This is a genomic window from Paraburkholderia oxyphila NBRC 105797 (assembly GCF_000685075.1).
Classification (GTDB): Bacteria; Pseudomonadota; Gammaproteobacteria; order Burkholderiales; family Burkholderiaceae; genus Paraburkholderia; species Paraburkholderia oxyphila.
This window is the reverse complement of sequence record NZ_BAYD01000060.1, coordinates 1-57,545: the sequence shown is the minus strand read 5'-3', so window position 1 is coordinate 57,545 and position 57,545 is coordinate 1. Positions and strand designations below refer to the sequence as shown.

The window sequence follows — 57,545 nt, the reverse complement described above, 5'->3', positions numbered from 1 at the left end:
GCGTAACGACATGCAGCATGTAGTCGGGCTCGCCAAAGAGGCGTTCGGCCAGCGTGATTTCTGGAATCTCCACGAGCGCGTCCTCAAACGACCGGATGCTTTCGCTACTGCTTCCACTCAGCGTGACGAAGACAATTGCGGAAAAATTCAGCCCGACAGTTGCCGGGTCGATCGTGGCACGGTAACCGCTGATGACCTGCGCACGTTCGAGCGCGCGCAGTCGTCGCTGGCACGGCGACAGGCTCAAGCCAACCCGCTCACTCAGCTCCGTGATTGAAAGTCGTCCATCTTGCTGTATCTCAGCAAGAATCTTGCGATCGATTGCGTCCATTCACGAAATTCTAGCGCTGGGCTATGCCAGTGGGCAAGAAATGGGGAGCACTTTCCGGGTCCGAATCCGTAATATTTACCCCCTTGGGCGCGGGTGTCCGCATAACCGGAAAGGGTGCAGTGGAAGCTAGTTTGTTGACGGCGTTTTGGGTCGTCTCGTTCTCGTTGGTCATGGTCCCAGGAGCAGACTGGGCTTACGCGATTTCGGCTGGCCTGCGTGGTCGCATGGTTGCACCCGCAGTCGGTGGCATGTTGCTCGGGTACCTGGCAATCACCGTAGTCGTAGCGGCAGGGATTGGAAAACTGGCCACGCGCGTTCCGGCAGTGCTGAGCATCTTGACGGTCGTCGGTGGCGCATATCTGCTCTGGCTGGGTATCAAGACTCTGATGCGTCCGCCCGAAATCACTGCCGGTCACGATGACACACAGAAGAGCCCGTGGGGATGGTCAATGCGGGGATTCGCCATCAGCGGCCTGAACCCAAAGGCGATTCTGCTTTTCGTCGCCCTTTTGCCTCAGTTCGTCAGGCCCAATGCCGGATGGTCGGCTGCCGGCCAGATCGTGGCGCTGGGGCTTGTGCACATGGTCAACGTCGGTTCGGTCTACTCCGTCGTCGGTCTGGGATCGAAAATTGTTCTGGGCACTCGACCCAAGGCGGCTCGCGTGGTCGGGCAGCTCTCCGGCGCAGCGATGATTCTCGTCGCGGTCCTCCTGTTTGTCGAACAGGTCTACGCTTTCGCGCGATAAGCACGACGCGCTCAGTGGCGGACCCACCGCAAGGCGACGCCAGTTACACGAGCGCCATCCAAACCTGCTCTGAGGACTCGCCGCACAGTTGCCGGACCATGAGCGCACCGCACTTGCGGCATCGATAGTGCTCGAGGGCAACGCGACCTTCGCACTGCCCTACTCCAACCAGAATCATCTCGTCATTGCTGGCGAAACTCGACGAGCGTCCATCAAGGCTGTTGCACTCATTACAGAGTTCCATGGCAATCCTCCGTCGCCGGCGTCCCCGAGAGGAGCCGAACGGAAACGATGACCCGGACGAGCGGGCCGCTGGGTCGACGCTGGCGACGCGACGTGCGTGCAGCCTAAATATCCTCCAAAAGGTGGTGCGGTGCAACAGATTCTGCGCGGACAATGGACTCGACGGAGTCGTCAAAGGATGTGCAAGAGAGCTTTGCGCGTGCCACAGGCAGTTGGCCTCTGCGCAGCATAAAGGGAAAGCAGTCGACGCGATGGCCAGGTCGCTGACCCACCGTGAACTACCAATAAGAGAATATGATTCACCAAAGCACTGCGATTCTCGCGGTTTGTCAGGTCTTATTTGAGTAATTAATAATATCTCTGGCGGCGGAGTCGACTGATATGCGAGTCCTCGTACTGGGCAGTGGCGTGGTTGGAGTGACAAGCGCGTTCTATCTCGCGCGTGCGGGTCATGATGTCGTTGTCGTCGACCGGGAACAGGGTCCCGCGCTCGAAACGAGCTTCGCGAATGCTGGGCAGATTTCGCCAGGCTACGCAGCGCCGTGGGCTGCACCGGGCGTGCCGCTCAAAGCCGTGAAGTGGATGTTCCAGAAGCACGCACCGCTTGCCATTCGTCCGGACGACGAAGACAAGCAGTTCCAGCTTCAATGGATGTGGCAGATGTTGCAGAACTGCACTGCCGAGCGTTACGCCATCAACAAGAACCGCATGGTTCGACTCGCGGAATATAGCCGCGACTGCCTGAAAGCGCTGCGAGCCGAAACAGGAATTCAGTACGAGGGGCGCACGGGCGGCACACTGCAAGTTTTCCGCACACAACAGCAGTTTGACGGCGCGGCCAAGGACATCGCGGTTCTGAAAGAGGCGCATGTCCCATATGAGTTGTTGTCCCGGGACCAACTCGCCAGCGTGGAGCCGGCACTGGCTGCCACCTCGCACAAGTTGACCGGCGGACTGCGCTTGCCCGGCGATGAAACGGGCGACTGTCAACTGTTTACGACGCGACTTGCTGCGCTGGCCGAGCAGGCGGGCGTGACCTTCCGCTACAACACGCTGGTCGATGGTCTAGTAATCGAGGGCGGCAAAGTCGCCGGTGTGCGCCATGGTGCCAAGCTCATCCACGCAGATGCGTTCGTTGTCGCATTCGGGTCCTACTCCACGAACTTCCTGTCTCGCCTCGTCAAGATTCCCGTCTATCCTCTCAAGGGCTATTCCATCACGGCGCCTATCGTCGACGAAGCTCGCGCACCGGTCTCGACTGTTCTCGACGAAACCTACAAGATCGCCATCACACGCTTCGAAAAGCGCATCCGCGTCGGCGGCATGGCTGAGATCGTTGGCTTTGACAAGCGTCTGCGCGAGGCGCGTCGCGAGACCCTCGAGATGTGCGTCAACGACCTCTTCCCTGGCGGCGGAGACACATCGAAGGCGACCTTCTGGACCGGGTTGCGTCCAATGACGCCGGACGGAACGCCGATTGTCGGTCACACCGCCGTGCCGAACCTCTATCTCAACACGGGGCATGGCACGCTCGGCTGGACCATGTCATGCGGCTCGGCGCAGCTTCTCGCAGACCTGATATCCGGGCGGAAGCCCGCGATCCAGTATGACGACCTGAATGTCTTTCGCTACGAGAAAGAGCCGGAAGCACCGCGCGATTTTCAACTGAGCTAGGCGTTGCAGCATGGCAGCCCGACGTGCAGCGCATCTGCTGTGCTGCGTTAGCGTTGCCTCGCTACAGTAGTACGATATTCGTTCGTCTTCACGCCACGTGCGATGCGTCGCTTCGCGCTGGCCTGACGCTTCCGGATCAGGAGGACCTATGCGCATTCTGCTAGTTGGCGCGACCGGACTGCTCGGCAAGGAAATCCTTCGCCTGCTCTCACCTGAACACGAAGTCATTGGTGCGAGCCGCAACGGCCCGGACCTCTCGGTGGACCTCGCAGACAAGGCATCCATCGTCTCAATGTACCGGCAGCTCGGAACCGTTGATGCCGTGATTTGCGCCGCAGGTTCAGCGAAATTTGCGCCGCTTGAATTGCTGACCGACGAAGACTTTGCGTTCAGTCTCTCGAACAAGCTGATGGGACAAGTCAATCTCGTCCGGTGCTCGGTCGGTCACATCGCACAAGGCGGCTCCCTGACGCTAACCAGTGGCATTCTCTCCCAGCATCCGGTCACAGGCAGTGCCGTCGTGGGCATCGTCAATGCGGGGGTCGAGGCGTTTGTCCGCTCCGCGGCGCTCGAACTGCACGGCAAGGCGCGCGTCAACGTCGTCAGTCCGGGATGGGTTTCAGAAACGCTTGCCGCAATGGGGCAGGATTATTCGGCAGGTACCCCCGCCGCGGTGGTCGCCCAGGCGTACAAGCGAAGCCTGGTCGAGGACATCACGGGACAGGTCATTCCAGTCAAAAAGCCGTGAAAGCCGCGCCACCATCGTTCAACGCGCCATCGCAGCAACGGCGTTCCACTTCGGTCTTGCCGTTTTGACTCGTAGCAACGCCGCGTTTCGTACTTAACCACATACCAGGCCAAGCATTGAGGAGACGACCATGAACCTCGCCGGCAAGACACTATTCATATCGGGAGGCAGTCGTGGTATCGGACTTGCCATTGCACTCCGGGCGGCACGCGACGGTGCGAACATTGCGATTGCAGCCAAGACCGCCGACCCGGACCCGCGGCTCGAGGGCACGATCCATACGGCGGCTGCCGCTGTGGAAGCGGCAGGCGGAAAGGCGCTTGCGCTGATCGTCGACATTCGCGATGAAGAACGCGTCAAGGCTGCGGTTGCCCAAACCGTTGAGGTGTTCGGCGGCATCGACATACTCGTGAACAATGCCAGCGCCATCCGCTTGACGGGAACGCTGGATACGCCCGTCAAGCGGTACGACCTGATGCATGGGGTGAACGGGAGAGGCACGTTTGTCTGTGCCCAGGCCTGCCTGCCCCACCTCCTCAATTCGACGAATCCACACATCCTCACGCTGTCGCCACCGCTGGTCACCGACGCAAAGTGGTTCAAGGACTTCCCGGCCTATACGATCGCAAAGTACACGATGAGCCTGTTCACCCTCGCGCTAGCGGGTGAGTTCAAGGACCGTGGCGTCGCCGTGAATTCGCTGTGGCCAAGAACGGCGATTGCGACCGCTGCCGTGCGAAACGAGATTGGCGGTGCGGAGATGATTGCAGCGTGCCGCAAGCCGGAGATCGTCGCCGACGCGGCCCACTATATCCTGACGCGCCCGTCGAGAAAGTGCTCGGGAAATTTCTTTCTCGATGATGAGGTGCTAATGGCGGCGGGTGTCCGGGACTTCTCGCAATACGACGTCCAGGCGGGCGCGGCATTGCAGGCAGATTTTTTCGTTGAGGCCTTGCCCGGCATGCGACGGGCGGACAATATGGTCAAGGCGAAGCCGGGCCTGTGAGGTACCTGGTCACCCCGGCTCAACGATGGCAGACACGATTTGGTGTCGTGTTTCAGTGGGAAACCGGGGCAAACTCGTCGAAGTACATTCGCTCGAGTGAGAGCGTTATGCCGAACGCAGAGGATTTCAGCGGTCCATTCGCTCCGAAGAATTGCAGTTCTCCGCGCTGGCCAACAACAATAACCTCTCGGGCGCCACCCTCCAGGTAAGCCCTGACTCTCGGGCCGATGTCATGCGCAAGCGTGCGGTCAAGAAGCACCTCGACACACAAGTCAGGCACAAACGGAATTGGGGCTTCCCGGTCAAACCCTTCCCACTTTTCCGGCGGCATCCAGACAACGTCAGGTACGCGGATTCCGAATGAGGGCGTCGCCACGGCGACCGACATGGCCGCCACGTGACCAATCTGCTCGGCGATCTGGCAGTAGACGTCAGTCACGACAATCTGGCGCCTTGCTGAGGGCTGCGGATGCGGCACCGCTTCGCCGCGACTATCCAGTTCACAGCATTCCCACAACCCGGAATCAGGGTTGGGGTGAATCCGACGCCAAGTCGCAACGAGTCCGTCCCGCTCGAGAAGAGTAGACACAACGACAAGCCTCCAATAGGGAAACACAGTAAGGGTATTCCCTTTGTCCTCGCGTGAAAAGCGATTATTTATGTGCGCCGCACAATCCAGCCAGGCAGCGCGTGCGGAATTGCTCTTTCGGCCGTTATCGGGCCACATCATGAGGCCCAGTGCCCCTTGTGAGCCCATGGCTTTGCGGTGAAGTCTGAATTTCATTGACGCTCATTGTGCATCGCGTCAAAATCCGGAAATCAAGCGCCATGACACGAATCGTGCCGACGAGGCACATCAAGAATTGGGTGGCCGCTCAGCCGTGGAGTCATCCGGCCCAAGAGCGCGCTATGACTAGAACACGGGAAGTGAAATGGAACTCGATGCTGAGACATTCCGGCGACTGCGCCGTCTCGCCCCGGTCCTCGACGACATACTCAACGCCGGAGAAGTCGAACATGCGGACCAGGCAGTGAATCTCGCGGCACTCGCACAACTATGCTCGACCCTGTTCGACGCTTACTGCTCCATGCATCCTGACGAGACCGCGCAAGCCAGCCTGAACGTGCGTGAGCCGTAAATCAGCAACTTGCTGTGCTCTCGTCGGCCGCCATCAAGGACACCCATTCGAGCTGGGCTGCCTGGTGGCATACGACTTTCATTTATCTGCTCGAGGATTGCATTTAACGCGGATACCAATTAGATATACGAATTAAAACGCGAAAACATGGCGGCCTGATTGCACCGCAGGATGGCCGAATTTGGAAGAACGTGCCAGGAGGCAGGAATCGGCGCGATGACGTGGCGTTCAGCGCAAGCACCCAGCCTGGTGAGCCACACATCGACCCGAGCGCTGCCCCCTTGAAACAAATGGTGATTATTAGCCAGTCATTGAATAGTGTTATGCTGCGCCCTGTAGCTTATCGTTCATGGACGCCGAACCTGGCCCATGTTCGCAGTTCCACACGCGACAAATAGAATTGAATCCTCTGGCACAGCTGGCGTTTCGCAATGGCCTTCCATTGCAAGCCGCGAGATACCCATTTGAGGCATTCACGGAGATCAGCCGCCATTGGATATCCAGTGCATCGCTCCATGGGCCGGTACTTTGGCTGGCATGAGATCCGGATCAAAGCACATTCATCAGACAACACAGTTCCGCCATGGTTTCGAAAGCCGTCGAATCACAAAACGTCGTCTCGGTAGGCAGCAAGATTCGCGGACTGCGTCAGCGGCAAGGCCGCACACTGGATGACATCGCCACGGCGGCGCAGCTCTCCAAACCGTTTCTCTCGCAGGTCGAGCGAGATCTTGCGAGCCCCTCCATCACCTCGCTCGTGAGCATCGCCAAGGCGCTCGGCGTGCCCGTCAGCTATTTCGTCGATGCGCCCACCGAAGCGGGTTGCGTATGCCGCGGCCAGGATCTCAAGTTCTTTGGCTTTGCCGATTCGGCCAACCTCTATGCGCGCCTCACCAACCCAACCGGCGGCCGCCAGCTCGAGGCCATTCTCGTGCGCATGCCGCCCGGCAAGCGCGACAGCGAAGTCACCACGCACGCCGGCGAGGAATTCCTGCACGTGCTTTCGGGTGAAGTGACGCTCACGCTCGAAGGCCAGTCGTTCGTGGTTCGCGCGGGGGACAGTGCGCACTACGAATCGACTGTGCCGCACGCCTGGAGCAACACGTCGGATCAGGAAACCGTGCTCGTCTGGGTAGGTACGCCGCGTATCTTCTGAAGCCGTGCTGCCCACCGTTGCGGTGCGGCAGCTTCAAGGACAATTTCGCTGGCAGCGCTTCCAGCATGTTTCAAGGCGCTTGCGTTTCACTGTCTTCCACCGCCTCCGGCAAGTCTTGCTCGCGATGGCGCGGCAACGCGCGTCCCGCACCCTTCACACGCGTGCGCGATACCACCGTGTAATAGAGCACGGGCGTGAACACGAGCCCGAGCAGCGTAGCCGCGATCACGCCGCCGAACACACCCGTGCCGATCGAGTGCCGGCTCTCCGCACCGCCGCCCTGTGAGATCACGAGCGGCAGGACACCGAGCAGGAACGCCGCCGAGGTCATCACGATAGGCCGCAGGCGCTCGCCACTCGCGCCCACCACCGCCGCGCCGAGCGGCACGCCGCGCGCACGGCGCACGTTCGCGGCCTGCACGATCAGGATGGCGTTCTTCGCCGCGAGGCCGATCACGGTCACCATCCCCACCTTGAAATAGATGTCGTTGGGCAATCCGCGCAGGAGCATCGCGCTCACCGCGCCCACCGCGCCGAGCGGCACGACCAGCAGCACCGAGAGCGGCGTGATCCAGCTCTCGTAGAGCGCCGCGAGCACCATGAACACCGCGAGCAGCGAAAGGCCGAGCAGGAGCGGCGTCTGGCGCGCGGCCTGCACTTCCTCGAACGCGGCGTCGGTCCATTCTCCGGACACACCCTCGGGCAGCGCGAGTGCGAGCCGCTCCATTTCCGCCATCGCTTCGCCCGAGCTATGGCCCGGCGCTGCGCGCCCCGTCACGTCGAGCGACGGATAGCCGTTGTAGCGGCTCAGCATCACGGGGCCGAGCGTCCAGTGCGTGGCGGCGATCGACGACATCGCCACGGTGCCGCCCGCCGAGTTCTGCACCGGCAGCTCGAGCAGCTGGTTGTCGCTCATGCGCGTGGGTGCGTCGGCGGCGACGATCACGCGGCGCATGCGGCCGCCCGCCGGGAAGTCGTTGACGTAGTTCGAGCCGAACGTGCTGCCCAGCACGTCCGCGATGCGGTCGAACGAGACGCCGTACGCGTAGGCCTTGTTGCGGTCGACGTCGAGCTCCACGCGCGGCGCGTCGGGCAGGTCCTCCGAATGCACCTGTGCCACCACGCGGCTCTTGCCCGCGGCGTCGATCAGCTGATCGCGCGCGGCTTTCAGCGCGTCCATGCCCGCGCCGCCGCGATCCTCCAGCCGGTACGTGAAACCCTCGGCGTGCCCGATCCCCGGCACCGCCGAAGGCAGCGTGGCCTGCACGTCGCCGTCGAGGATCGTCGCGAACTGCTCGTTGAGCGCGTCGCGCAGCGTCTGCGCGTCTTTTTCCTCCTTGCCGCGCTCGCCCCATGGCTTGAGCTCGACGAACGCCATCGCCACGTTCTGGCCGCTGCCCGCGAAGCTCCAGCCCACCACGCTCGTCACGTTGCCCACCGCCTGCTGCTTGCCGAGGATCGCCTCCACGCGCTTGACCACGTCGAACGTGCGCGCCTGGGTAGCGCCCGCGGGCAACTGGATCATTACCTGCAGCTGGCCCTCGTCCTCGCTCGGCAGGAAGCCCTGTGGCAGCTTCCAGTAGAGCAGCGCCCCGACCGCGCACAGGAGCACGTAGATCGCCAGCAAGCGCGGGCCGCGCCGCAGCAGCGCGGCCACGAGTGCGCGATAGCCGCGCGAGGCCCGCGCCGCTTGCGCTGCAAGGCCGCGCTCGGGCCTGTGCACAGGCTTCGGCATCCTGAGCAAGTTGGCGCATAGTGCCGGCGTCAGCGAGAGCGCCATGAACGACGAGACGAGCATGGACGCGATCATCGCCACGGCGAACTGCCGGTAGATGCCGCCCACGTTGCCGTTGAAGAACAGCATCGGCACGAACACGGCCGTGAGCACGGCCGTCACGCCGACGATCGCGCCGCCGATGCGCTTCATCGCGGCGCGCGTGGCCTCGCGCGGCGGGAGACCGCGTTCGTGCATCACGCGGTGCACGCTCTCGACCACGACGATGGCATCGTCCACGAGGATGCCGATCGCGAGCACGAGCCCGAACATCGTGAACACGTTGATCGACATTCCGCCCGCGTAGAGCGCGAGAAACGCGCCCATGAGCGTGACGGGAATCACCACGGTGGGCACGAGCGTCGAACGCAGGTCTCGCAGGAACAACCACATCACGGCGAACACGAGCACCACGGCTTCGATGAGCGTGATCACCACTTCGTGGATCGCCACGCGCACGAAGTACGCGGTATCGAACGGGATCTCGATCGCCATGCCCGGCGGCAGGTGCTTCGAGAGCGCCGCGAGCCGTGTGCGGATCGCGTTCGACGTTTCGAGCGCGTTGCCGCGCGGGCCCAGCTGGATGCCCACCGTCGCCGCGGGGCGGCCGTTCAGCCGCGAGTAGAAGGAATAATCGGCGCGGCCGAGCTCCACGCGCGCGATGTCGCTCAACCGCACGAGCGAGCCGTCCGTCTTCGCCTTCAGCACGATCTGCCCGAATTGCTCGGGCGTGTCGAGCTGCCCCTTCACGCTCACCGACTCGGTGGTCTGCTGCCCGTTCACGAACGGCGCGTTGCCGAGCGTGCCCGCCGTCACCGGCGCGTTCTGCGCGGAGATGGCCAGGTTGACCTCGGCGGCCGTGAGACCGTATTCGCGCAGCTTCACGGGATCGAGCCAGACGCGCATGGCCTCGTCGGAATCCCAGAGCTCGGCCGCGCCCACGCCCGGCGCGCGCTTCAGGTCGCGCAGGATGAAGCGGTTCAGGTAGTCGCTCAGTTGCGCCGAATCGCGCGAGCCGTCGGTGGAGGTCAGCGCGACGAGCATCAAGAAGGTGTTGGCGGCCTTCTCCACGTCGATGCCCTGCTGCACGACCGGCTGCGGCAGTCGTGCCTCCACCTGCTTGAGCCGGTTCTGCACGTCCACGAGCGCGATGTCGGGATTGCTGTCCGGCGCAAAGGTCACGTCGATTTCGAGGTTGCCGAGCGCGTCGCTGGTCGTTTCGTAGTACTGCAGACCTTCAATGCCGTCGAGGCTCTCCTCGATCACGCTCGCCACATTCGCGTCCACTTCTTCCGGCGATGCGCCCGGATACTGCGTGTAGATCACGATGCGCGGCGGCGAGAGCCGCGGATACTGCGCAACCGGCAGCATGGGGATCGCGAGCACGCCCGCGACCATCACGGCGAGTGCGATGACCCACGCGAAGACCGGCCTGTCGATGAAGAAGAAGGGCACGCGCTTGTCGGTCCGCGGTTACGAGGTTGATGGAAACGCAAACGGTGGGGCGTCCGCGTAGCGCGCCATGTGGAGCGTGTCAGCGAGCAGGCCGTCGCGCATGGCGGAGCCGCGCGAGCGCCCTTCCACCACGAAGCCGAACTTGCGATAGAGCGCGATCGCCGCTGCGTTGTCGGCGAACACTTCGAGCTCGAGCCGGCGCAGGCCCAGCGATTGGTCCGCGCACTCGACCATCGCCGCCATCAGCGCGCTGCCCACCCCGCGCCGCCAGTACGCGTCGTGCACGGCGAAGCCCAGCGACGCGCAGTGCGAGCGGCGCGGCTTCGCGACTGCGAGATGCGATTGGCCGACGACGCGGCCATCGATTTCAGCGCAGATCGTGATGCAGCCCGGCGGCCGGCTCTCGTGCCATGTACGCAAGGATTCGGGCGTGCGCCAGCCGCTCAGGAGCGTGCCGTGGCGCACGCCTGGCTGGTTCATCATGTCGACGAGCGCATCGAAATCGGACGGCTCGGAGGTGCGCACGCGAATGCTGCCGGCAGACGTGGACGCGGGCGATGAGGTCATGTCGTGCATGGGCAGCACTCCTGAGCGAACGGCAGCGCCTCGCGCAGGCGCGCCATCAAGAAAGCGTCGATGAGCACGCCCTCGCGCAACACGGTGCCGCGAAAGCGCGCCTCGACTTCGAAACCGCACTGGCGATAGAGCGCGATCGCGGGGGCGTTGTCGGTGAAGACATGGAGTTCGAGCCGGCGCAGGCCGAGCCAGTTGTCGGCGAAATCGAGAATCTGCCTCATCAGATGGGCACCGATGCCGCGCCGCTGCCAGCCGTCATGCACGCAGATGCCGATCTGGCCCACGTGCGCGCGGCGCAGCTTCTGAGGATGGAGCTCGGCCTCGCCCACCATCGTCTCGCCCACCCATGCACCGATGGCGAGCGCGGGCGACATCACGCCGGCAATCCACTCGCGCGTCTGTTCGAGCGAGCGATACGGTGCATGCGGATTGCCGCGCAGCACGGACGGGCCGTGCTGCAGCGCATGGAACGCTTGGGCATCGCCGGGGCGCAGTGCGCGCACAACGAGCCCCTCGGGTAACCTCGACTGCATGATTGTTTCCTTCTTGTTCTTCGAGTCGCCGGGCGTGGACTAACGGGCTACAGCGTCAATTCGAACGACTTCACCAGCACCCCCGGCAGTTTCATGCCGCCCGTCGCGCGCTGGCCCCATGTGTCGTCGGAGAGGCGCAGCTCGGGCTGCGCGCCCAGGCGTTCGAGCCGCTCGCCCAGCAGACCGTACAGGCTGTCGTCGAAGCGCATGGCATCCACCGGCGCGACGATGCGGCCCTCTTCCACCCAGAACGTGGCGAAACGCGTCATGCCGGTCAGCCGGCAGCTCATGCGGTCCGAGAAGTTCACATACCACAGGTTGCCCACATAGAGCCCGGTGCCGAGCGCCGCGAGCACGTCCTCCTCCGCGAGATCGCCGCCCGCCATCGCAAGCGACACAGGCGCCTCGTTCGCGAGCGCACCGTTGGGCGTCAGGCCGTACTCGCGCGCCGTACGGGCGTTCGTCAGTTGCGCGACGCTGCACCCCTCGCGCACGAGCGGCACGCTCGCGCGCAGATAGCCGTCGTCGTTGAAGGCTGGCGCGATGCCGAGCTCCAGGTCCTCCGCAATCGAGACGCGCGCGTCGAGCGCGACCTCGCCGCCGTGCAGCCGATGAAGCGGGCTCTGCGCAGTCGCGTGCGCGCGCGCCGAAAAGCCGCCCCACGCGGTCACGCCCAGCAGCTCTTCGAGCGCCGCTGGCGCGAGCCACGCGCGGTACTGGCCCGGACCCAGCGCACGCGGCGCGAGCGCGAGCACCGGCAAGCGCGCCGCCGCCTCCTGCACCTTGCGGGCGAACACCGCGTCGTCCCAGTTCTCACCCGCGTAGCTCGTCTTGATCGCGCGCCCGCCCGGATGGTAGAGCGACCAGCTGAAGCAGAAGTTCTCGACTTCGTGCCAGCCGCGGCTGCCGCCGCTCGACGCGAAGCCGCGCGAGACCGACCCGCCCGCGTAGAAGCCCACGAAATCGAGCCCGCGCGCGCATTCGGCCACCACGTGCACGAGCGCGTGGGGATCGCGCAAGCGCCCCGCGCGGCGCGTGGTGCGCTGCCATGACGTGGTGTCGTACAGCAGGTGCGGATCGTCGGGCGCGTCGCGCAGGCCCGCGCGCAGCGTCTGCAGCGCTGCGCTCACCTCGCGCAGGTCCTGCCCGGCGTTGCCGCAGATGTCGAGCGTCGAATACGCCTGGCGCGCGCCATCGATCAGGCGCAGCGTGAGCCGCCCCTGCGAGACCTGGCCCGTCTGCCGGACCTTGCCGCCGTTGAAGCGGATGAAGTCCGACTGCTCGCCCGCGAACGACGTGAGCGCCGTTTCGCCCTCGACCAACAGCGCGTCGATCTCGCCCGCAAGCATCATGAAATGCGTATGCCAGTCCACGCTCACGCGCTCACTCGAGAAAAGTCTGTCACTCATCAGGCGCCTCCGAACACGTCGACGTTGCTGAATACGCACGCGGGCGACGCGTGCCCCACGCGGATCACCTGCGCGGGCTCGCCCTTGCCGCAATACGGCGTGCCGTAAACCTCGCGTGTGCTCGCGTCGCCTACCGCAACGAGGCTGCGCCAGAAGCTCGCCGAAATGCCGCGATAGTTCGGGCGCTTCACGACCTGCGTGAGCTTGCCGTTCTCGATGAGCCGGCCGTATTCGCAGCCGAACTGGAACTTGTTGCGATGGTCGTCGATCGACCACGAGGTATTCGAAGTCATCAGGATGCCGTTCTCGATGTTGGCGATCATCGCATCGAGCGTTTGCGAGCCGGGCTCGATATTCAGGTTCGCCATGCGGTCGATGGGCGGGCGATTCCAGTTGGCCGCGCGCGAGTTCGCCACGCCGGGCAGCCCCGCGCGCTGCTGCGAGAGCGCCCCGCCGAGCGGCCGTTCGAGCCGGCCGTTGCGGATCAGGTATTGTTTGGTCGCCGCGCTGCCGTCGTCGTCGAATGCGTAGGTGGCCGCTTCTTCGCGCAATTCGGGATCGAACGTCACGTTCAGCAGCTCCGAGCCATACTGGTAGCTGCCGAACATCTCGGCCTTCACGAAGCTCCAGCCCGCAAAGTTGCGCTCGTCGCCGAGAATGCGGTCCAGTTCGAGCGGATGCCCGATCGACTCATGGATCTGCAGCATCATCTGGTCCGGCATCAGCAGCAGATCGCGCTTGCCCGACGGGCAGTTCGGCGCCGCGAGCAGTTGCAGCGCCTCGTCGGCCACGCGCGCGCCCGCGCCATCGAAGCCGTGGCGCGCGAGGATCTCGAGGCCGCCCTGGGCGAGCGCGCCATGGTCGCCCGCGAGCGTGCGCACCTGCGTGTCGCCGTTGGCGTGCGCGGCCACGCTCAGGCCCGGCATCAGGTAGCGAAAGCGCTGCTCGATGCGCACGCCATCGCACGTGAGGTAGAGCTGGTCCGCGTGCGCGACGTGCATGCTCGCCACGCGCTCGACGATGCGCGCATCGAGGTTCGCGGCCGCGCATTGCTGCGCGAGGCGCTCCAGCCATTCGCCGCGCGTGGGCAGCGGCGTTTCCAGGTTCGGCGAGGCATAGCTGCCGCTCGCTGCGGGCCGCGCAAGCTCGCGATGGTCGATCAGCGAGAAGTTCGCGCTGGCCTGCGCCCGCGCCGTGGCGATGTCGAGCGCGCGCTGCAGCCCCGCTGCGCTCAGGTCGGCCGTGGCGGCGTAGCCCGCACCCGCGCCGGCCCACGCGGTCACCATGGCGCCGCGCTCGTGCACGGCGTGCAACGGCTGCACGACGTCGTTGCGCACGGCGTGGTTCTCGATCTGCTCGTCCACGATGCGCAGCGACCAGAAGTCGGCGCCGCTCTTCAGCGTGCGCGCGGCCTGCGCCCAGCGTTCATCGATCATGCGAACTTCTCCTTGAGGTCCGGCGGCTGTGGCGGCTCCTGCAGCATGGAGGAAGCCAGCAGCGACTGCGTGTAAGGATGCGACGGCGCATGCAGCACGTCGAGCGTGTCCCCCTGCTCGACGATGCGGCCCGCTTTCATCACGATCACCCGATGCGCCATCGCGCGCATCACGGCCAGATCGTGCGTGATAAACAAATAACTCAGCTTGTACTTCTTTTGCAAGTTCGTGAGCAGCGCGAGCACCTGCTTCTGGATCGAGACGTCGAGCGCGCTGGTGGGCTCGTCGAGCACCATCAGCTCGGGCTCGACCGCGAGCGCGCGCGCAATGGCAATGCGCTGGCGCTGGCCGCCCGAGAATTCGTGCGGATAGCGCTGCAGCGAATCGGCCGGCAGCCCTACTTCCTCGAGCAGCGAGGCGATGCGCGTGCGCCGCGCCGGACCTTCGATATCGGGGCGATGCACGGCCAGCCCCTCGCCCACGATCTGCTCGATCGTCATGCGCGGCGAAAGCGAGCCGAACGGGTCCTGAAACACCACCTGCAGGCGCGAATACAGCTCGCGCCGCGCGCGCGCCGTGCGCTGCTCCGAGAGCGGGATTCCGTCGATGCGGATCTCGCCCGCCGCCGCCCCCTGCAGGCCGAGCACCGTGGCCGCGAGCGTCGACTTGCCCGAGCCCGATTCGCCGACGATACCGAGCGTTTCGCCGCGGCGCAAGCTCAGATCCGCTTCGTGCACGGCCCGAAACGTTGCGCTGCCAAAGACCGAGCGCCAGCCCCTGGCCGCCGTCCGGTAGTCCACCGCCAAACCCTTCACTTCGAGAATGGGGGGCGCGCCGGCTTCGATTGCCGCCACCTCGCGGCGCGGCTCGCTGTCGAGCAGGCGCTGCGTATAAGGGTGCTGCGGGTTCGAGAACAGCGCCTCGGTCGTATTCGTTTCCACGAGCACGCCCTTCTCCATCACCGCCACGCGCTGCGCGAAGCGCCGCACGAGGTTCAGGTCGTGCGTGATGAGCAGCACGGCCATGCCGCGCTCGGCCGCCTCCTGCTCCTGCAACTCGATCAGCAGGTCGACAATCTGCTGGCGCACGGTCACGTCGAGCGCCGTGGTGGGCTCATCGGCGAGCAGCAGACGCGGGCGGCACGCCAGCGCCATCGCGATCATCGCGCGCTGGCGCTGGCCGCCTGAAAGCTGGTGCGGGAAGCTGTCGATGCGGCGCTCGGGCTCGGGAATGCCGGTGCGGCGCAACAGCTCGATGCCGCGCTCGCGCGCCGCGCCCGCGCTCAGCCCCTCATGCAGGCGCAGGCTTTCCGCAATCTGCTTGCCCACCGTATACAGCGGATTGAGCGCCGTCATGGGCTCCTGGAACACCATGGCGATATCGGCGCCGCGTATGCCGCGCATCTGCTGCTCGGTCTTTTGCAGCAAATCCTCGCCATTGAACAGCATGCGCCCGGAAAGCTCCGCATGATCGACGAGGCCGAGGATCGACAGCGCCGTCACGCTTTTGCCCGAGCCCGATTCCCCCACGAGCGCCACGCGCTCGCCGCGCGCGATCGAGAGGCTCAGTTCGCGCACGGCCACCTTCTCGCCAAAGCGTACGCCAAAGCGCTCGATTTCCAGCAAAGGACGATTCATCACTTGCCTCCGCCGAATGCCGAGCCTTTGCGGCGCGTGTCGAGAGCGTTACGCAGCGCGTCGCCCATGAAGGTCAGCAGCAGCAGCGTGATCACGAGCGCCGCGAAAGCCGAAAGCGAAATCCACCACGCTTCGAGATTGTTCTTGCCCTCCTGCAGCAATTCGCCCAGGCTCGGCGTGGGCGGCGGCACGCCCAGGCCGAGAAAGTCGAGACTCGTGAGCGAGAGAATCGCCGCGCTCATGCGGAACGGCAGGAACGTGATGACCGGCGTGAGGCTGTTGGGCAGCACGTGGCGCCACATGATCTGCCAGTTCGAGAGGCCCATCGTGCGTGCGGCCTTCACATAATCGAGCGAGCGGTTGCGCAGGAACTCGGCGCGCACGTAGTCGGAGAGCACGAGCCAGCCGAACATCGAAAGCAGGATGAAGAGCAGCCATAGCGTGGGCTCGAAAATCGACGCGAAGATGATGAGCAGATACAGGTCCGGCATCGAGCTCCAGATTTCGATGATGCGCTGGCCGATCAAATCCGTTCGTCCTCCATAGAAACCTTGCACCGCGCCCGTGAGCACGCCCAGCGCGACGCCCGAGACCGTGAGCGCGAGCGCCATCAGCACCGAGAGCCGGAAGCCGTAGAGCAGGCGCGAGAGCACGTCGCGGCCGAACTGGTCGGTGCCGAGCCAGTTGCTGGCCGAGGGCGCGGAGGGATAGGGCTGCGCCGCGAAGTAATCGATCGTGTCGTAATGGAAATGATTGGGTGGATAGACCGCGAAGTTGCCGTTCGACTCGAGCCGCTGCCTGATATACGGATCGAGATAGTTGGTCTTCGCGGGAAAGTCGCCGCCGAAGATCGTCTCCGGGTAGTCCTTCACGATCGGGAAGTAGTAGTGGCCTTCGTAACGCACCACGAGCGGCCGGTCGTTGGCGAGCACCTCGCCAAACAGGCTGATCGCGAACAGCGTGGCGAAGATGACGAGACTCCAGAAGCCGAGCGGCTGCGCGCGAAAGCGCAGCCATGTGCGCCGCCACGGCGAAACCGGGGGCGCATGCGCAACGGCTGCGGACTCAGCGGTCCAGGCGGTGGAACTGGATGCGGGGGTCGACGAGGACATAGCAGACGTCAGCAATGAGTTTGGTGATGAGGCCGATCAGCGTGAACAGGAACAGCGAGCCGAGCACGACGGGGTAATCGCGGCGGATCACCGAGTCGTACGAGAGCTGCCCCATGCCGTTCAGGGAAAACAGCGTTTCGATCAGCAGGTTGCCGTTCAGGAATGCGCCCACGAACGCGGCTGGCAGGCCCGTGACAAGCGGAATCGCGGCGTTGCGCAGCACGTGCTTCCACAGAACGTCGCGCTCGGGCGCGCCTTTCGCACGCGCCGTGAGCACATACTGGCGACCGATTTCCTCGAGGAACGTGTTCTTCGTGAGGATCGTGACGATCGCGAAGTTGCCCACCACGGAAGCCGTCACCGGCAAGACGATGTGCCAGAGGTAGTCGAACAGCTTGCCCGTGAGGCTCAGGTCGGCGAAGTTATCGGACGTGAGGCCACGCATCGGGAACACCTGCCAGAACGTGCCGCCGCCGAACAACATCAGGAGCAGCACGCCCAGCACGAAGCCCGGCACCGCGTAGCCCGCGAGCACGAGCACGCTGGTCACCGTGTCGAAGCGCGAGCCGTTGCGCACCGCCTTCGCAATGCCGAGCGGCACCGATATCAGGTAGGTGAGCAACACCGTCCACAAGCCGAGCGTGATGGAGACCGGCAGCCTCGAGCGGATCACGTTCCAGACGCTGTCATGCTGGTAGTACGACTCGCCCAGATCGAAGCTCGCGTAGTTCTTCAGCATGACGAAGTAGCGCGTGAGCGGCGGCTTGTCGAAGCCAAACTGCTTCTTGATCTGCTCGATCTGCTGCGGGTCCACGCCCTGGCTGCCGTGATAGCCGCCACCGCCCGAGCCGCCCTCGCCGCCGTGCGCGTTGCCGTGGCGCAGCTGCGCCATGATCTGCTCGACCGGCCCGCCCGGCACGAACTGCGTCACGACGAACGTGAGCGTGACGACGCCGATCAAAGTGGGCACCATCAGCAACAATCGTCGGAAAATATAGGCAAACATGGTGCTCCTCAGTGGGCGGACGCCTGCGCGGCCGGGTCAAGCGGTGCCGATGCGGGCTTGCGATACCAGTAGTCGATGGTCCAGTCCTCGGCCCCGTACGTAACCGGTATGGTCTTCGGGAAGGCGAAGGTGGTCTTGTAGGCGATACGCGCGTTGGGTGCGTAGTACTCGGGCACGAGGTAATACTCGTTCATCAGCACCCGGTCTAGCGCACGCGTGGCCGCTTCGAGATCGTCGAGCGTATTCGCCGCCTGGACCGCCGCCACGAGCGCGTCCACGGCCTTCGAACGCACGCCCGGATAGTTCTCCGAGCCCACCTGGGACGCCGCGGCCGTGCCGAAGCGGCGCTCGAGTTCCGCGCCCGGAATCGTCACCGGACTGTAGAGCCAGGTGGTCATGTCGTACTCGAAGTTGTCGAGCCGCTTCTGGTACAGCGCACTGTCGATTTCGCGCAGGTGCGCATTGATGCCGAGCGTGGCGAGTGCCTGCGTATAAGGCAGGATCACGCGGTCCATGCCCGGCTGGTCGTCGAGGATCTCGATCGTCATGGGCTCGCCATCTGCATTGCGCAGCGCGCCGTCGCGATAGTGCCAGCCAGCCTGCGCGAGCAGATCGCGCGCCTCGCGCAAGTTGCCGCGCAGCGAATCGGGCGGCAACGTGCCCGGCTGCTCGAGCATCGGCCCGAATACCGCGGACGGCAGGCTCGCACGATACGGGGCCAGCAGCTGCAGCTCTTTATCGCCCGGCGTGCCCGTGGCCTGGAACGGGCTCTGCTCGAAATAGCTGTGCAGGCGCACGTACTGGCCGTAGAACATCATGCGGTTCATCCAGTCGTAGTCGAACGCCAGCGACAGCGCGTGGCGCACGCGTACGTCCTCGAACATCGGCTTGCGCAAGTTGAAGAGCATGCCCTGCATCTGTGCCGGACCGTCCGCGAAATCGCCCTTCTTCAGCAAGCCGTTGCGGAAGTTCTTGCCCACGTACTTGCGTGCCCACTGGGTGGCGCTGTATTCCACATGAATGTCGTCGTCGCCGGCCTTGAAGGCTTCGAGCTGCGTGTACAGGTCGACGTAGAGCTTGAACGTGATGTGCTCGAAACGGTACATGCCGCGCCGCGTCGGCAGATTCGCGGCCCAGTAGTCGGGGTTGCGGCGATACGCGATCTGCTTGTCATTCTTGCGCCCGGCAATCAGATACGCGCCGCTCGCAATGGGCGGCACGTTCGAGAGCTGGTCGAAGGGGATCGTCGTGCCGTCCGCGCGGCGCGCCCACTTGGGCGAGAACACCGGCAAGTCGCCCGCGATGAGCGGCGCGTCGCGCTCGGCCCGGCGAAACTCGAAGCGGATCGTCTGCCGGTCCACCACGACCGCGCGCTTGATGACCGAGAACTGCGCGTTGAAGAGCGGCGAGGCCTGCGGGCTCGTCAGAGTATCGAACGAATACTTGACGTCGGCGGCCGTGATCGGATCGCCGTTGGAAAAGCGTGCGGCCGGGTTGATATGGAATGTCGCCGAGGTCTGGTCGGGCGCAACCTCGACATTATCTGCAATCAGCGGATACTCGGACGCGAGCTCATCCCAGCTGCGCTGCATGAGCGTGTCGAACATCAGGTTCTGGATGTCCGGCGCCGGCGTGCCGCGCACGAGAAACGGATTCAGCGAATCGTAGCTCGTGAACTGATTGTAGTTCTGGAAAATCAGCGTGCCGTTGGCTGGCGCGTCGGGATCCGCATAGTCGAAATGCGTGAAGCCGGGTGGATACTTCGGCTGGTCGTACTGCGCGAGCGCCGTCGCGGCAAGGGCCGGCGTCTGGGCCGCCGCGAGCGTGCCGATGGCAACGGCCAGTGCGGGCGCTACGAGCGAGCATCGCAACAACCTCAACTTCTTCAATCTCATCGTCAGTCTGCTTGAGGACGCGCGCCGGCGTGTGGCCGATGCACGGTTCGTTGATTAGACACGGCAGGGTGTGCCGATGTCGCTCGCCACTACGGGAAACATGCGATTCAGGCGGCCACCGCCGCCTGAATCCCGTACTACGCCCTACTCAGCACCTGCGGATCAGAACTTGTACGTCGCTCCGATCTGCGCGAACATGCCGATATAGTTGTACAACGACGTGTCGTAGCCCGTCTGGTTGAGCGCGCTGCTCGCGAAGACCGCGTCGAACGGAGGCGTACGGTTGAAGATGTTGTTGATGCCGCCGTAGATCGTCCAATGCTTGATGCCCGTATAGGTGACCATCAGGTTGAACTGGCTGTACGAGCCCACCTTGCCGGACGGCAGCGTGGGTGCGGCAGCGGTAAGCGTCTCCGCATACGGGCCCGTGAACTCCCACGTCAGGGCCGCGTTCCAGTTGTGGTAAGCCCAGTTCAGCGTCGTATTGCCCTTCCAGCGCGGGAAGCTGCCGCCGAACGGTTGCGAGAGCGTGAAGTTGTTGCCCGCACCGTTGACCGGGCCGGAAGGCAGACCGAGCTTGAACTGATTCACGTAGGCCCAGTCGCCCAGCAGCGAGAACGTACCGTACTTGGTCGGCAGCGACTGGCGGAACGTGCCTTCGAAGCCGTTCGTGTCGAGGTAGCCGAGGTTCTCGTACGGGAACGTTTCGTAGAGAATCTGCCCCTGCGCGTTGGTCACCACCGACGACGGCGTGGCCGCTTCGCCAATGACGTGGTCGACGCGAATCTTGTACCAGTCGAAGCCGAAATCGGTCGTGCGCGTCAGCGACGTCTGGAAGCCCAGGTTGATGTTGCGCGTGCGCTCCGGCTGCAGGTCCGGATTGCCCTGGGTGATCGTGGTGACCGTGCCGTTGGACAGCTGCTGGATGCCGAGCGTCTGCGAATTGCTGTTTTCAACGAACGTCGGCGCGCGGAAGCCGCGGTTATACGAGCCGTACATCGTCACTTGCTGGACCGGCTGGTAGCGCAGGGCGAAGCGCGGCGAGAACGCGCCGCCGAAGTCGCTGTAGTGGTCGTAGCGGCCCGACTGGCTGAACGTCAGGTTCCGGATGATCGGAATGTCGACCTGGTAGTAGACCGCCGCGACATTGCGCTGGCCGTCGACGGTCTCCAGATTCGGGTTGAGCACCGTGCCATCCAGATACTCCGCACCCGGGTTGATGACCTCGCTCTCGTGCAGGAACTGCGCGCCGAAGCCGATGCCGATATCGCCCGTGGGCAGATGGTACAGGTTCGGCGTGGCCAGCGTTGCGTCAACCGTATCGAGCTTCGAGATGCCCTGGTTGTTCGCGTCCTGGTACAGGCCGTTCAGGCCATTGGGTGTCGAGGACGGATTGGCGAAGTTGAACGTGCCGTTCTGGAAGATGTTGTTGAGCACCGCCGTATTGAGCTGGTTCGTGTAGGTATTCGAAACGTTGCTCTGCGAGTGGCTGTACGAAGCCGACCAGTCCCAGTCGCCGGCTTGCGGCACGGTGAACGAACCGTGAATCCCCGTGGACCCGCGCCAGTAATTCGCGTCGGTCTTCTCCGTCACGGTGTTCGGGAACGCGTAGGTGAGCGGCGTTGCCACCCCGTACGGGTTGTATGGACTCCCTGCCGGCACGACGTTGTTGAACGGCGTCAGGCCGACGCCCGGGGTGTACGCCAGCGTCGGCTGTTGCGGGCTGCCGACGATGTTGTTCCAGAGACCGTCGTTGGTGGTCGTCTGATTGTTGCTCTCCCACAAATCGGCAAAGGCCGTGGTCGTGTCGCTGATCTTGAAGTCGGCATGGACCTTCGCGCTCGCACGCGTGGTCTCCGGCGCGATCGACATGCCGTTGGCCGTGTTGAAGCTGCACACCGTGCCGCCCAGGCCCGCCGCCGCGCCGAGGAAGTTGCTGCCGGCCGGATGGACCGCCCCGCCCCACGGACAGCCGCTCAGCGCCTGCGCCGTGTTCGGGCCCGTCTGCCAGTAGGACGGCGCGAGCAGCGAGAGCCCACCCGGCCGGTTCGTGAAGTCCTGCGCGGAGGTGGAGTCGCGGTCGGCCAGCGTCGAGCCCGCATCGTGATAGACGCTCGCCGAAGCGGTGACGTTGAAGCGGTCCGCATTGAGATCGCCAAAGCCCGCCAGTACACCGAACTTGGTCGTGCCGTTGCCGGCGCCGTCGCTGACCGAGCTGCCGTAGCTGCCGTCGAGCTGGAGGCCGCGGAAATCGTGCTTCGTGATGATGTTGACCACGCCCGCAATCGCGTCCGAGCCGTATTGCGATACGGCGCCCGTCTTGACGATTTCGATGCGCTCAATGTCGTTCAGGGGGATCGTGTTGAGGTCGAAGAAGCTGTCGGTGCTGTTCGAATAGAAGGCGAACGGCGCCACGCGCTGGCCGTCGACGAGCACGAGTGTGTACTTCTCGCTCAAGCCGCGTAGCGCGATACCGGCCGCGCCGGCGGCGAAGTTGCCGGCCTGGCCTTCGCTCCAGCTGTTGGCCGAGTTGGCCGTGGTCGTGCGCAGGAAGTCGGCCACGCTCGTCGCGCCGCTATTCTGAATGTCTTTCTGCGTGACGGTCTGCACCTGCTGGAAACCCGTCTTGTCCGATTGACGGATCAGCGAACCGGTCACCTCGAACTTCTTCAACTGCTTCACGGGCGCGGTGCCGGCCGTGCCGGTGGCCGCTGCGCCTGTGCCGGCGGCGGCAGCCGCAGGCGCGGTATTGCCGGGTTGCGAGTTCGCCGCTGGCGCCGAGGCGCTTTCCGGCACAGCAGCCGTGCCGGCATTGGCCGGCGGCTGGCTCTGCGCAAACGCCGGCATGGCGATGGCCGCCGACAACGCCAGTTCAGCCCAGATTATTCTTCGAATGGCTAGCGCCAGTACCCTTTGTTTCACTTTTTCCCCTTCTCACTCGTCGGTCACGTCCACTTCGGTTATGCGAAGCAAGGTCTCGTGAACCCCGCCGCTCGATTTGACGACGCTGTCGCGCCGCGCCGTTTGTTCCCCGCCTTCAGCCGCTTCACTACTGCACCATCCACCCCTGTTGAGCCCTGTCCTGCGGAACCTCACCTTCCTTATATTTCGTATTCCTTACCAACCTCCTTGCCTCGCATCGCATACCGCGCTAGCCGATCCAGCTAGAACAGCTTCGGCGTGCCGACCCACACGAACACGCTTTCCTCATCAGCGGTATTGACCCACGCATGCGGCACCGACGATTCATAGTGCGCGGTGTCACCGGCCTGCAAGACAAATGTCCTGCCTTCCAGGGTGAGCGACACCTCGCCGCTCATCACGTACATGAATTCCTCCACGGCGGATGTCATGACCGCCGGTGTCGTCTCTCCGGCCGGCATCCGCACGAGTTGCGCATCGAGCAAACGGTTCGTGCCCGCGTTCGTGAGGCGGCCAAACTGGCTGGCCGATCCCGCGAAACCAAAGAATCTCAGATCGTCGCGCCGGAAAACGGCCTGCTCTTCGTCCTGCGTTTCGACGAAATACTGCAGCGTGACGCCCATCGCCTTGGCAACGGCCGACAGCGTCACAATGGAGGGCGTCGCCATCCCGCGCTCGACCTGCGAAAGGAACGGCTTCGAGACCCCCGACGCTGTTGCCAGGTCCTGCAGCGTGAGTTGGAGCCGCTGGCGCAACCCCCGAATCCTGTTCCCTATTGTTGCTGCTACAACGGCCTTGTTATCGAGTGGCGAAACCATAGCAAGCGAGAAATCACGCGTCAAAATGAGTTTGATATCGCCAAATTGTTTTCCCTCAGGCACGGCACGCCCCTACCGCTCGACTTCCCGGGCCGGCACCTCATGATGGAAATGCTCCGACCGGCAAGCCGCACCAGTCGATTTGGAGTCCTGATTCAACTTCGTGCTTTTCGGCGCCTCTAGCGACACCTCCGGCGACATCTCCAGCGTTGCCTCCCACGGCGACGCCCGAAGTGCCGCCGCGCACCACGCTCACGCACTCACGGCTTCGATGCCACCAGAATCCAGAGTTGGGCGAGATCGGCGCTGCCGTCGGTGCCCTTGACTGCCTTGAACGCCTGCACGGCACGCGCCTTCTGTCCCGCCACGTAATACGCTTCGCCAAGGCGCAGCTGCGCGAGATCCGGATGATCGAGACCGCCCTTCGCGATGAGCGCTTCCATGGTCGCGAGCCCCTGCCTGGCCTGACCCGCATAGACCTGATTGAAGGCCGCGTCGAACGGCGCGACCGGGTTGGCCGGATCGGGCCCGGCCTGTGCGCGCTTCGCCGCGAGCGCCTGCAGGCGATGTTCGCGATCGGCGCCGGCGTCGTGTCCCAGCACACCCGATGCGAAGCCCTGGTCGATCACCTGCTTGCCTTCAGCCGTCGATCCCGCAACGATCGCCAGTTGCGTCATCTCCATGTAGTCGTTGGCGCTGGCAAGCGAGCCCGTCGCACGCCGCAGGCGATAGGTATCCAGATCGAGCGCGCCAAAATAGCCAGGCTTGCTGCGGATCGCGTGCAGCAGGTCATCCCAGTACGCCTGCTTCGGGTGATACGCGACGAGCTTTTCGAGCGCGCCGCGATAAGCCCCCTGATCGTTCGCATGCTGGGCGCAGGTGCCCAGCAATTGCAGTTGTGCCTCGTCCGGTGCATGGCCGCTGCGCACCTGGGCGTCCACGCTCGTGTTCAACAGGTGCACAGCGCTCGCGTAGTCGCCCGAGAGGTAGTACGACTCCACCAGCAAGGTGGCCATCTGGGGATCGCCGCCGCCCGCCTTCTGGTAGCGCTGCGCGACCTTGATCGCCTGGGCATAGTTCTTCTGCTGGAAGTAGATGCCCGCGAGCGCCGCCGTCGTACGCTGCTCATCCTCGCCCTTGAGCTGGCCGCTCGCGAGCAGCGACTCCCAGGCCTGCGCCGCCACGCCGTTCTGCCCCGCCGCCACGGCCGCGGCGCCGCGCATCTCCTCGACCATGTACGTTTCGTACGGCGTCTTGTTCGGCACGGCCGCGGCCTGCGCGATCTTGCCGAGCGCCTCTTCGTAGTGATGCGCGCGGTACAGGTTCTGCGCATCGTTCAGCGGCTTGGCCACGTCGGGGCGCAGTGTGTCCGCGGCGTGCGCCGCCACCGGCAGCACGGCCAGCGCCGAGAGGCCACTTACCGCGAGCGCGGCTGCCACTCTTTTGAATCGATCAGGAATGCTCATCGCCTTGTATGCCTCACTGCATGTATTGCTCGTTGCCGATCAGACCGATCTTCGTTGCGCCTTCGCGCTGCGCCGCCGCCATGACTTCGGCCACGTCCTTGTACGGCGCGAGCCGGTTCGGACGCAGGTGGATCTCCGCCTGCACGGGCTCCGCCGCGACCTGCGCGAAGCGCTGCTCGAGCGCCGCCTTGTCGGGCACGAGGGTGCCGTTCCAGGTCGTGGTGCCGTCGAAGTCGATGTCGATCTGCACCACCTCCGGCTGGACGGCCGGAGGCGGCGGGTTGCCCACCGGCAGATTCATCTTGACCGCGTGCATCTGGATCGGAATGGTGATGATCAGCATGATCAGCAACACCAGCATCACGTCGATCAACGGCGTGGTGTTGATATCCACCATCACTTCGGGTTCGCTGCCGCCGCCCGACGATACGTTCATGCCCATAACCGCCCCCTCTTTACCCTTTAACCGCCGCGCGCAGGCGGCTCCGTAATGAATGACACTTTGGCGATCCCGGCGCGCTCGCACGACGTGATCACGCGCCCGATGAACTCGTAACGCGTGCCCTGGTCGCCGCGCACGTGCACCTCGGGCTGCGGTTGCTGCTCCGAGACGGACTTCAGGCGCGCGAGCAGCGTCGGACCATCCACCAGCGTCTCGTTCCAGAAGAAGTCGCCATCGCGGTTCACTGCGATCTCGATACTCTTCGGCGTGGTCTGCAGCGGCTGCACCGTCTCCTTGGGCAACTGCAACGGCACGGTGTGCGTGACCACCGGAATCGTGATCAGGAAGATGATCAGCAAGACCAGCATCACGTCGACGAGCGGCGTGGTGTTGATGCTCGAGATCACCTCGTCGTCGCCGCCTTCCCCTCCAACGCTCATGGCCATGGCGTGCCCCTCGCTCAGTCGGCCATCACGGCGCGCGGCGCGGCGCGCCCGGCGCGCTTGCCGCCGGCCAGCAGGACCGTATGCAGTTGCGCGCCGAAGCCGCGCACACGCTCCATCACCGCCTTGTTGCGACGTACGAGGAAGTTGTAGCCGAGCACGGCCGGCACGGCCACGCCCAGACCGATGGCGGTCATGATGAGCGCTTCGCCCACCGGGCCCGCGACCTTGTCGATCGAAGCCTGGCCCGCGATGCCGATGGCAGTCAGCGCGTGATAGATGCCCCAAACCGTGCCGAACAGGCCTACGAACGGCGCGGTCGAGCCCACGGTGCCGAGGAACGCGAGGCCGTCCTGCATGCGGTTCGACACGTTGGTGATGGCGCGCTCGACCGAGACGTCGATCCACGTATTGCGGTCGACGGCTTCGAGCAGCGCTTCGTCGTGGTGCGCACCGGCCTCGATCGCGGTTTCCGCGATGAAGCGGAACGGCGACGATTCCTCGAGCTGCTTCGCGCCGTCGGCGAGCGACGGCGCGCTCCAGAGCTGCTCATCCGCACTCTTCGCACGGCGATTGGCGCGGAACTGCTCGAAGAACTTGGTGATCATGATGTACCAGCTGCCCATCGACATCACCACGAGCAGCAACAGCACGAAGCGCGCGACGAAGTCGCCGTTCTTCCAGAGCGCGCCGAGGCCATACGGGTTCGTGACGGTCTCGGAGGTGGCCGGTGCGGGCGGCGGTGCGGGCTGGTCCGCAGCCGCGGCGGGTGCCGGTGCCGCGAGCGCCGCGGTGGCCGGCGCCGACGCGGCGGCGGTCGCGGGTGCCGACGCGGCGGCCGTGGCGTCGCTAGCCTGCGCGTTGGCAAGCTGCGGAGCGACAAAGGTATCGACCGTGGCTACGGCGATCAACATGCTGGCCGCCAGTGCGGCGTAGGAACGCTTTTTCATGCCTGCTCCAGTTCATCCGTTGAACTTCTAAAACTTTGGGTAGTGACTCGCCATCCGTTACGTGAAGCCCGTTCGTATCAGTTGAGATTGAACGAGAACGGAACCTGCACGCGCACCGGCTGACCCTGCGAAATGCAATTGAACTTCTTCACTGCGTTGAATGCGGCAGCGTCGAGGCTGTCGTCGCTGGCCGACTGCGCCACGCGTTCATTCGTCACGTGGCCTTGCGGGTCCACGACGAATTCGATGAGCACGTCGCCGGTCACGCCGTTTTCCTGTGCCTCCTTCGGATAGCGGATCGACGAACGGATCTCATCCGAGTTCGGGCACACGACACCGACTTCGTGGCTCACGGGCTTCGCCTGCACGGGTGCGGGAGGCGCGGGCGGCGCGGTGACCGGCGCGCTCACGACGGGTGCAGCCTGATGCGTGATGGTCGCCTGCGGCGGCGCCTGCACCGGCACCTCGGGCGGCGGCACGAACGGCGGGGGCGGCGGCGCGAACTTGGGCGGCGGCAGCTGCACGGTGGGCAGTGGCGGCGGCGGAGGCGGCTTCACCGGCTCGATGATCCTGGTTTCAATGGGATGCTGAATGACCTGCACGACCTTGGTGGCGAGACCATTGACCAACGCGTAGATCAGCACGGCGTGCAGGACGACGACCGCCCCAATCCCGCCATAGCGGCGCACGGGGTTTTGCTGCTTGCGTCCGAACTCGCGCGGACAGCCAGGCCCACCCGAGCGCGCGCCACCGGCTGGCACTTCCACTTGCACTTTCATCACCACCTTCGCTCCCTCGGGCGCAGCGCGCCCAAATCGTGGCCGCAGCGAATCCGTGTCATTGCATGACCGTCCGCCTGACAGAACCGGTTAAATCCTTGATTTCAATCGGACTACGAAACATATACGTAGAAACCCCACTCCGAAGCGGCGGGGCTACTACGGGACGCACGCAGTCTTTGCAAGCGGCACAATATAGGTAGTTCTACTAATTCAATATCGTGCTCGCCGTGTATCAATCCGGCCAAACAATTAGCCCGTATTGCCTGTCGAGACATCCCGCTGGATGTCGGACAAGCAGTGGCGTGTTTCAGTTTTGTTTCAGCGCATCGAAAGATAGCAAAACAAAAAGCAGTTAAGCAAACTTTTTTTGATGTCAGAAAACGTTGTTTAGAGGATTAACTCTAAAGCCCAGAAGCCCCGCACCACAGTGGTTCCAGCACTTCTGCATCATTGGCCAAAATGGTGCAGACGCACATAAATTACAAATCTATAACTGATTTATTTACAGATCATTTCGATTTATTTCAAATTTATAGATTCGCGACGGGAGGTCATCGGAATTGCAAGATTTCTGACAATTACCGGTTTTCGCAAAGCATGGATTGCTTTCTCCGGCGAGTAGCGGCGGAAGATCACGAAATAACCCTTGACCGGCACCGTGCGCAGCCAGTTCTTCTCCTTGCCGGCAGGCGCGTTCGGTCCGAAGGTCAGCTGGCTTCCGGTTGGCGTCCGGGAATTGCAGCGGCTTTGCGCCCGCCTTATTGCCAGGCGGGTAGATGCGCGTGGCGGCAATCTCCGCATTCGGCTTCGAAATATCGTTTGGCGTCCTAAAGAATGCGCGTCAGTGCAGAAAGACGTCGTACGTGCGCGAGCGATAGACGAACGCCCCCTTCGGCACGTCCTTTGGCTCCCCTTGTAGTCTGGGAAGGTGGTTCATGAACGTTCGGCTCGATGGCGCATTGCGGGATCTGCTCGCCGCCGGTTCGGCGGCGAGCGTGACCGAGATTGCTTTTAGCTGGGCGCGCTCACACGCGAAAATCTGCCGCCATGTCCTCGTCGCTACGCGCCTCCAGTTTTCCTGATCTGCAGGCTTTCATGAATGTGCGGTAATCGGCTTCATTTTGAGCGGCATAGGCCATCGAGTACTCGGTGAGTGCTTCGGCGAGGCGCTCGCCATTGCCGAGATAGGCAGCAATTTCCACCGCCTTTCCGCTAGCCTTGGCGTGCGCCCGTGCAAGCGCCCAACCGCAAATGCGCGCGTAGCCTTGCAGCACGGCATTGCTCATGCGCTCCACTTCGGCCGACACCTTCATGTCGCGCAACTGCCGGAAATAGAAATTCCGGCCTGCGGGCCCCGTGGTCCAGCCGAGGAAGGCGTCGCTCGCCGCCTGCAGCAGACGCTGCCCGGAAACCACGCGCTCGCCCTGATGCTCGGGGCCCTGGGCCGGGAAATAGGTGGCGATCACCGACGGCCTGGCCTCCTTGACCTGGAGAAACAACGGCCTTCCGCTGCCGTCCACGAACAGCATGACAAGACAGAATGTACCCACGCTTCCCACGCCAACGACCTTGAACGCAATATCCTGAAGCTCGTATTGCCCGATCAGCATGCGTCGATCAGCGGGCAGCGTCTCGAGATACGCGTCGAAGGCCTTGGCGAGTTTGCCTTGCCATGCCTTGGTATCGGACCACGCACTATCTTTACCGAGCAGCGAATTGGGACCGGCAGGGTGAAACAGTGCAGGCGGTGCGTCCTGGATAGACCAGTGGCCGTTGCTCAGTGTCGCCATTTTGGCGAGGACGCTTTCATGGGTTCGGCTAGCCGCCTTTTTAGCCGTCTTGGCTACAAGACTCCGCCCTTCGTCGTTGGTGGCGCTTTCGGCCATACGCTCGAAAGTGATGATCTCGTGCCACAGGTCGAGGGCACTGTATTCCGAGTACTCATGCATACGCTGCGCGTACTCGTGAACGGCAGTCGAGACGAATTCGCTGATTGGGCCGCGGCCTAGCCCCATGTGCTCGCCGGCGATGGCAAAGCTCGCAACCAGGCGCTTGAGATCCCACTCCCACGGCCCCGTTGCGACTTCGTCGAAGTCGTTGAGATCGAACACCAACTGGCGCTCGGGCGTCGCAAACCCACCGAAGTTCATGAGGTGTGCGTCGCCGCAAATGGGAAATGCGATGCCTGAGTTAACCGTGCCGGCCAGATCATGGGCCTGGAGTATTGCGCTGCCGCGAAAGAAGGTAAATGGCGACACGGACATGCGGCCGTAGCGCAAAGGGATCAGGGCCTCGACTCTGCCGGCACTGTTTTCCTGCAGGAGCTCGACCGGATCACGGTCGGTATTGCCGATCTCGGCATGTTGGGAGCGCCGGGCATGCTCTCGTGCCTGACGTCCCGCCGCCTGCCTTTCGGCCAGAATCTGCGTGCTTGCCATTTGTGCACCTCGCTTCGGTTCGGATCGTTGAGCGTGCGAGGCAGAGTTGGCTCGCGCGCATGCCTGCTTCCAGAAGCTACTCCGACAATGCAGGGCAATCTGGCGCTGCGTGGTTCGTTCTACTTGCCAGCTTGCTACCCAATCGCCGGAGCGTTCTTCGATACGTATACGTTTGAAAACGTACGAGACATCGCGATTCCCGACAGCCGGCCCCGCAAAGCTTTCGTCAGCATCACCGGCTTCAATCGCAGAGGGAACGTGCGTGCAGAACGGTGTCCCTCACAGTAACCTTAGCCCCTGCAAAGCCCATTTCCAAATAATGACGACTGGCGCCTGGCTCGGCAAACTGTCGAATTTCGGCCCTATTTGCTCTCCGTAAACCACTTCCGGTAGATCTGTCCGTAGGTGCCGTCTTCGTACATCGCGAGCAGGGTTTCGTTGATGGTCTTGCGCAACGGACTGCCGTTCGCCACAGCGATCCCATACTTGGCAGGCTTGAATATGGGTCCAACGACGGCGAGTGACCCGTTGCCGAGTCGGCCCGCCCAGTACTGGAGCGTCGGCGCATCGTAGACGATGGCCTGCACGTCACCGCGCATCAGCATCCGGAACCCGTCGGCGGCAGTGTTGACGTTCACGAATGGCAAGCCGCGCTCACTGAGGTAGTCGGCGGAGACCGTGCCCGGCACCGTGCCGATCGTCTTTCCGGGAAGATCATCCGGTCCGCGAATGCTCGATTGCAACCGCGCGACCGTCTGGAATGATGTGACGGTCGCAGTGAACTGCGCGATCAGCACCACGCCGATCAGCCACATCGCGGGTACCAGCACCCTTTTCCATAGCCCGGCGCTTTCGCGCTCGCCATGCTCGCCTGTTGCAATGATCAGCATGGTCACCCAGAGCCCTTCGCCAACCCCGCGCAGCCAGGGCTTGTCAAAGTTGGGATCGTGGCGGCGCTCCATGAGCCAGACGAGATTGGCGAGAATGAAGACGATCACGACGGCAGCAGCCAGGAACTGCCCGAGGGCTAGCCAGGGCACCGACTTGAACGTCGCGACGAACGAGTTGTCGTTTTGCGCGCGCACCATGATCTGCAAGCCGGAATCGAAATACGGCAGCGAGAAGTCGACAAGCTTTTCGCGCTCCGGCGTCATGGTGATCGCGGCGATTGCGACGTCCGCGTCGCCACGCTGGACGGCGGTCAGCAGATCAGGCTGATTCGCGACGCGATCCCACGTGAAATCGACATGCATGCGGCGCGCGATCTCATACCAGATGTCGACGCTGAAGCCTACCGGTGCCCCCGACTGCGGTAACACGAACGGCGCGACCGGGGCAATGGCCACCCGCAGCGCGTGTCCTGGCTGCTCCCCCGCACTCGCTGATGCGGCGGCCGCCGCTTCGGCCGGCTGCGCAGCCGCCGTGACGGCTCCCAGCGTGGCCGGCGCGATAAGAATCAGACAGAGCGAAAACAGCCACAGAGCCGACTTCTTCATGGTGTCCCTCCAGGAGCGGCTACGACCCATTGCGGCGATGATACCCAGTTTAGGGACGGTACACCGTTTCGATTGACGACAACCATCGGAGGAAGCTCGCCACCGTTCGGAAGCCAGGCGCGAGAGGTTCGCGAACGTCCGGCTGAAGTTGTGCGGTGAGTTGCCGTTTGTCGATGGCATATAACCGCTCGGCCGGCATCATCCGGCCATTGCACATACGGGGATTTCGCTTTTCGGATAACGTCTTTCAGGTGCCGTCGCGGCATCGCCGATGACTGGAGAACACCATGAGCTCGCTGATGGAAAAGGTAAAAGAAGAGTTCAAGAAGGTTTTACCGCCGACGATTTTCTTCTTCATCATTCTTCACATCGTCGTGTTGATCCGTTCACTGATGGTCAAGCAGGCTGGCATATCGTTGCCCACCTCGGGATCGGTCCTGATCTCGTCGCTGATACTCGGCAAGTCCGTGCTGATCGCAGACATGCTGCCGTTCATCAACCAGTTTCCCGACAAACCGCTCGTCTGGAACGTCTCGTGGAAGACGTTGATGTACGCGATCGTCGCGCTCGTCATTCATTATCTGGAGCGGCTCTACGACTTCTGGAAAGAGGCCGGCAGCTTTGTCGCCGCGAACCACGCGTTGCTCGCCCATATCAGTTGGCCGCGATACTGGGCGATTCAGATCCTGCTCGTGACATTGATCTTCAACTATTGCGTGATCGCGGAGCTGGCACGGGCGCTCGGCAAAAATCGGCTCAAGGTGATGTTTTTTGGCCCGTTGCCCGCCTCTCCAGATCATTCATAGCAGCGACGCAAAGCGGCGATATTCGAAGTTGCGATGTGCATTGGGAATTGGCCAGCGCACGTATCCAGTTCGCAACGTTATTGCTCAGCGCCGTGCCCACCGCCGTTTTTCCCGCCGCGATCGGGGTTCCCTTTCAACGCCTTGAAAAACGACGATACCAGCATGCTATCGCGTCGTTCGCGCAAGCAGCACACGTGAATGTGCGTGCTCACCGGATCGCCATCGATACGCAACGGCCGTAGCCGGTCATCTGGAACATATTCCGACTGCGATACCGTGCCCACGCCAAGCCCACGCGCCACCGCCTCGCGCAACGCTTCACGGCTGCCGATTTCCATCGCCGTGCGCGGATTCAAGCCGGCCTCGCGGAATGCGGTTTCGAGCGCCTTGCGCGTGGTCGAGCCGGGTTCGCGCATCAGCAGCGGTTCCGCGGCCAGTTCGGCGAGCGTGATCGTGTCGCGTGCGGCAAGTCCGTGCGCACGGTTGACGAACGCAATGACCGGATATTGCGCATACGGTTGCATGTGATACCGCTCGTCGTCGAACACGCTCGCGATTACACCCACGTCACACGCATAGTCGTTCAGGTCGCGCAACACCGCCTCTGAATTGCCAAGCGTAACGGCGAGATGCATATGCGGGTACAGCGCGTGATACGACTCGATCATCTCGGTCACATGAAACGGCCCGACCGCGCCGATCTTCAGCGAGCCGTGCCTGAGCGTGCCGCTGTCGTGCAGCATTGACTTCGCGTCGGTTTCGAGGCCGCTGATCTGCCGCGCGATCGGCAGCAAATCCATGCCGACCGCCGATAGCTCGACACGTCTGCCTCGCCGGTGAAACAACTCGACGCCGTGCTCCTCTTCGAGTGCCTGGATCTGCGAAGTGATCGTCGTCTGGCTGATCGACAACGCGCGCGCCGCCGCGGTGAATCCGCCGTGCTGAACGACGGCGATGAAACTGCGCAATTGAACAAGCGTCATGACCGGGCTGGCGTATTCATCGTAGTTAAAGGGCCGAACGATCCATCGAAAAAATCGGTTGAAAGCCCGCTTTTACCCGGGTGATTCGATCATAGACGCGTCATGTGACAAAACTAAGCTCTGTTCATCGACACCCCACCTACCTTTTTGGGTCATGAACACGATGCAATCACCTGCCTCTCCTGCCGTCTCCTCGTTTGGCCGCACCTATCGCGGCCCCATCACCACCGCGATCTTCGACTGGGCCGGCACCGTGCTGGATTTCGGCTGCATGGCACCGGTCGACGCGTTTCGCCAGTGTTTCGCAACATCCGGCGTGCCGATCTCGGAAGCCGAAGCACGCGCGCCGATGGGCGCGGCCAAGCGCGAACACATCGTCGCGATTCTGCAGATGCCCGAGGTCGAGGCGCGCTGGAAAGCGCACCATCGCGCGGCGTCGAACGACAGCGACGTCGACGCGCTCTATGCCGAATTTCTGCGCGTCGACGAACGCAACGTGGCGCTTTACAGCGACCTGATTCCCGGCGCGCTCGATTCAATCGCGGCGTTGCGCGCCCGCGGCATCCGCATCGGCAGCACGACCGGCTATCCGCGCGAAGTGATGAACAACCTCATGCCGATTGCGCGCGACAAAGGCTATAGCCCGGACCACTGCTGCACGGTGAGCGACGTGTTGCGCGGACGCCCGTTCCCCGACATGTCCCTGAACAACGCCCTGGCGCTCGGCGCGCCCGACGTGTGCGCCTGCGTGGTCGTCGACGATAGCCCGACCGGACTCGAAGCCGGGCTCGCGGCCGGCATGTGGGCCGTAGGCATTGCGGCAAGCGGCAATGAGGTGGGTTTGTCGCTGGCCGACTGGCAAGCGCTCGACACCGAAGCGCGCCGCTCGCGGATCGAACCCGCACGTCAGCGCCTCGCGCGGACCGGTGCGCACTACGTGATCGACAGCATCGCCGATCTGCTGCCGGTGATCGACGCAATCGAAATGCGCCTCGCCGCTGGAGAAAAGGCGTGAACACGTGGAGCTTTCATAACCCGGTGCGTGTGCGCGTTGGCGTGGACACGCTCAATGAAATCGGCACGCTGCTGCATGGCCGCAGCTACGCGGTCATCACCTATCCCGACGCGCCGTTCCGTGCGATGACGCAGCGCATCGAAACGCTTGCAGGTCCCGCACTCGCCTGTATCGACAACGTCGAAGCGAATCCCTCCATTGCGATGCTGCGCGCCGCGTGCGCGCAACTCGCGGCGTTGCCTCGATTGCCCGATGTGCTAGTCGCACTAGGCGGCGGCTCGGTGATGGATTCGGCAAAAGTGCTGGCCGCCGAACACGGCGAATTCGAGCCGATGCTCGCGTACCTGACCCAGGGGCGCGAAAGCGGCCGCAGAGCGTTGCCGATCATCGCGATTCCGACCACCTCGGGCACCGGCAGCGAAGTGACGTCATGGGCCACGGTGTGGGATCCGGAGAACGACCGCAAGCTGTCGTTGTCGCGCGACGATCTCTACCCGGAAGCCGTGCTGGTCGATCCGCGGCTCGTGGTGGGCTTGCCGTACGTGCAGACCGTCGCGAGCGGACTCGATGCGCTGTCCCACGCGCTCGAAAGCTTGTGGAACGTGCATGCGAATCCGGTCACGCGCGGCCTCGCCGTCGACGCCGCCCGCGAGATCGTCGCCGCGCTGCCGCGCGTCGCAGCCGACCCCACGGATCTCGACGCGCGCAGCCAGATGGCGCTCGGTGCGTTGCGTGCGGGTCTTGCGTTCTCGAATACGCGCACCGCACTCGCGCACAACATTTCGTATGCGATCACGCTCGGCCATGGTGTGCCGCACGGCCTCGCGTGCTCGTTCTGCCTGCCGGCAGTGATGCAGGCCGCCATCGGCGCCGATCCGGCGTGCGACGCCGCGCTCGAAGCCATCTTCGGCTCGCTGGACCACGCGCCACAACGTCTCGCCAAATTCCTGGGGCTGCTGAACGTCGATACGCATCCAGCCGCATACGGGATTGCGTCAGCAGAATGGGACCGCATTGTCGACGACGCATTCGATGGCGCTCGCGGACGCAATTTCATTGGCTCGCGTGCCCGTTTTCCCTCTTTCAATTTCGCACCGTTGTTGCTCAAGGAACCCTCGTGAACGCTGAAAACACGATACACACAGACGCGCTCGCGCGCCTCGACAACATGCCGTGGACGCGCTTTCACACCCTGATGATCGTCGCGCTGGGCGTCGGCTGGGCATTGGATTCGTTCGAGACCAACATCATCGGCAGCGTGTTTGGCGTACTGAAGACGCAGTGGCATCTGAGCGCGGGACAAGGTTCTGTCGCCGTGAGCGTATGGGTGTTCGGGATGCTAGTCGGCGCGATCGGCTTCGGCTATCTGGCCGACCGCTTCGGCCGCAAGCGGCTCTTTCTCGCGACGCTGCTGTGGTACGCCGCGTTCAGCGTGATGACCGTGTTCTCGTGGAATTTCGACTCGTTCCTGTTCTTCCGCGCGATGACGGCCCTGGCGGTCGGGGGTGAATATTCCGCGGTCACCGCGACGATGGGCGAGTTCATTCCGAAGCGGCATCGTGGCAAGACCGACTCGCTCATTCTCTCGGGCTTTCCGCTCGGCGCCCTGCTGTCCGCCGCAGTGTCGTATCTGGTGCTGAACAACCTGCCCGCGGACATATCGTGGCGCGTCGGCTTCGGCCTCGGCACGACCATGGCGCTGCTGTTCTTCTGGATTCGCCGCGCGATTCCGGAATCGCCGCGCTGGCTGCTGCAACAAGGCCGCGTGACGGAAGCCGAGGCGATCGTCGATCGGATCGTCAACTGCGCGACGCCCGAGCAGGCGGTGCAGGCGGCCCGGCGTTACCCGTCGGTTGGATTCATGCCGGAACAGGTCGCGTTCTGGGGGAATGTGAAAGCACTGTTCGGTGAGTATCGCGCCCGCTGCCTAGTTGCGAGCGCATTCAACTTCTCGCAGGCCGCGGTCGTCTACGGCGTGCTGTCGCTAATGGCCCTCGTCATTCTGCCGTTCATGAAGGTGCCCGCGGGCGACATGCCGCTTTACTACATGTACGGCAACGCGGCGGCGCTGATGGGCGGTCTCACAGCGTCCGTGCTGGTCGAGCGGTGGGGACGGCGCGCATCGCTGTTCGTCAGCTACACATTCACGACACTGTCGATCCTGGTGATCTACGGCACGAGTTCGCTGGCTGGCATGGTGATCGGCTACTGCATGATCCAGTTCGGCGTGACCTGGGCCTACATTTCTGGCTATGTGGTCTCGTCCGAAATTCTGCCGACTCGTGTGCGGGCGACGGGGTTGGGTGTATCGGTCGCTGTGGGACGAGTCGGGGCGGTGGTGGCGCCGCTGATGTTGACGAACGCTTACGCCAGTTCGGGCACGCCGTCCTCAGCATTGATCACCCTGCTGGCGCTGGCGTTGCCTGGGCCGATTGCAGCGGCGTACTGGTGGCTGCGCGGCAGCGAGACGCGCAATGTGTCGCTGGAAGCCGGCAGCACTCAGAACGTTGCGAGCGCCTTGCAGTACCGCGCATGATGCGGAGCCGGTTACGAAGCGGGGTAGCCGCCTGACGAATCGAATGCGCCAGTACCGGAATGGACTGGCGCATTTTGATAATGCCGCGTTGCCCGACCGGCGGCTTGCGCTGCTGGATTAGCACCGGCGCGATGGTCGCAGCCCCGCTCACCTCGATGACGCCCCACACTCTCGAGTTTGCAGTCTACTGCTGGCTACTCACCATCGCCTTCCAATTTCCGAAGCACCTCAGTGATGACCTTTTGTGTCGTGTCAAGGTCCTCTACTTGCAGTCCATCCGCAAGATTGTTGACCCATGGCACCTGCAGGCGCATCGCGTCCTCGAACGCCCGCATACCCTTGTCAGTCAAGACGACAAGGGCCGCCCGTCGGTGGTGTGGATTAGGCTCGAAGGCAACGATTCCCTCCTCCGCGAGCTCATTAACGATACGCTGAACGTTCTGACGGTGTGCGCCTACATCGCGCGCAAGCCAAGCGACCGGCTGCGGTCGCCTGGCTGCGGCGATGGTCCCAAGAACCTGCCAACGAGCACTTGTCAGACCCAGTTCGGCGACCAGTCTGTCTCCCGCCGAGAGAAGCCGATTGTTGAGCCGAAACAGGTCAAGAATCATCTCTGACAAGACCGTTCCGGCAGGCGTTCGCCTGGTTTTATGCATCTATCACCATTTTTCAAGTATGGCGCAATGGTTTCATGTTGACATCATAGTGTCAATATGAAACCATTGCGCACATCACACCCGTACGTTGAGGGAGTTCGCAATGCACATCCATCCGCTTGACCCCGCCTTTCCGATAGAGCGTCAGGTCGCAATTGATGCCTCCCCCGTCGTACTGGTGAATGTCTTTACGCTGGAAACTGCCGACGAGCAGACGTTCCTCAAAGTCTGGCAGGACGACGCGGAATTCATGAAGCGTCAGCCGGGCTTCATCTCCACACAACTGCACCGTGCGGTTGGCGAGAGTCCGACGTATCTCAATTACGCCGTCTGGGAAACCACCGCTCATTTCCGAGCTGCATTCACAAACCCCGAATTCAGGGCCAAAGTCTCGGCCTATCCGTCGTCGGCCACTGCTACGCCGCACCTATTCCAGAAAATTGCGGTGCCAGGCATCTGCGTCGCGTAACCGAAAGGTGCCCCCGTTCGCGAACCGACTCCGCGCCCGCCATTGCGTTCCCCCAACCGCACGAGAGGGTGTCACAGGCTACCTTCGGCGCAGGACAGTCGCTGGAGCACCTTGCAATCAGTGGGGCGCCGGAACCCGAGTCAGGAAAGCGCTCCAGCGTAGATTGGGGCAATGACCCGTTTGCTGGCAGCAGACTGGCGACAATCAAAACCGAACGCCTCGGACCTGCCTGAAATTTGCCTCATGCCTGCATAGGGGCCCTGTAGGCATCGTCAATAAAGCTCGTCGAGGCCCTCGGTGGCGGCTGGACCGACCAGCCGGCCGAAGCCCCAAAATCCTGAGTGGAGTGCGCGCTCGCTCCTCCAGGGGGGAGCGCGTTCAGCAGCAACAAGGCAGCCCCCTACTTCTTTCGGCTCGCGGCCGCCGCGCGATTGGAGGAGGTCTGTTTTGCTCCCGCAGTTGGCGCCGGCGCGGCGCGCTCGTGTGGTTTGACACGCTGGGACGCGAGTCCGTCGTACACACCGGACTCGGACAGTTCTGATGCTATTTCCTTCAGCGTGGCAATCACAATCCGGATTGCCGGGGTCATCGCGCCCTGGCTTGAGCTGGCAAGGGTCACGAAGCGAGTGATGTTGGGCTTGACGATTCTTGAAGCGCGCAACCGGCCAGAGCGCACATCGGGGGCGATTGCCCATGGCCCGAGCACAGCATATCCGCGTCCGGTAGCTGCTACCTCTCGCTGGACAGCAAGCGAGTCTGCTTCCAGCACGGTCCGAAGCTCGATGCCAGCCCGGCGAGCCTCATCATCCATCAGATTTCGCAGGCGGTCAGGTCGTCCAGGCAATATCAGAGGCAATCCCGCAAGATGCCGAAACTCGACGGCCTCCCGCTGCAGGACAGGCGAGTCCGGTGCACCTACCAGATAGGTCTCGATTGTCGCGAGCGTTGCGAGCCGATCCGTCGTCATGGCGCGTTCCGCATGGAAAAGGATAGCGAGGTCCACGCGTCCACTGTCCAGCCACGTCTCAACCTCGCCCAACTGACTCTCCCGAACGTTCAGACGGATGTCCGGATAAGCGGCGTTGATGCGTTCACATAGCGTGGTCATCAGCGGATGAGCCGTCGACGGCAAAATGCCGATTCGGACTTCCCCAAACGGTGAGCCCGACGAAGTGCGTATGTCGTTGAAAAGCTGGTCGGTGTCCGCAATCCAGGCACGTGGATACCTTCGTCAGGTAGTCGTACATCGCGGTCATCCTTGGGTCAACAGTTCAAACTGCCTGTGCTCGTCCGACTCGGAGAACTTCGGGTCTCCGGTCCCAAAATAGCACTTCTCCAGCCACTCTCCAATTTTGTCCTTCTTTTTCCAGAGAATGATGAGGCCAATCCCTATCAAGAGAATCATGAAGATAAAGACAAACACCGTGGCCCCGAGAATGGTCGCAATGGCGAAGGCGACATTTGCGACAACGGAGCTGGTATGCAGATAGGCTAAACCAGGATTGTGATGCTCGAAATTCTCCTTGGCTTCCTTGAAGTCGTAAATCGCCCCGACCAGTCCCGCCGCTGCGCCGACAAAGCGACCGCCATACTCCACATAAAACCCGACGGTTTCACCGAACTCCGTCCAGAAAGCCCCTTTGGGACCAATCTCGCCATAAGCATCTGTCCAGTGGCGTGTGATTTCGGCATAGGACTCAGCCTGCCCCGGCTCCAGCGCCTTCGCAACAGCCGGATGCCGCGCAATGTGAGGCGAAACGAGTGCCTCCTGAACCACAAAGACCATCAGGTCCTCCCCGCCCAACCCGTAGCCCGTCCCGGTGGCAAAGAGGGCATCCACTTTCTGGTGAATGCTCGGCGCAAGCGGCTCCCCGGCAGCCTGAATGGACTGCAAGGTCTGCTCGATGAGTTGCACCCGCTTTAACGTTGCCCGTTGAGAGGATGACAACTCCAACGCCTGCGCAGAAGATACGGTCGGCCTCAAGGAGGCCGTCCAGGCATTCCCTGCAAAATAGCTCCAGCGCTCAATCGGGCCATACAGGAACGCTAACTGTTCCGGACGCAGAATCCAGGTGCGGAGTACTGAAATTGGCCGCAGGGGCGGCCGCTGCATCGACTGTACGGGAGTTTGCAGACCGGGGCCGAGACCCCAGCGACTGCGCTCGGCCGTCATTCTGGTGGCAATTTTGTGGGATTGGGCCGCAGACGCTGTCGATTTACAGCCGTGGAATCAGAAGCGTTTACATTTCTAAAATAAGGGCTTGGCGACAAAAACTGTGGGGAAACAGGGAGAAGCGTTTACCTGTAAACGCTTCTATTTCCAGTCGGCACACCAGCAACCCAAGCCCGAAATCCCTATTCCACCGTAACCGATTTCGCGAGATTACGAGGCTTGTCGATATCAGTCCCGCGCAGGCACGCCACGTGATACGCGAGCAGTTGCAGCGCCACCACATGCAGCACCGGCGAAAGCGCCCGGAACCAGGCCGGCATGTGGATCAGGCGCAAGCCGGACTCCACCGTCAAACCCGTGTCCGAATCGGCGAGCACAAAAAGACGCCCGCCTCGCGCCCGCACTTCCTCCATATTCGATTTCAGCTTGTGCAGCAACGTATCGTTGGGCGCCGTCACGATCACGGGCATTGCATCGGTTACGAGCGCGAGCGGCCCGTGCTTGAGTTCGCCTGCGGGGTACCCTTCTGCGTGGATATAGGAAATCTCCTTGAGCTTGAGCGCGCCTTCGAGTGCAATTGGATAGTGCGTGCCGCGCCCGAGAAAGAGCGCGTGATCGGATTGATAAAGCGCTTCGGCCCACGCCATGATTTCCGGCTCGCGCGCCAGCACATTGCGCATCGCATCCGGCAGCGCGGTGAGCTGGCGCATGTAGCTTTCAGCTTCGCTCTCGCTCACGTGCCCGCGCTGTTTGCCCATCTGGATCGCGAGCATGAAGAGCGCGACAAGCTGAGTCGTGAAGGCCTTTGTCGACGCCACGCCCACCTCGGGGCCGGCCTCTGTGATGAATGACCAGCGGCATTGCCTGACCATCGCGCTCGCGGCGACATTGCAGATCGCCAGCGTTCGCTGCTCGCCCATCGACTGCGTATAGCGCAGCGCGGCAAGCGTATCGGCAGTCTCGCCTGACTGCGAAACCGCGACAACGAGTGTATTGCCCGGCGAAACATAATCGCGATATCGATACTCGCTGGAAATCTCGGCCCGCGCGGCAACGTTGGCAAAGTGCTCGAACCAGCCGCAAGCCGTCAACGCCGCGTAATGGCTGGTGCCACAGCCGAGCATCACGACATTCGTTACTTCAGCCAGCTCTTCCGGCTTCGGCATGCCCGCCTGATGCGTTTCGCGCCCCGTGACTGACGCAATCGTGCGCGCAACGGCCACCGGTTGCTCGAAGATCTCCTTCTGCATGAAATGGCGGTAAGCGCCAAGCTCCGCATCCGACGCATGGCGCACGAAGGCAATCTCGCGGCGCGCAACGGCTTGCCCCTCCTTGTCGATGATCTTGACGCCCTTGCCTTCGATATCGACGAGATCGCCTTCCTCGAGATAAATGAATCGTTCAGCGCTACCGGCAAGCGCGAACGTATCCGAGGCAAGAAAAACGCCTTCCTTCCCAATACCGACGACGAGCGGCGAACCCTGCCGCGCGCCAATCACGCGTCCCGGCACATCGCGGCACATCACGGCAATCGCATAGGCACCCTGCAGCATCCTCGTCGCGTTGTGTACCGCCGCGAGAATATCCCCGCAATAGTGTTCGTGAACCAGATGCGCGATCACTTCGGTATCGGTCTGACTCGTGAACACATAGCCTTTCGCACGCAGCGACTGGCGCAGCTGCTCGTGATTCTCGATGATGCCGTTATGCACGACGGCAATCAGCTCGCCGGAAAAGATGGGGTGCGCATTGTCGATCACCGGCATGCCATGTGTCGCCCAACGCGTGTGCGCGATGCCGGTCGCGCCATCCAGGTCGAGCGCGCGCGCGTCGGCCTCCAGTGTGCACACGCGCGAGAGCGTGCGAACCCGGCGCGCTTCGCCGCGCTGGAGCACCGCAACGCCGCATGAGTCATATCCGCGGTACTCGAGCCGCTTCAGACCTTCCAGCAACGAAGGTACGATGTTGCGCTGGGCCACGCCCGCAACGATTCCGCACATGATCGCCTCCCTTAGTCGTTCGTCGAGACATCCGACTGCTTTGCTGCACGCTCGGGGCCGCAGCGATCCGATGCGGAAGGCGCCACCTCGTTGTGCACGTTGAAGTTCGCTTCACGCAAGCCAACCGGCGAAAGCGAGACAAAATGAACCGTGCCGGGACCATACGGAATACCGATCGCACCCGTGTTGCCCCATGCAAACGGAGCACGCATCATGCCGTGCAGGTCGATCGTGCTTCCGGTCAGCGCAAGCGCCATCAAGCGGCCATCGCGCGTGGGCACGTACGCGACGTTGCCATCCACCGCGATGCTCGACTCGCGCACGGAGGCGGGCAGACATTCGAGTTTTGCCGTGACGTGCCCGGCTTCGTCGATCAGCAGTATCGAAGTGCGCCCGTTGTCCAGCGTCGCTTCCAGCACGAAGCGGTTCGCAGCGGGCACCCAGGCGGCAGCATACGTGTAGTACTGCACCCGGAAAACATTAACCCCATCCTCCGGCCGCTCGAGCTTGCCGCTCACCGGGTCGTACACGGCAAACTCCAGTTGCGCGACGATCTCGCCGGGAATGTACTTCTGCCAGACGAGGAGCGCCTTGGTCGACGAGCCCGCAATCATGGGCCACCATTCGCGAACATGTACCGCCACGTTCTCGTGCCGCAACAGCTTGCCCGAGCCGTCGTAGACCTTCACATACACGCCGTTGCCGGTGCCGAGATTGTCGACACCGCCACCGTCCACCCAGTCTTCCGAATAGAACACGACGAAGCGCTCGCCAACCGCGGCCACATGACCCGAATGGCCGCCCGACTCGACATCGTTCGGATAGGGCTTGATGGGCGCCAGGTTCGATCGATAGACGCCGTAACGCTGGCTGACTTCGTTCGGCGTGTTCCAGCCGTCCTCGAAGCTGACGAAGATATTGCCCTGGGTGTTTTGCGCGACTGACACGGGCTCCTGCGCCTCCGGACGGCTGATGAAAATATGCACGCCCGCGAGGCGCGGATGCCCCGGCGACCACGCGCCAACATAGACGTCGTGCGGCCAGCTGCCGTCACGATTCGCACCGCGTGGCGGCAGACCCGAGCTGCTGAAGAAGACCCAGCTTTTGTCGCCGCCGGCGCTCGCCCACCCGATGCCGTGCATGAAGCGCCGCTCGTCGCCGAGGCCGAGCGCCGGCACGGCCACCACCGCCCCGGGCGGCGCCTGCCGCGCAGTGACCACCTGAGCGCTGGCGCTACCGCTGGACGCTGGATACAGCGCGACCGCGAGGGCAAATCCGGCCGCCGCCAGCCAGCCGGATCGGCGGCGGCGCCCGGCACGCTCGATGGTGCGATCCATGTCGGCGTCCGCTTTGCCGTGGCAGCGCATCGGCCTGCCCACTCAATGCCTTGGCGTCCGGAGCGACGGCTTGGCCGCGACCGTGTACACCGTCTGCTTCGGGTTGCCGTAGGTGCACCCCGTGGATTCGCGCTCGCCCGCAGCGCCCCCACCACTCGTAGCCGCTCCCGCTACAGACAGCACGCGCAGCGCCGCGATCAGCCCATTTGCGTCATGCGAGGCCACGAACACCCGGGCTACGGAGTTCAACTCGCGCGAAGCGGCCCCGGCGAACGGTCCAGGCTCGACCGTCAGCCCGGCCTTGCGGCGCAGCAGACGCTGCGTGCGCGACTTCGAGGCAAACGGGTGCGCCACGCGCGCGAGTATCATCCACATCGTCAAAACCGAGGCGATGGCGCCAATCGCCGCGAAATACGACACCAGTTCGGGCCAGGAAAGGTCGCCCTCCTCGAACGGCAACAGATAGCGATAGGCGTAGATCGTAATACCCGCCCACATCGAGCCGACGCAGGCCGGCCGCAGCAGCCTGAACCACAGAACCAGCAGGACACCGCGCGCGATGCCCTTGTCGGAGATGATCTGTTGCGGGGCGTGCAGGGAGAGGTCAATGACGGGCGTGCTGTTCATGTTGAATACCTCGATCAGGGCTAGTCCAGACTGCGCGCTTGCCGCGGCGCCCGAAGGCGATGACCGGCAGCGCAACGACAGTGGTGACCATGTTGATCAACCAGAATGCAAGCGGATACCAGACGGTGTCCATCACGTAGAGCAGCAGCTTCTCGTCGTAGCGCCGGTCAATCACGCAGCCGACGATGATCTGCAGCACGCAGGTCGCCACCAGCAGCATGCCGTGCCAGTGCGGCAGCAGCGAGACGTGCCAGTCCGGCGGCAACGTGTAGAACGCGTTGACAAGCGAGAGCAGCAGAATGAACGCCATCGAATAGGCCCAGGCGATGCCGAGCGCGTACTCGACAAAAAGCGGCCACATCATCAGGCGCTGCCCGAACAGGAGCCTGCCCGCATACTTGAACAACACCTGAATGCCGCCCTTGGCCCACCGCAGGCGCTGCTTGTAGAGCCCCTTGAGCGTCTCCGGCATGAGGATCCAGCTCAGTGCATGCGGCTCGTAGGCCACACGCCAGTCGTTGCACTGCAGCTTCCAGCTGATGTCGATATCCTCGGTCAGCATGTCGGAACTCCAGTAGCCGACATCGGCGAGCGCACTCTTGCGAAACATCGTGATGACGCCCGAGACGGTGAAGATGCGTCCATAGACCTGCTGCGTGCGCTTGATCAGTCCGACGATCGAGGAAAATTCGCCCACCTGCATGCGGCCGAGCAGCGACGTGCGCGTGCGGATGCGCGGGTTGCCGGTCACCGCGCCCACGTTCTGGTCGGAGATGAAGTGCTCGAGCATCCATTCGATCGCATCCTCGCCGAGCAGCGAGTCGCCGTCGATGCACATGAGGTAAGGCGCGTTGGTGAGCGACGCGGCAGTGGTCAGGCCAATCGCCTTGCCCTCGTTCTTTGAATGGTGAATAACGGTCAGATGCGCAATTTCGGCGGCGAGCTGGTTCAGTACCTCGCCCGTGCGGTCGCGGCTGCCGTCGTTGACTGCGATGATTTCGTAATTGGGGTACTTCAGTGTCGCGAGATGATGAAACACGCGGCGTGCATTCATCTCTTCGTTGAAGCACGGCACAATGACGGCCACCTTCGGCATCCCCGCCATTCTCAATGCGCTCGGCGAGCGTGACCGTCCATGCTCGAGCGCGAGGAAATGCACTGTCCCCCCGATCATCCACAGATACGACATGAAGAACGGGTAGAAGAAAATAAAGTCCTGCAGCCGGTTGATCACGATATGCATCATTGCCGTACCCCTCCGGCCTGAGCACCTTTGAGCAGCACATTGATCGCTGCGGGATCGAGGCGCTGGCGCGTCGACATGACGTCGGTTAATGCGACCGCATTCGGCAGATCGCGTGCGAAGTTGTCGGGGTAGTACCCGTAACTCACCATGCCCTCCTCGCGCAGATGGCGCATCTGATCGGTCAGGCGCGCGGTCGGCACACTGTCGCCCGTTTGGGCATCGGTTGCTTCGAGGAGAAAGACCGTGCGGCGCGGGCCATCCGGCACGGCCTGCACCACCCGGCCGAGCTTGTCGAGCCAGCTGTCCACCGAAGTGATGCCCTGTCGCGACGGCATCGCGAGCAGACCCACGAAATCGTACGCGCTCACAAAGGTCGGATAGTTTTGCGCATAGCGCGGCTCGTTGCCTGGGTCCAGCAAGACATCGGGAAAGATCGTGCGCACGGTCAGCACTTCGTCGCTGTTCTGGCTGTCCAGCACGATCTGGCGCAGCTCCTTCGTGAGGTCGAGCAGATAGCGGGTCTTCTGCGTGCCCCAGCGCTTCATCGTCTCCCGATTGGCGCGAATCTGCTCGACATTGCCCGGCAAGCCCCAGCTTGCATAGGTCTGGCGCGCGTGCCGCCCGTCGTCCTCGAAATCGCTGAGCATCGCGTCCTCGCCGAACAGCACGCCGTTGAATGCCGAGTACTTGCCGAGGTCCTCATACAGATCGCGCACGTAGGCGCGCGCCGCCGGATCGAAAGGACTGAGCCGGGGCACGCCCGACGCGCCGGGCGGCAAGGTGCTGCCCGCGGCCGCCGTGACGAACTCGACGCGCCCGTTGAGCTTCTCCGGCACCGCGTATGCGAGCACCGGCATCCAGGCATAAACCTCCACATTGGCGCGCGTATTCAACTGCCAGGCCGCGCGGCAGAACAAGTCGGAGCGCATCGGCAAATGCCGGTTCGGGAAATAGAGCGCGCGCGCCAGTCCCGAGCGCGAAGGATCCGAATAGGCCTGCAGGTAAACCGAACTCGGCTTCAATCGATACATGCGTTCGATCAGCGCGCCGAGCTTCTTCTCCTGCGCGTCGGGCGAAGGATCGTAGACATCGTCGAGCGATACCACGACGGGGCGCTCCACCGGATTGATTTCGCCGCGGTTTTGAGCAGGCTCGCGCATCGAGCGCTCGAAATCGCCCACGTCGATGTCGTACGTCGCAAGAATGCGGCGCAGGCGATCGAGCGGAATGTCCGGCGTATTCGGACCAGACTCGAGCGTAAACTGCGTGGGCATGCCAAGGCGCGCAGACACGGTGCGCACGGTCAGATTCTGCGCCCCATAAGGCCATACCATCGAGCGGATCGACACGCCCGTCTGCTGCTTTACCTGACGCATGCAATTGCCCAGGTCGCCACGCACGCGCGACTCGAACTCGGCATCGGTCTCGTAGCGCTGCTGGTCTTTCAGGTACAGATGCGAAGTGGCCGCCGGCAGTTCGTTGCCCTGAGGATTAGCAACGGCGCCGTGATGCAGGTCGTGCGTATGGCACGCCAACTCGACGAGCCCCGACGACGCCACGTTGCGCAAGTCGTCCCACGACATGAACGTGTCGCGCGGCACGACCACGGTGTCCGATAGCCGGATACCCGAATCTGCGGGCGTATCGATCCACGACGTAACGATCCCCATGACACCGGGATACCTGAACTGCCTCAGCAGCGGCAGCACCTTGTCATGGTGGCTCTTGAAGCCGTCGTCGAAAGTCAGCAGCACGGCGCGCGGCGGCAATGGCGCGCCACCGCTGCGCGACGCCACAATCGCGCTGAACGTCACCGGGTTGTAATGGTTCGTATCGAGCCACGAAAAAATCGATGTCAACGTGCCGGTGTCGACCGCATACGGGTCGATCATGCTGTTCGTATGGAACTCGGCGCGCAGGTTGTCGCGCACGTCGTGAAAGCAGATCACGCGAAAAGTCTTGCCATCGGCCGGATCGGCCGGCGGGAGGATGTCGATCAGTTTCGCGGGCGCCAGCGATGGAAACAGCGAACAGCCTGCCATCGCACCCAGACAGCTACAAATAAAACCTCGACGAGATTGCATCGCCCGCCTCCTCTCGGATTTCAAGGTCAGAAGGGAACCGTGAGCGTGGCATAGGCGATCTCCGAAAATTCACGCGTTCCGTCGTACGTGTGACTGAGCACACCGAAGCCATACTTGAGCGTGATGTCGTGACTGAACGTCCACGCGTGTTCGATACGGGCCCCCACTTCCGCGCTCGTACCGAAGCCGCGCTGGTTATAGGCGCCCGCGGTCAAATAGAAACGCTGCACCAGGTCTTTCTCCCCGCTGCGCCAGATCGCCCATTGGTGCATGGCGACCACTTCCGCGGTGTAGTCGCGCGAAGGCGCGAAATAAGCCGCATTGGTAATCGTGTTGCTATCCGTACTGAGGTTCAGCGAAATATTCACGAACTGGTTCGCCGTCGTGAATACGCGCTGCGTCCCGCTCAACGCGATCTCCTGATTGAAGTTCGAGTCGCTGTAGCGCGCAGCGGTGTAAGACAGCGACGCCGAACGCTGATCGGTGTCCGTGAAATTGAGGCTGGCCTCCGCGGTTTTCCCCCAGATATGGTTGAGGTACGCCTTCATGGGCAGCGCGTTACTGTCGCTGTCGACGCCGGCGCTCGCCGACCAATAGTCGTTGAACGCATACGAGACTTCGCCGTTGCCACCGGTTCGTCCATCGCTGCCCATCGAACGCGTCACCTCGCCGGTCACAGTCAGCGCGCCATTACGATAATCGCCGCCAACACCGGTGCGGGTCCGGCTGACATTGCCGATGTCCGTGTTCGCATAGCCATAGAACGTATGGGAAAAGACGCGCCAGTTGTCGAAGATCGGCGGCGAATACAGGGTCGTGTCGATGCTGAACTCGTTGTCCGCCAGCGCCGAGGCACCATGCTCGCCGTTGACGTCGACCGTCAAAACCGGCGCGAGGTAGGCCTGATAGTCGCGCTTGAAGCTGCGCACGGAGCCGTTCTCGGGGAACGTGTCATCGAAAGCGGTATTGATCCGGTGCGCGTTGGCATAGTCTTCGAGCGCAATCGATGCGCGCCCGAGACCGGCCAGTGCCTCGATGTTGTCCGGATGATCCGTCAACGTCACGGAATACATGTCGCGTGCGTGCCGCGTCTGGCCCGTGCCGAGCACCGCGTCGGCCTGCGCGTCGCGCACTTCCGCGTTGAACGGCACCTGCTGTTCGAGCCGCTGCAATCCGGCCATGCCTTCACTCGTCTGGCCAATGTAAATCTGATACTGCGCGAGCAGACGGTAGTAGCGCAGATAGTCGTCGTTAGCGGGATCCCACGGATGCACCTCGTCGGCCGGCGGCAGGCCGGCATGAATGTCGTCGAGCACCTGGTGGGCCTGCGTATATTTGTTCTGATCGGTGAGTGCATAGAACAGGCCTTCGCGCAGATCGATCAGACGCGTGTGCGAGCCGTACTGGTAGCCGAGCGTTGCAGCGTCGGCGGGCCCCGCGCGCGTCTCTTCGATGGCACGGCGATACACCACCTCCGACTTGGCCGGCTCCTGTAAATAAGAATAGGCGTCGCCCACCGACGCAAGGGCCTCGGCCGACACCTCCGAATTCTGCGGGATGGTTTCGAACACGGCGACGGCGTCTTCCATGCGCCCGCGCGCGGCATACGCAACGGTGCGGTCGCCGGCAAGCGATGCGCGCACTTGCGCGTACTCCGGCGTATTCGGCAGATGCTTGTCGAACTCTTCCGCATGACGAATGGCGGCATCGAGCGAATCGAAGCGGTCGGTGCTCGTCATTGCGCGAACCTTGGAGCGGCCGCCCCGCACTTCTTGCCGGATCGCGAGTTCCTCGATCTCCGCGAGATCGACTGGCGAGAACACATCGGGGCGCTTCCTGGCTTCTTCGAGCGCACGGTTCGCGCCGCCACTCGTTGCGAGGCCAAAGATCTGATGGCGCAAATCTTCGCCGGGCTGCGGACCGTTGCCGGTCGTGGGCAACTGCATTTGCGGCGCAACCGGTGCGGGTTGCGGTGGGGGTTGCGGTCCAGGCTGCGTGGAGCTATTTTCCTGCGCTTGCTGCACTGGCGCGGGAGCAGCGGGAGGAGACGAAACCGGAACGCCAGTAGTGTCGCTCACGGTGTTTTGGGGCACGTCCGTCGAGGCCGCGACGGCATACACGGTGCTCCCCGAAGCGTCGGTCGTCACGGGGCGTGCAACAGGATCGCTGCTCGCGGCATCGTCCGCGAGTGCAACCATGAACACCACCGGCTTGGCCGCGTCGACTTCCTGCGCGAGAGCGTCCTTGCTTTCGAGTACTGCATAGGTTGACAAAAGCATGACCGCCGCCGGCGCGCATACACTCAGTGGACGCCGCCGAGGCGACGTGTACAAACGCTTGCTCTCGACCATTTTTGTTTGCCCCTTGCTGTTCGTTGTCGTTGAATACGACACACGACACGGCTCCTGCAAATGTCGTACCGCTTTTGGCGTACGAATATCGCTTCTCCGTAACATCCCAAGGCAATACCACTCACGCGAGCACAGCGATCGTGAGTGTCAGTCAACGGGCGAACCTTTCAACTCGTGGCACGGGACGCCCCAAGCATCACCCGCCCGCGCGGCAAGTGGTGTCTTCACTCGTCAGTCATCTGAGCGATGAAATATTTTTTTTGCGGACTCAATCAAATATGGAGTCAGGCTCCAATCACGGCCGGTCTACTCTTCGCTGTTCAAGCAGCGAAGACATAGTTAGTACATCAAAGGATATCGAGCGCTACGGTACGCTCGCCAATCGGCAGATCTGGAACATCCGGCTTGCGGCGTCCTTGCCATTGCCCGATAGACACAGTATCGGGACAACACCTGAGATCAAAACATCGAAGCGTTGCAGGTGTGTTTCAACGCTACCCGCACCAGGCGCGTGCGGCACTTCAATTGCTACCGGTCCGTGAGCACATGACCACACTCTAGTGCACGCTTATGCGAGATCCATCAGCACGTTTCATCCGGTTACAACTCCGCGCTCTTCTTCACCTGGTTAACACAACTATGCTGCTATATGTACCTGCATTCCGTGGTTGAGTTGCCGGACGTGGCATAAATTACTGACGACCGTGAGCGGTTGCTTTTCGCCCCCGCGGTCCCTATCCTAGTTGCACATCAAAGGGGGAGATAACCATGGGGACCTTGAAGAAACGAGGTCTGCTTGTGCCGGTGAGCCTCGTGCTCATCACCAGTGCGTATGCGGTATCTGCCTGGGCACAGATCGCGAGACCCGTTGGAGCGCAAAACTCGCAAGCCACTACGCCAATGGCTCCGCCCGCTCAAGCGGCACCCATGGCACCCACCGCTCCACCTGCTTCCACCGCGCCCGCTAACCAAACGGCTTCTCCGGCGGCTCAGCAACAGATGCTCTATTACGTCTGCGGTAACACAAACATCGACGCTCACGTAACGTCACCCGACCCTCAACATCCCTTCAACCTGGGTGTGACGTTTGTCTCCTCGTCGAGCGGCGCGCTGCTGACCGAAGTCTCCGTCAAGGTTAGGCGCCACGGCCGTGTGCTGATGGATTTCATCGCCGCGGGTCCGCATTGCCTGTTTTCCGTGCCGGAAGCGGACTACCGTATCGAAGGTACTTACCGCGGCGAGATGAAATTCGAAATCGTTCAGACTGGCACCATGAATGCCCAGATCAAGTGGTAAGCGTCAGACAGGTTTGAAAGGCGCACGGTCTGCACGGTCCGCTTCTCACGAAACACCCGAGCCATGACCATACCGAACTCGCCCGAAGACCGCTCGACAGACGAGCCTGCACACAGCAAGGAGGAAATCGAACGCGACAGCCTGCTGTCTCCCGTTACGTCGGGAGCCGGGCTCAGCGTTGCGTTGAGCGTCGCGTTCTATCTGATCGTCCTGACTGTCGGCATCGGCTACGATCACACGCATCGGTTGCGTAGTCCACCATCCGGCACGCCTGACGCGTCCAGCGCCGCCTGGCTGGCCAGCGTACAGGCACCGATACGCCGTCTGATGCCGGCCGAAGTGATCGGACCAGTCAGGGTGCTGCTCGCCCAGGCGCACGACTGCGCACTCGCTGGCCGCTGGGATTGCGTGAACGACTCAACTCACGCGGCCATCGCGCTGCGCGGCGATCCGTCCGAAGCGCAACCCGAAGCACCCACCATGGTCGCCGAGGCAAACGCCAACGAGATGGGGGTGTCGTCTCACGCGGCGTTTGCGAGTCCCACTTACGTCGGCCGTAGCGAGCGCCTGAAAGTAGCGGCTCATGCGAGCACACCCTATGGAAAATGGCGCCACTATCGACACACTGGCGTAGGGTTCATCGCAAAGCGCACGACGGCACGCCGCGCATCGCCCGAACTCCTGGCAGACCTGTACCGCCACTGAATTGCGGGTCGGTCTGCAGCCCCTTTTCAAAAACAACAAGGCAAGCTGCGTCTCGGCGGCTTCGAAGGGACTTGCGGCGATGTGCATGTCGAGTAGCGCGGCGACTCCTTCAGCGAAGTCATGATCTCAAGCGCATCGTCGATAACTCACAACCCTCTTGAAATCAGTGTCATCGCCCATATCGTTAAAATGCGATATATGATTCGCACAGTCACGATGCAACGTCCATGAAGAAATCCCAACCGACCCCAACGCTCGACGTCGACGTCGATGCGATCTACAAGGCGCTGGCCAACCCCGTGCGGCGCGAGATCCTTGCGTGCCTGCGCGAGCCGAAGGTCCATTTCGCCGATCAGGAGCTCCCGCTCGAGCACGGCGTCTGCGCGGGCCGGATCGACGCGCACTGCGCGCTCTCGCAATCCACGGTGTCGGCGCATCTGGCCGCGCTGCAGAAGGCGGGGCTCGTCACGTCGAAACGGGTCGGTCAATGGGTGTTCTTCAAGCGCAACGAGCCGGTTATCGAGGCGTTTCTGGCCCTCGTGAGCAAGCAGTTGTGACGGCGAGCATCGTCGCAAGCCGACCGGCAAGGCCGGCTTCATTTCCCGTATCGATTCAAGGCCGCGGGCCGCGCCCGCAACAAGGTGAACACATGGCAACGCTTTTCGACCCCATTCAAATCGGCGACCTCACGCTGCCCAACCGCATCATCATGGCGCCGCTCACGCGCCAGCGCTCGGGCGAGGCGCGCGTGCCCAATGCACTGATGGCGAAGTACTACGCGGAGCGCGCCTCGGCGGGCCTCATCATCAGCGAGGCGACCTCGGTCACGCCGCAGGGCGTGGGCTACGCGGAAACGCCGGGGATCTGGTCGCAGGAACAGGTCGAGGGCTGGAAGCTCGTGACCGAGGCCGTGCATGCCGCGGGCGGGCGCATCTTCCTGCAGTTGTGGCACGTGGGCCGCATCTCGGACCCGCTGTTCCTCGACGGCGCATTGCCCGTCGCGCCGAGCGCCATCGCGGCGCAGGGCAACGTGAGCCTCGTGCGTCCGCAGCGCGCCTACGTCACGCCGCGCGCGCTCGCCACCGATGAGATCGCCGGCGTCATCGCCGCATTCCGCCAGGGCGCGCTCAATGCGAAAGCCGCGGGCTTCGACGGCGTCGAGATTCACGGCGCGAACGGCTATCTGCTTGACCAGTTCCTGCAGGACAGCACCAACCAGCGCACCGACGCCTACGGCGGCTCGATTGAGAATCGCGCGCGCCTGCTGCTCGAAATCACCGACGCGTGCATCGACGTCTGGGGGCCGAATCGCGTGGGCGTACACATCGCTCCGCGCGGCGACGCGCACACGATGGGCGATTCGAATCCCGCAGCAACTTTCGGCTACGTCGCACGCGAACTTGGCAAGCGCAAGATTGCGTTCCTGTTCGCACGCGAGTCGCTCGGCGAACACCGTCTCGGCCCGCAATTGAAGGCCGAATTCGGCGGCCCGTACATCGCGAATGAAAAGTTCACACTGGAAGCGGCGCAACGCGTGCTCGCCGATGGCGAAGCCGATGCCGTCGCCTGGGGCCAGCTCTTCATCGCGAATCCGGATCTGCCGCGCCGCTTCGAAATGAACGCGCCGCTCAATGCGCCGAATCCGTCGACCTACTACGCGCGCGGAGAGACCGGCTACACGGACTATCCGTCGCTCGAGAACGTGGCGTAAGCAGCGAACGCCGCATCGCGATCAGCTTCACTCACTCGTCCCCGGCCAGGGCGGCATGCCCTGGCCGGGGACGATGCATTTGCGCGCGCGCTTTTTCGCAGCCTGCCGCCTTTCCATAGGCCGATTCAATTGGCGTCGCGCACGAGTTTGTCCTTGAATGGCATCTCCGCCTGCCTCGTCCCCTCGCTGACTGGAGAACCACCATGCCCCAAGTCGACGCCGAGCAAATCGTCCACAGCATCGCCGAAGAGACCAATACCCCTGAGGAAACGGTAGCCCGCATCTACGCCGACGCGCTCGACAACTATCGCGCCGACGCACGCATCCTCGACTATCTCCCGCTCTTCGCCGCGCGCAAGGTCCGCGCGACCCTGCGACAAAACAGCGCAAAACCGCACTGATCGCTCGCCTCACTCCCGCCAGCGAGTTGCGTCTCCCGCGCGGACGCGGTTCGCGCGGCGGGCGTTCGCGCGCGCTTCAAAGCCGTATGCGCCGGGCTCGCGCGTCGATCGCACATGGCCGGCACCGCCTCTTTAAGCCTGGTTTAATTCTTCGCTGCAAATATATGCTCACCCCTGTTGAGCCGCCGGAGCATCGGCGGCGTTTTTTTGTGCGGTTAGCCGAGGAGGAGCGAGGTCATGGTTGAAGACGACGATGTGCTGATGCACTTGCAGTCCCTGCTGCGCGACGGCTCGACTACACGCGTTGCGTCATGCCGTGTCTCCATGCCGCTGCAGAATCCATGGGGCCGTGCTTATCGGCTCGTCGAATGGACCACGCCGCTCGACGACGGCGCGCGCCGCCAGGTCGTGCCCGCCGAGAGCTCGGCGCTCGACATCGCGCGCCTCGTGGCGGAGCACGTGCCCGGCCGCCGCATTCTGCTCAACGGCGAAGCAGTGGACGCCGAACGCCCGCGCACGCGGCGCCGTGCGCGCAGCACCGCCACCGCGCGCGCTACGAGCTAGGGCCTGCGGCGCGTCCCACATATCAGGACGCGCCGCGCACGCAGCGATTTTTGCCAAAGTTTCACGCCACCATACTTCCCAACGTCTCTTCCAGCGCCTCGCTTGCACGAGTCATCGGTGCGCGCAGCTCATTGCGAATGAGCCCGCGCCGCGCGAGCGCCGCCTTCACCGGCCCCGGATTCGGCTCCGCGAACGCCGCGCGCACGAGCGGCACGAGTGTGTGCCAAAGCGCACGCGCATCGGCGAGACGTCCCTCGCGCAGCGCCCGCTCCATCGCCACGAAACGCTCCGGCAACAGATGCGCCGATGCCGCAATCGCACCGCTCGCGCCCGCGCACAGTACGCCGAACATTTCGATGTCCTCGCCGCAGAGCACCTGCAGGCGGCCATCGAGAATCAGCGCGAGCGTCTTCTCGAGCGAGCCGCCGCAATCCTTCACCGCGACGATGCGCGTGTGGCCCGCCAGCTCGAGCAAGGTCGGCAATTCGAGCTGCACGCCGGTTCGTGCGGGAATGTCGTAGAGGATCACGGGCTTGCGGCTCGCGTCGGCGAGCGCCAAGAAATGGCCGATCACGCCCGCCTGCGACGGGCGAATGTAATACGGCGCCGCCGCCAGCACGCCCGCAACCGACGTTTCGTTGAGCGCGGCGATGCGCTCGCACACCGACTGCGTGTGATTGCCGCTCACGCCCGCGACCACCGGCAAGCCCCCCGCGCTCGCGAGCACGGTGGCGAGCACGGCGTCCTGCTCGCGGTCGTCGAGCGCGGCCGGCTCACCCGTCGTGCCGAGCGCAACAAAGCCCGCTACACCCGCCTGCGCATAGTGGCGCACGAGCGCGTCGAGCGCCTCGTGATCGACGGCGCCGCGATTGAACGGTGTGACGAGCGGAATCCAGATACCCGAAAACGAAGACATGACTTTCCCTTGAACGCGACCGTATGGAAGGTCCGTCGAACCGTACGCGGGAATCGGGCAAGCCAGGAGGGAGAAAGAGGCGGGGCGCCGCCGGCAGGCCGTTCCATCGCACATCCGACGGAACAGCGAGCTCCGGTCAGATGAGCGGCTGTTTTTTGGCTTTGGCTACCAGGCACGGGCGCGAAGCCTGCGCGCACGCACGCGTCGCGCTCGAAGCGGCGACGGCGAACAACGTGACGAAGGGATTCGGCTGACGTGACATGCCGTGCAGTGTAACGGAAAACTCGGGAAATCGCGGCAAACCGCGCGAGCCTGCACACACCGCTTCAGGAATCAGCTGTGGACCTCGACGTCCACGACGGAGGTATCGAGCAGCAGGCTCGGTGCCTCGCCCGGGTCGCGCTTCGTGAGCTTGCCGTCCACGCTCGCGCCGCAATCCATCTGCAATTGCTGGTAGTAGATGTTGCCGACCACGTGCGCGTTCGCCTGCAGCTCGACGAAATGATCGGCGATCACGTCGCCGACGATGCGCCCGTTGACCACGATGTCATAGCCGTGCACGTTGCCCTGCACGCTGCTGCGCTCGCTCAGCACGAGCAGCGTCTGTGCGCCTGCCTTGCTGCTGACATTGCCGTTGACCTGGCCGTCGAGCCGCAGCCCATCGGCGAATTCCAGATTGCCCGTGATGCGGACATCCTCGGCAATCAAGGTCGCGAGCTTCGTTTGGGCGATGCCCGGCTGGGGTTTCTTCTTGTTGAACATGGGTGACACCGTTGCGTTTGGTTGTGTTGTGTTTCGTTGCGTTTGGTCTGAAAGGGTCTGGTCGATCTCGCGATCAAGCACGCGCGCGGGATCAGTGCGCGTTCGGGCGGGCGCCGTGGCCGCGCAGGAACGTGAGCTCGGCTTGCAGCTTCGCGGCCTCGGCCTGCGCCGCGTCCGCCGCCTTTTGCAAGGCCGAGCGCGCCGCGCGCTCCTGCTCCAGCGCGAGCTCGGTGTTGGAGAGCCGCGTCTGCAGCAAATCGGGCGCGACGACCGGGCAACGGCCGCCGTCATCGGCATACAGCGCCCATGCGGTGACCCCCGCGCCGGCCGCCGCCGCTACGGCGGTCCATGTGAGCGCCACGCCCCAGCGCCATGCGCGCGAGCGCACCGGCTGCAACTCGAAAGCGCGCTGCGCGTCGCGGCGCTGGCGCGCCGAACGCCGTGGGTCAGCCATTGGCGCCTCCCGCGCCGCTTGCGGCTCCGCTTGTTGCTCCCTTTGCGGCTCCGCTCACGGCGCGGTTGGCCGCTTCGCTTGCGTCCCGGTACGCGCTGAAGAGATCGAGATAGTCCTTGGGATCGACCTGCACGCCCTTCACGATCACCTCGAAGTGCAGGTGCGGGCCAGTCGAGCGCCCGGTCGAGCCAACGTCAGCGATATGCTCGCGCGGCAGCACGACCTGCCCGACCTGCACGTCGATCTTCGAGGCGTGCCCGTAACGCGTCACGAAGCCGTTACCGTGATCGATCTCCACCGCGTTGCCATAGCCCGACTTCTGCCCCGCGAAGATGACGCGGCCGCCCGCGGCGGCGAGAATCGGCGTGCCCGTGGGCGCGACGATATCGAGCCCCGGATGAAAGCTCAGGCGCTGCGTAAACGGGTCGATGCGGTTGCCGAACGGCGAGCCGGGCCGGCCTGCCACGGTGGGGCGGCGGCCCGGAAACGCGTCCCACGCCGCCTCGTGCTGCGCCACGGCCTGCTCGAGCGCGCCGAGCGTGGCGGCCATGCAGTCGACTTCGCCATTGACGGCGTGCGCGTTGGCACGCGCGGCGGACGCCTCGACACAGTGGCGCGGCGCGAGCGCGGGGCCACCCTCGCCGCCATCGTCGTCGCCGGAGCGCGTGGCGGGCGCGGCAGGCGCCACCGCCGCCCCACGCGGCGGCTGCGCGCGCAGCCGCTGGTCGAACTGGCGCAGCTCGGCAAGCTGGGCGGCCAGGCGCGCGATGCGCGGATCGAGCAGCGCAATCGAGGCGTTCATGCGGCCGATCTCGCCCAC

General features: G+C 63.4%; 51 protein-coding genes and 1 pseudogene (1 of these 52 running past the window's edge). 17 read left to right on the top strand and 35 right to left on the bottom strand.

Annotated elements, in window-relative coordinates:
* A protein-coding gene (locus tag BO1_RS30595; RefSeq protein WP_028220806.1) for an Lrp/AsnC family transcriptional regulator crosses the window boundary here: on the bottom strand, nt 1–331 show its 5' portion. Its footprint begins 122 nt before the window's first position; 331 of the gene's 453 nt are visible here — the first part of the coding sequence; it begins with the start codon at nt 329–331; its stop codon lies beyond the left edge, outside the window.
* 119 nt (nt 332–450) lie between these two features.
* Here BO1_RS30595 and BO1_RS30590 point away from each other — a divergent pair, with 119 nt between their 5' ends.
* The 4 genes from BO1_RS30590 to BO1_RS30570 all read left to right on the top strand — a co-directional run bounded on the left by BO1_RS30590 (nt 451) and on the right by BO1_RS30570 (nt 4,748).
* A complete protein-coding gene (locus BO1_RS30590; protein ID WP_167338410.1) occupies nt 451–1,077 on the top strand; it encodes a LysE family translocator in 627 nt (208 codons plus the stop codon).
* Nucleotides 1,078–1,701: 624 nt separating this feature from the next.
* Nucleotides 1,702–2,994: a D-amino acid dehydrogenase gene (locus BO1_RS30580; protein WP_028220803.1), complete on the top strand. Its 1,293-nt coding sequence runs from the start codon at nt 1,702–1,704 to the stop codon at nt 2,992–2,994.
* A 148-nt stretch (nt 2,995–3,142) separates the two neighbouring features.
* Entirely contained in the window at nt 3,143–3,742 is a 600-nt protein-coding gene (locus BO1_RS30575; protein WP_028220802.1) for a short chain dehydrogenase, read from the top strand.
* A gap of 130 nt (nt 3,743–3,872) precedes the next feature.
* Nucleotides 3,873–4,748, top strand: coding sequence for an SDR family oxidoreductase (locus BO1_RS30570; protein WP_028220801.1), 876 nt, complete (start codon nt 3,873–3,875; stop codon nt 4,746–4,748).
* Nucleotides 4,749–4,800: 52 nt separating this feature from the next.
* Here the strand turns inward: BO1_RS30570 and BO1_RS30565 are convergent, their stop codons facing one another.
* Complete coding sequence (locus BO1_RS30565) at nt 4,801–5,532, bottom strand: Uma2 family endonuclease (RefSeq protein WP_245643944.1); 732 nt, start codon at nt 5,530–5,532, stop codon at nt 4,801–4,803.
* A 148-nt stretch (nt 5,533–5,680) separates the two neighbouring features.
* Here BO1_RS30565 and BO1_RS30560 point away from each other — a divergent pair, with 148 nt between their 5' ends.
* Both BO1_RS30560 and BO1_RS30555 read left to right on the top strand, forming a co-directional pair.
* Nucleotides 5,681–5,887 carry a hypothetical protein gene (locus BO1_RS30560; RefSeq protein WP_028220799.1) on the top strand — a complete coding sequence of 69 codons (207 nt, stop codon included), beginning with the start codon at nt 5,681–5,683 and terminating at the stop codon, nt 5,885–5,887.
* Nucleotides 5,888–6,470: 583 nt separating this feature from the next.
* Nucleotides 6,471–7,043, top strand: a complete 573-nt coding sequence (locus tag BO1_RS30555; RefSeq protein WP_028220798.1) for a cupin domain-containing protein — start codon at nt 6,471–6,473, stop codon at nt 7,041–7,043.
* Between the two features lie 70 nt (nt 7,044–7,113).
* Here the strand turns inward: BO1_RS30555 and BO1_RS30550 are convergent, their stop codons facing one another.
* From BO1_RS30550 to BO1_RS53445, 19 genes are all read right to left on the bottom strand, one after another.
* Nucleotides 7,114–10,272 (bottom strand): multidrug efflux RND transporter permease subunit, encoded by a 3,159-nt coding sequence (locus tag BO1_RS30550; RefSeq protein ID WP_028220797.1) that lies wholly within the window; start codon nt 10,270–10,272, stop codon nt 7,114–7,116.
* A gap of 18 nt (nt 10,273–10,290) precedes the next feature.
* Entirely contained in the window at nt 10,291–10,848 is a 558-nt protein-coding gene (locus tag BO1_RS30545) for a GNAT family N-acetyltransferase (RefSeq protein ID WP_052409666.1), read from the bottom strand.
* Entirely contained in the window at nt 10,836–11,381 is a 546-nt protein-coding gene (locus tag BO1_RS30540; protein ID WP_043287255.1) for a GNAT family N-acetyltransferase, read from the bottom strand. The genes BO1_RS30545 and BO1_RS30540 overlap by 13 nt, the downstream gene beginning before the upstream one ends.
* A gap of 47 nt (nt 11,382–11,428) precedes the next feature.
* Nucleotides 11,429–12,790 carry a TldD/PmbA family protein gene (locus BO1_RS30535; protein WP_043287254.1) on the bottom strand — a complete coding sequence of 454 codons (1,362 nt, stop codon included), beginning with the start codon at nt 12,788–12,790 and terminating at the stop codon, nt 11,429–11,431.
* Nucleotides 12,790–14,226 carry a TldD/PmbA family protein gene (locus BO1_RS30530; protein WP_028220793.1) on the bottom strand — a complete coding sequence of 479 codons (1,437 nt, stop codon included), beginning with the start codon at nt 14,224–14,226 and terminating at the stop codon, nt 12,790–12,792. Before BO1_RS30530 ends, BO1_RS30535 begins: the two co-directional genes overlap by 1 nt.
* Nucleotides 14,223–15,863: an ABC transporter ATP-binding protein gene (locus BO1_RS30525; RefSeq protein ID WP_028220792.1), complete on the bottom strand. Its 1,641-nt coding sequence runs from the start codon at nt 15,861–15,863 to the stop codon at nt 14,223–14,225. The genes BO1_RS30530 and BO1_RS30525 overlap by 4 nt, the downstream gene beginning before the upstream one ends.
* Complete coding sequence (locus BO1_RS30520; protein ID WP_028220791.1) at nt 15,863–16,975, bottom strand: ABC transporter permease; 1,113 nt, start codon at nt 16,973–16,975, stop codon at nt 15,863–15,865. The genes BO1_RS30525 and BO1_RS30520 overlap by 1 nt, the downstream gene beginning before the upstream one ends.
* Nucleotides 16,929–17,981, bottom strand: a complete 1,053-nt coding sequence (locus tag BO1_RS30515) for a microcin C ABC transporter permease YejB (RefSeq protein ID WP_028220790.1) — start codon at nt 17,979–17,981, stop codon at nt 16,929–16,931. The genes BO1_RS30520 and BO1_RS30515 overlap by 47 nt, the downstream gene beginning before the upstream one ends.
* Nucleotides 17,982–17,989: 8 nt before the next feature.
* Nucleotides 17,990–19,876 (bottom strand): extracellular solute-binding protein, encoded by a 1,887-nt coding sequence (locus BO1_RS30510; protein ID WP_028220789.1) that lies wholly within the window; start codon nt 19,874–19,876, stop codon nt 17,990–17,992.
* 162 nt (nt 19,877–20,038) lie between these two features.
* On the bottom strand, nt 20,039–22,798 hold the full coding sequence (locus tag BO1_RS30505) for a TonB-dependent receptor plug domain-containing protein (protein ID WP_028220788.1): 2,760 nt from the start codon (nt 22,796–22,798) through the stop codon (nt 20,039–20,041).
* Nucleotides 22,799–23,040: 242 nt separating this feature from the next.
* Nucleotides 23,041–23,616 (bottom strand): helix-turn-helix domain-containing protein, encoded by a 576-nt coding sequence (locus BO1_RS30500; protein WP_028220787.1) that lies wholly within the window; start codon nt 23,614–23,616, stop codon nt 23,041–23,043.
* A 260-nt stretch (nt 23,617–23,876) separates the two neighbouring features.
* Nucleotides 23,877–25,082 (bottom strand): tetratricopeptide repeat protein, encoded by a 1,206-nt coding sequence (locus tag BO1_RS30495; protein WP_043287252.1) that lies wholly within the window; start codon nt 25,080–25,082, stop codon nt 23,877–23,879.
* 13 nt (nt 25,083–25,095) lie between these two features.
* Nucleotides 25,096–25,524, bottom strand: a complete 429-nt coding sequence (locus BO1_RS30490) for an ExbD/TolR family protein (protein WP_028220785.1) — start codon at nt 25,522–25,524, stop codon at nt 25,096–25,098.
* A gap of 20 nt (nt 25,525–25,544) precedes the next feature.
* Entirely contained in the window at nt 25,545–25,970 is a 426-nt protein-coding gene (locus BO1_RS30485; RefSeq protein ID WP_028220784.1) for an ExbD/TolR family protein, read from the bottom strand.
* A gap of 14 nt (nt 25,971–25,984) precedes the next feature.
* On the bottom strand, nt 25,985–26,917 hold the full coding sequence (locus tag BO1_RS30480) for a MotA/TolQ/ExbB proton channel family protein (protein ID WP_028220783.1): 933 nt from the start codon (nt 26,915–26,917) through the stop codon (nt 25,985–25,987).
* A gap of 77 nt (nt 26,918–26,994) precedes the next feature.
* Nucleotides 26,995–27,696, bottom strand: a complete 702-nt coding sequence (locus tag BO1_RS30475; protein WP_028220782.1) for an energy transducer TonB — start codon at nt 27,694–27,696, stop codon at nt 26,995–26,997.
* 522 nt (nt 27,697–28,218) lie between these two features.
* Complete coding sequence (locus BO1_RS60340) at nt 28,219–28,500, bottom strand: DUF1214 domain-containing protein (RefSeq protein WP_167338409.1); 282 nt, start codon at nt 28,498–28,500, stop codon at nt 28,219–28,221.
* Between the two features lie 224 nt (nt 28,501–28,724).
* Nucleotides 28,725–30,137 (bottom strand): DUF2252 domain-containing protein, encoded by a 1,413-nt coding sequence (locus BO1_RS30470; protein WP_028220781.1) that lies wholly within the window; start codon nt 30,135–30,137, stop codon nt 28,725–28,727.
* A 362-nt stretch (nt 30,138–30,499) separates the two neighbouring features.
* A complete protein-coding gene (locus tag BO1_RS53445; RefSeq protein ID WP_084688279.1) occupies nt 30,500–31,813 on the bottom strand; it encodes a transporter substrate-binding domain-containing protein in 1,314 nt (437 codons plus the stop codon).
* Between the two features lie 107 nt (nt 31,814–31,920).
* On the opposite strand from BO1_RS53445, the gene BO1_RS30460 reads away from it, so the two are divergent.
* Nucleotides 31,921–32,439 carry a hypothetical protein gene (locus BO1_RS30460; protein ID WP_028220780.1) on the top strand — a complete coding sequence of 173 codons (519 nt, stop codon included), beginning with the start codon at nt 31,921–31,923 and terminating at the stop codon, nt 32,437–32,439.
* A gap of 77 nt (nt 32,440–32,516) precedes the next feature.
* On the opposite strand, the gene BO1_RS30455 is transcribed toward BO1_RS30460, so the two are convergent.
* Nucleotides 32,517–33,422 (bottom strand): LysR substrate-binding domain-containing protein, encoded by a 906-nt coding sequence (locus BO1_RS30455; RefSeq protein ID WP_028220779.1) that lies wholly within the window; start codon nt 33,420–33,422, stop codon nt 32,517–32,519.
* Between the two features lie 163 nt (nt 33,423–33,585).
* Between BO1_RS30455 and phnX the strand changes: the two genes are divergently transcribed.
* The 3 genes from phnX to BO1_RS53440 are packed head-to-tail and all read left to right on the top strand — an operon-like array spanning nt 33,586 to nt 36,973.
* On the top strand, nt 33,586–34,437 hold the full coding sequence (gene phnX / locus BO1_RS30450) for a phosphonoacetaldehyde hydrolase (protein ID WP_028220778.1): 852 nt from the start codon (nt 33,586–33,588) through the stop codon (nt 34,435–34,437).
* Complete coding sequence (gene psrA / locus BO1_RS30445) at nt 34,434–35,558, top strand: iron-containing alcohol dehydrogenase PsrA (protein WP_028220777.1); 1,125 nt, start codon at nt 34,434–34,436, stop codon at nt 35,556–35,558. The genes phnX and psrA overlap by 4 nt, the downstream gene beginning before the upstream one ends.
* Before the next feature lie 47 nt (nt 35,559–35,605).
* Entirely contained in the window at nt 35,606–36,973 is a 1,368-nt protein-coding gene (locus BO1_RS53440; protein WP_043287267.1) for an MFS transporter, read from the top strand.
* 194 nt (nt 36,974–37,167) lie between these two features.
* Here BO1_RS53440 and BO1_RS58100 read toward each other — a convergent pair whose 3' ends face one another.
* Nucleotides 37,168–37,584: a MarR family winged helix-turn-helix transcriptional regulator gene (locus tag BO1_RS58100; RefSeq protein ID WP_245643945.1), complete on the bottom strand. Its 417-nt coding sequence runs from the start codon at nt 37,582–37,584 to the stop codon at nt 37,168–37,170.
* A 148-nt stretch (nt 37,585–37,732) separates the two neighbouring features.
* Between BO1_RS58100 and BO1_RS30430 the strand changes: the two genes are divergently transcribed.
* Complete coding sequence (locus BO1_RS30430; protein WP_028220775.1) at nt 37,733–38,098, top strand: antibiotic biosynthesis monooxygenase family protein; 366 nt, start codon at nt 37,733–37,735, stop codon at nt 38,096–38,098.
* 400 nt (nt 38,099–38,498) lie between these two features.
* On the opposite strand, the gene BO1_RS53435 is transcribed toward BO1_RS30430, so the two are convergent.
* From BO1_RS53435 to BO1_RS30390, 8 genes are all read right to left on the bottom strand, one after another.
* Nucleotides 38,499–39,278, bottom strand: coding sequence for a LysR substrate-binding domain-containing protein (locus tag BO1_RS53435; RefSeq protein ID WP_281179214.1), 780 nt, complete (start codon nt 39,276–39,278; stop codon nt 38,499–38,501).
* Nucleotides 39,279–39,350: 72 nt separating this feature from the next.
* Nucleotides 39,351–40,271, bottom strand: a complete 921-nt coding sequence (locus BO1_RS56605) for a hypothetical protein (protein WP_156992476.1) — start codon at nt 40,269–40,271, stop codon at nt 39,351–39,353.
* A 182-nt stretch (nt 40,272–40,453) separates the two neighbouring features.
* Nucleotides 40,454–42,271, bottom strand: coding sequence for a glutamine--fructose-6-phosphate transaminase (isomerizing) (gene glmS / locus BO1_RS30415; RefSeq protein WP_028220774.1), 1,818 nt, complete (start codon nt 42,269–42,271; stop codon nt 40,454–40,456).
* 11 nt (nt 42,272–42,282) lie between these two features.
* Nucleotides 42,283–43,608: a PQQ-binding-like beta-propeller repeat protein gene (locus BO1_RS53425; protein ID WP_156992474.1), complete on the bottom strand. Its 1,326-nt coding sequence runs from the start codon at nt 43,606–43,608 to the stop codon at nt 42,283–42,285.
* A 42-nt stretch (nt 43,609–43,650) separates the two neighbouring features.
* Nucleotides 43,651–44,235 carry a hypothetical protein gene (locus BO1_RS53420; RefSeq protein WP_052409663.1) on the bottom strand — a complete coding sequence of 195 codons (585 nt, stop codon included), beginning with the start codon at nt 44,233–44,235 and terminating at the stop codon, nt 43,651–43,653.
* The gene (gene pgaC / locus BO1_RS30400; protein WP_028220773.1) at nt 44,213–45,481 is read right to left on the bottom strand and encodes a poly-beta-1,6-N-acetyl-D-glucosamine synthase; all 1,269 of its coding nucleotides are present in this window, start codon (nt 45,479–45,481) and stop codon (nt 44,213–44,215) included. Before pgaC ends, BO1_RS53420 begins: the two co-directional genes overlap by 23 nt.
* Nucleotides 45,478–47,565, bottom strand: coding sequence for a poly-beta-1,6-N-acetyl-D-glucosamine N-deacetylase PgaB (pgaB, locus tag BO1_RS30395; RefSeq protein WP_028220772.1), 2,088 nt, complete (start codon nt 47,563–47,565; stop codon nt 45,478–45,480). The genes pgaC and pgaB overlap by 4 nt, the downstream gene beginning before the upstream one ends.
* A 26-nt stretch (nt 47,566–47,591) precedes the next feature.
* Nucleotides 47,592–49,844, bottom strand: a complete 2,253-nt coding sequence (locus tag BO1_RS30390; RefSeq protein ID WP_063744729.1) for a PgaA family protein — start codon at nt 49,842–49,844, stop codon at nt 47,592–47,594.
* An 840-nt stretch (nt 49,845–50,684) separates the two neighbouring features.
* Here BO1_RS30390 and BO1_RS30385 point away from each other — a divergent pair.
* The 6 genes and pseudogenes from BO1_RS30385 to BO1_RS53415 form a co-directional block, all read left to right on the top strand.
* Entirely contained in the window at nt 50,685–51,212 is a 528-nt protein-coding gene (locus tag BO1_RS30385) for a hypothetical protein (protein WP_245643941.1), read from the top strand.
* A 63-nt stretch (nt 51,213–51,275) separates the two neighbouring features.
* The gene (locus BO1_RS30380; protein WP_028220769.1) at nt 51,276–51,917 is read left to right on the top strand and encodes a hypothetical protein; all 642 of its coding nucleotides are present in this window, start codon (nt 51,276–51,278) and stop codon (nt 51,915–51,917) included.
* Nucleotides 51,918–52,144: 227 nt separating this feature from the next.
* Nucleotides 52,145–52,474, top strand: coding sequence for an ArsR/SmtB family transcription factor (locus tag BO1_RS30375; RefSeq protein WP_028220768.1), 330 nt, complete (start codon nt 52,145–52,147; stop codon nt 52,472–52,474).
* Between the two features lie 92 nt (nt 52,475–52,566).
* A complete protein-coding gene (locus BO1_RS30370) occupies nt 52,567–53,628 on the top strand; it encodes an alkene reductase (protein WP_028220767.1) in 1,062 nt (353 codons plus the stop codon).
* 203 nt (nt 53,629–53,831) lie between these two features.
* Nucleotides 53,832–54,029 carry a DUF3562 domain-containing protein gene (locus BO1_RS30365; RefSeq protein WP_028220766.1) on the top strand — a complete coding sequence of 66 codons (198 nt, stop codon included), beginning with the start codon at nt 53,832–53,834 and terminating at the stop codon, nt 54,027–54,029.
* Nucleotides 54,030–54,266: 237 nt separating this feature from the next.
* Nucleotides 54,267–54,500 (top strand): annotated as a pseudogene (locus BO1_RS53415) (DUF2866 domain-containing protein); the annotation flags it as partial.
* 154 nt (nt 54,501–54,654) lie between these two features.
* On the opposite strand, the gene dapA reads toward BO1_RS53415, so the two are convergent.
* The 4 genes from dapA to BO1_RS53405 form a co-directional block, all read right to left on the bottom strand.
* A complete protein-coding gene (gene dapA / locus BO1_RS30355; protein ID WP_028220765.1) occupies nt 54,655–55,509 on the bottom strand; it encodes a 4-hydroxy-tetrahydrodipicolinate synthase in 855 nt (284 codons plus the stop codon).
* Nucleotides 55,510–55,842: 333 nt separating this feature from the next.
* Nucleotides 55,843–56,271, bottom strand: coding sequence for a bactofilin family protein (locus BO1_RS30345; protein WP_028220764.1), 429 nt, complete (start codon nt 56,269–56,271; stop codon nt 55,843–55,845).
* A 91-nt stretch (nt 56,272–56,362) separates the two neighbouring features.
* Complete coding sequence (locus BO1_RS53410; protein WP_043287250.1) at nt 56,363–56,725, bottom strand: hypothetical protein; 363 nt, start codon at nt 56,723–56,725, stop codon at nt 56,363–56,365.
* Nucleotides 56,718–57,545, bottom strand: an 828-nt coding sequence (locus BO1_RS53405; RefSeq protein WP_156992472.1) for a M23 family metallopeptidase, incomplete at its 5' end; no start/stop codon positions are given. The genes BO1_RS53405 and BO1_RS53410, both read right to left, overlap by 8 nt.

Coding starts and splice junctions, on each gene's coding strand:
- BO1_RS30580 (WP_028220803.1), top strand. CDS start 1,702: ATGCGAGTCCTCGTACTGGGCAGTGGCGTGGTTGGAGTGACAAGCGCG.
- BO1_RS30575 (WP_028220802.1), top strand. CDS start 3,143: ATGCGCATTCTGCTAGTTGGCGCGACCGGACTGCTCGGCAAGGAAATC.
- BO1_RS30570 (WP_028220801.1), top strand. CDS start 3,873: ATGAACCTCGCCGGCAAGACACTATTCATATCGGGAGGCAGTCGTGGT.
- BO1_RS30565 (WP_245643944.1), bottom strand. CDS start 5,532: ATGAAATTCAGACTTCACCGCAAAGCCATGGGCTCACAAGGGGCACTG.
- BO1_RS30560 (WP_028220799.1), top strand. CDS start 5,681: ATGGAACTCGATGCTGAGACATTCCGGCGACTGCGCCGTCTCGCCCCG.
- BO1_RS30555 (WP_028220798.1), top strand. CDS start 6,471: ATGGTTTCGAAAGCCGTCGAATCACAAAACGTCGTCTCGGTAGGCAGC.
- BO1_RS30545 (WP_052409666.1), bottom strand. CDS start 10,848: ATGCACGACATGACCTCATCGCCCGCGTCCACGTCTGCCGGCAGCATT.
- BO1_RS30540 (WP_043287255.1), bottom strand. CDS start 11,381: ATGCAGTCGAGGTTACCCGAGGGGCTCGTTGTGCGCGCACTGCGCCCC.
- BO1_RS30535 (WP_043287254.1), bottom strand. CDS start 12,790: ATGAGTGACAGACTTTTCTCGAGTGAGCGCGTGAGCGTGGACTGGCAT.
- BO1_RS30530 (WP_028220793.1), bottom strand. CDS start 14,226: ATGATCGATGAACGCTGGGCGCAGGCCGCGCGCACGCTGAAGAGCGGC.
- BO1_RS30525 (WP_028220792.1), bottom strand. CDS start 15,863: ATGAATCGTCCTTTGCTGGAAATCGAGCGCTTTGGCGTACGCTTTGGC.
- BO1_RS30520 (WP_028220791.1), bottom strand. CDS start 16,975: ATGTCCTCGTCGACCCCCGCATCCAGTTCCACCGCCTGGACCGCTGAG.
- BO1_RS30515 (WP_028220790.1), bottom strand. CDS start 17,981: ATGTTTGCCTATATTTTCCGACGATTGTTGCTGATGGTGCCCACTTTG.
- BO1_RS30510 (WP_028220789.1), bottom strand. CDS start 19,876: ATGAGATTGAAGAAGTTGAGGTTGTTGCGATGCTCGCTCGTAGCGCCC.
- BO1_RS30500 (WP_028220787.1), bottom strand. CDS start 23,616: ATGGTTTCGCCACTCGATAACAAGGCCGTTGTAGCAGCAACAATAGGG.
- BO1_RS30495 (WP_043287252.1), bottom strand. CDS start 25,082: ATGAGCATTCCTGATCGATTCAAAAGAGTGGCAGCCGCGCTCGCGGTA.
- BO1_RS30490 (WP_028220785.1), bottom strand. CDS start 25,524: ATGGGCATGAACGTATCGTCGGGCGGCGGCAGCGAACCCGAAGTGATG.
- BO1_RS30485 (WP_028220784.1), bottom strand. CDS start 25,970: ATGGCCATGAGCGTTGGAGGGGAAGGCGGCGACGACGAGGTGATCTCG.
- BO1_RS30480 (WP_028220783.1), bottom strand. CDS start 26,917: ATGAAAAAGCGTTCCTACGCCGCACTGGCGGCCAGCATGTTGATCGCC.
- BO1_RS30475 (WP_028220782.1), bottom strand. CDS start 27,696: ATGAAAGTGCAAGTGGAAGTGCCAGCCGGTGGCGCGCGCTCGGGTGGG.
- BO1_RS60340 (WP_167338409.1), bottom strand. CDS start 28,500: ATGCGGAGATTGCCGCCACGCGCATCTACCCGCCTGGCAATAAGGCGG.
- BO1_RS30470 (WP_028220781.1), bottom strand. CDS start 30,137: ATGGCAAGCACGCAGATTCTGGCCGAAAGGCAGGCGGCGGGACGTCAG.
- BO1_RS53445 (WP_084688279.1), bottom strand. CDS start 31,813: ATGCCATCGACAAACGGCAACTCACCGCACAACTTCAGCCGGACGTTC.
- BO1_RS30460 (WP_028220780.1), top strand. CDS start 31,921: ATGAGCTCGCTGATGGAAAAGGTAAAAGAAGAGTTCAAGAAGGTTTTA.
- BO1_RS30455 (WP_028220779.1), bottom strand. CDS start 33,422: ATGACGCTTGTTCAATTGCGCAGTTTCATCGCCGTCGTTCAGCACGGC.
- phnX (WP_028220778.1), top strand. CDS start 33,586: ATGCAATCACCTGCCTCTCCTGCCGTCTCCTCGTTTGGCCGCACCTAT.
- BO1_RS53440 (WP_043287267.1), top strand. CDS start 35,606: ATGCCGTGGACGCGCTTTCACACCCTGATGATCGTCGCGCTGGGCGTC.
- BO1_RS58100 (WP_245643945.1), bottom strand. CDS start 37,584: ATGATTCTTGACCTGTTTCGGCTCAACAATCGGCTTCTCTCGGCGGGA.
- BO1_RS30430 (WP_028220775.1), top strand. CDS start 37,733: ATGCACATCCATCCGCTTGACCCCGCCTTTCCGATAGAGCGTCAGGTC.
- BO1_RS56605 (WP_156992476.1), bottom strand. CDS start 40,271: ATGACGGCCGAGCGCAGTCGCTGGGGTCTCGGCCCCGGTCTGCAAACT.
- glmS (WP_028220774.1), bottom strand. CDS start 42,271: ATGTGCGGAATCGTTGCGGGCGTGGCCCAGCGCAACATCGTACCTTCG.
- BO1_RS53425 (WP_156992474.1), bottom strand. CDS start 43,608: ATGGATCGCACCATCGAGCGTGCCGGGCGCCGCCGCCGATCCGGCTGG.
- BO1_RS53420 (WP_052409663.1), bottom strand. CDS start 44,235: ATGAACAGCACGCCCGTCATTGACCTCTCCCTGCACGCCCCGCAACAG.
- pgaC (WP_028220773.1), bottom strand. CDS start 45,481: ATGATGCATATCGTGATCAACCGGCTGCAGGACTTTATTTTCTTCTAC.
- pgaB (WP_028220772.1), bottom strand. CDS start 47,565: ATGCAATCTCGTCGAGGTTTTATTTGTAGCTGTCTGGGTGCGATGGCA.
- BO1_RS30390 (WP_063744729.1), bottom strand. CDS start 49,844: ATGCTTTTGTCAACCTATGCAGTACTCGAAAGCAAGGACGCTCTCGCG.
- BO1_RS30385 (WP_245643941.1), top strand. CDS start 50,685: ATGGGGACCTTGAAGAAACGAGGTCTGCTTGTGCCGGTGAGCCTCGTG.
- BO1_RS30380 (WP_028220769.1), top strand. CDS start 51,276: ATGACCATACCGAACTCGCCCGAAGACCGCTCGACAGACGAGCCTGCA.
- BO1_RS30375 (WP_028220768.1), top strand. CDS start 52,145: ATGAAGAAATCCCAACCGACCCCAACGCTCGACGTCGACGTCGATGCG.
- BO1_RS30370 (WP_028220767.1), top strand. CDS start 52,567: ATGGCAACGCTTTTCGACCCCATTCAAATCGGCGACCTCACGCTGCCC.
- BO1_RS30365 (WP_028220766.1), top strand. CDS start 53,832: ATGCCCCAAGTCGACGCCGAGCAAATCGTCCACAGCATCGCCGAAGAG.
- dapA (WP_028220765.1), bottom strand. CDS start 55,509: ATGTCTTCGTTTTCGGGTATCTGGATTCCGCTCGTCACACCGTTCAAT.
- BO1_RS30345 (WP_028220764.1), bottom strand. CDS start 56,271: ATGTTCAACAAGAAGAAACCCCAGCCGGGCATCGCCCAAACGAAGCTC.
- BO1_RS53410 (WP_043287250.1), bottom strand. CDS start 56,725: ATGGCTGACCCACGGCGTTCGGCGCGCCAGCGCCGCGACGCGCAGCGC.